Raw genomic sequence first — 57671 nt, forward strand, 5'->3', positions numbered from 1 at the left:
AACAATTATGTTAATGGTAAAAAAGGTAAAAACGAAAACGGAATTACATTAGTAAAATTATACAAAGCTACTTTAGAAGGAGAAAACTGGACTAATATTCAGGCGCTTTCTTTCACCAGTGACAGTTTCAGCACGGCACACCCTACGCTGAGTCCTGATGAAAAAACCTTATACTTCGCTTCTGACATGCCCGGAACATTAGGAATGTCGGATATCTTTAAAGTACAGATTAATGAGGATGGTTCCTTTGGAACTCCTGTAAATTTAGGCCCTTCTTTAAATACCGAAGGCAGAGAAACCTTTCCTTTTGTAAGTCAGGATAACGAACTCTACTTTGCCTCTGACGGACATCCCGGTGTGGGAGGTTTAGACATTTTTATGACTAAAATTAATGAAGATGGTTCTTTGAATAAAGTACAAAATATAGGAATGGATGCTAATTCGCCTAAAGATGATTTTGCTTATATCATTGACAGTAAATCCAGAAGAGGCTTTCTATCTTCTAATAGAGATGGCGGATTGGGATATGATGATATTTACAAATTTCTGGAAACTAAAAGACTGATTTGTGAACAGGAATTATATGGTGAAATTACCGATGTGGATTCTAAAATAGCCCTACCAAATGCGAAAGTGACGTTGTTTGATAACAAAATGAATGTATTAAAAACAACTAATGCGGATCAAAACGGAGCGTACACTTTTTTAGTAGAATGCAGCAAAATGTACACCGTTAGAGCCGAAAAAGAAAATTACAATACCAATGAAAAACAAGTTACTATTGCTAAAGAAAACGGAAAAACATACCTGCCTATAGCGCTGGAAAAAGACCAGTGTAAAGTAACTATCGGAGATGATTTAGGAAAATGTTTTGGTATTCAAAACATCTATTTTGACTTAGACAAATCTAATATCAGAACGGAAGCAGCTTTGGATTTAGAAAAAATATTAGATGTTTTAAACCAATATCCAGCTATGAAATTAGATATCCGTTCACATACCGATAGTCGTGCTTCTTTCAAATACAACGAAGCTTTGTCTGACAGAAGAGCTAAATCGACCATTAGCTGGCTAGTTAAAAACGGCATAAATCCCGATAGATTAACCGGAAAAGGGTATGGCGAGAGTCAGCTGGTAAACAGATGTGCCGACAATGTAACATGTACGGAAGAAGAACATCAAATGAATCGCAGAAGCGAATTTATTATTACCGCGCTTTAATATTTAACTACTCTTAAAAAAGTAAAAAAAACACCAAGAAGATACAAGGTTAAAGTTCCTCCCTTTTTTAGGCTTTACAGCTGACTAAGGAACTTTATATCTATGTATATAAATTAACTAATATTTCTTAATATTGAAATCGAAAAAGATTATTTAAGTAAAGCTTTAGTCCTAATGATAGGAAAATGGATATTTGTTTAATTACTTTTATCATTAGTATTTTGAATATAGACATATTACTTAGTAATCCAAAATTCGGAAGAAAACATATATTTTCTTCCGAATTTTGAACACTAAGGATGTTACTTTTTAGAATTCATTTATACGAAATAGCGTTATTATTTTTTTTTTTTTTGAAAGTAAAAGGTTTTATTCTTATTTCAATTAAAAAAACAATAACGCTATTTGCATATTTTTTTATTCCTTTTAGCAATCTACCAATCAGGATTTTGTGTCAAGTTAGGATTTATAACTGTTTCCGTAAAAGGAATTGGATATAAATACATCTTTTGATCAAAAGGTCTTGTAGTTAAAAGTTCTTTAGTGAATGAGAATCCTGTTTGAGTTTGTTGAACATTCATTTTGTAAATATCTTTAGTCTCTTCGCCAATTTTCCAACGACGAACATCCCAAAATCTATGTTCTTCAAACGCTAATTCTACACGTCTTTCATTTCTAAGTTTAGTACGGAAATCATCTCTTGTCATTCCTAGTGGGAAAGATGGCATAGTAGCTCTAGAACGAACTATATTTATAGCTTGTCTTGCAGTTAATGTAAAAGAACCCCATTATCTGGACCATAAATTTCATTCATAGCTTCCGCATAATTCAATAATACTTCTGCATAACGGAACAATACCCAAGTATGCTCTTTACTTGTAACATTAGGAGCCTGTAGATTAATTGATTCATCCATATACTTTTTAAGGTAATAACTTGTCTTTGTAGCATACTGTAATGGAGCTCCATTACGACCACCTTGAAAAACTTCAACAGTTTGACCTTTCCAAGTAGATCCGTTGTATAATCCCCAATAACCTGGATAAATATGTACAGCATAACCAATATTTTCTCCTTCAATAGGATTCACAGCATAGCCCTTATATTGCGATTGCCACCCTGAACCTGGAATCCAAAGAATATTATTGGCTCCATTAGCTCTAATCATATTAACAATGGGCTGAAAAAATAATTTTAATTGGTCAAAATGTGCCTGAGTATTTGCTCCTACCGAATTATCAGGAAGTTTAACTCTTATAGGTTCATTTGCTAATTCAAACATCACATGATCTGAATTTTTTAAAGAAGAATGTTTCGATATATAATCCCAAACTAATTTTAAATAATCGTGATAAGCATCGCCAACAGCAATCTCTTCAGGGCATACCCCCGGAGGTCTTAAAATAATGTACATTCCCTTGGATTTTGCATAAGTAATAAGCGGTAGAATAACATTATCAATAGCCGACTTAAATCTTTCAAAATTAAACTGGGATATATCATTTTCCTGAATGCCTGAAACACCTGGATTATTTGTCCAATAAGGATCTATATGCAAACGCACATAATTGAGATACCAACCTTGCTTTGCATCCGATAATTTATTCATTACCGCTTTGTTGTAAGTCAAACATCCTGCTACGTCATAATTATTCCAACGCCACTCCTCTACAGCTCCTCCATTAAACCAAGGGCTTGGTGTCATAGCTACACCATGTAACTTAACAATATTGCCACAAGGATCTTTCAGATATTTGCCAACTACTTTTAATTTAGGTGTACTTAATGGCCAGCTGATTGTTTCTTCAGCCGGAGGTGTATCATCTTTAGGACTTGATGTTTTAGGAGTATCGTCTTTTGAACAAGAAAAAAAGAGTAAAAAAGCAAATTGGATACTCAAAATTTTATATAATTTCATTTGGATTAATTTTAAAATTAAAAACCCTTTGGACGTAGTTAAAAATAAATACGACCAAAGGGAAGACTCAAACTTGATATTTAAGATTGATTTTAAATAATTGAAAGTATTATCAACTATATTACTATAACGATTTGAGACCTTCTGCAAATGAAGCATATGAAGGCTTACGGGTAAATACCTGATTAAATATTCCCTGATTTTGTCCTGGCAACCAAGACGAACTTGCGGGGCTGTCCGTTATTCCCCAAACTGTAATTCCATATCTTTGATTTACCGGAATATATTGCATATACTTGTCCACAATAAACTTGTACATATCGGCTTGCAATTGAAGATCAAAAGCAGTTGGACTAAGACCTGCTGCCACATCAAGTTCAGAAACTTTAATAAGTTTTCCGGTAGCTGCAAGTAACTGAAACATAGTCTCTATTTTATCTTTATCGGAATGAATATTAATATGCATCTGCGTTCCTATACCATCAACCACCTGACCTTTACTTTCTATATAATTAACATACTGAATAAGACCCTTACATTTATCAATATTATACTCTAAATTGTAATCATTTACAAATAATTTATCAGTTGAATTGCCATACTTTCTTGCAAGTCTAAAAGCTTCTACTGCATAATCTTTACCTAAATAATCCTGCCAGTAAAATTCATCCCCAGCCATATTGGTTTTGCCTACTCCCGTTTTCAATTCATAAGGATTTGCATCATCCATTGGTTCATTAACAACGTCCCAGGCTTTTACATAAGGAGCACAAACAGTAAGCATTCCAGAAATCCAACTATCTAATGCCTCACCTATTATTACCTTCTTTTGTTCTGGTGTTTTCTCTAATGTTTGAACACTACCTGTAGCGTTATATCTTTCTATTTTTAGATTATCATAGTAAAAACTACTAGCCGTTTTTCCAAGATTAAATGCAATAGTATTACAGTCAACCATTTGTTCTGTAACCGTAATTTCTTTGACATAAGGAGCCCACGTAGTGGTGTAAGGAACAGCTCCAAAGAAATCCCAATGTCTGTATCCTCCAGGATTTAATTGTGCCTGTGTCGGAGAAGAAGCCGTTACATCAGCACGTACATCAAGAGTAAGCTTGTACTTCTCGCCTACTTTTACTCCTGGAGAAAACTTTACGTATAGCTGCGCATCCCATTCATTAGTACGAACACTTTCATTTGTTAATTTGAGTGCTTTTCCTGAACCATTTGATCCTTGACCAACTGCAGTGTAACTAACCGTTAAACCTGAATTAACCTGAAAATTTGCACTATTTGTTGTCTCAAAATCATTCTCTGTTACCAAATCCCAACCAGGACCTGTTGATGAGAGTACATCTGGAGCAATTAACTTTTTTAAATAAGCAGCATTTTGATTGGCATGCCAACAAAGGGTATGTCCAAAAACGGAAACATTTGCAGCAGCTGCTGTTTCAAGAAGATCTTGAATATTATCAAGTTTTAGAGTTCCATCAGCCTGTACAACAGCACCATGTTTCATTTCATACCCCATAGTAACCTCGTCAAAATTACTGTTAACTAATCTATACATTACTGATTTGCTTGTATAGTCTGTTAAAGTAATACCCGCTCCTAATTTAAAACTAGGATTTAGCTGCCTGTCTACATAAGACTTTAAATCGGAATAAGCATTTATTATTTCCTGATCTGCAATACTCAATGGCTTTTCAACTTCGAAAGGCAGCGTATGTGATTCAGTACAGGATGCTAATAAAAATAGTAAAGCTGAAATTGATAAAAATTTAAATATATTTTTCATTTTTAATAGTTTTAATTGTTGATGTAATTATCAAAACAAATTAATTAAGCTCTGGAGTAAATACTTCAGCTTTAACCCCTCTATTTCTTAAAACCAGAGTATCCGTAGTAGTAATATTAAAATTACCATAGTTTACGTTGTACTTTAAGTAAAGTGCATCTCGATCCTTAGCACCCCAACTATTTTTCTCTCCGCGTTTAACAAATTTTCCTGTTCCTGTAGCTGAATACGAAGTAGGATTAGAAGAAGAAACACTAATATCTCCTGTAGTTTTGTCAATAGTCAATACCAAATTCAAATTCATGTTATTTCCGGATGCATCCTTGTAAGTAACTGGGAAATCAATCGTAGATAATGAAAGTGTGTTTATTTTGAATACTTGGTCTTGCTCAACATATTGCTGATGTCTTTTATCTGTTCTGTTTTGAGAAGTGTTAGTACTGTTTGTATAAACGTCAACTCCTCTTCTTAAATAAAAACCATCCCAGGGATTAATATATTTTATAGCATAAAAAATAAAATCCTTTGGAGCAACAGACCATTGACCAGTAATGGCTCTGTTAGGATTTGAAACTAGCTGAGTCCCTGACAAAATTGTATCTGCATTTACTACATTAGTCATTAACAAAGGGATTACATAAGTTTGCTTAACTGATAATGGGTCTGCAAAAAATGCATCCGTAAGCTGTACATCAACACCTCCGGTCACCTGACCTTTAGAAATTACAATTTTATTTGAAAGTAAAGAATAATAATTACTCGGCATAGCAACTATTGGATCCCCTCCTGCTCTAAACAATAAACCTGAAGTTAGTGGATTAGCCACTTCAACATCAATAGTAACATTTTTATCGTTATCATAGACTCCACCTAGTGTAGCCATAATTCTACATTTATAATCATTGTCTAAAGTAGTATCAAAAATATCTTCACCCAAAGTTATGGTTCTGACAGGAAATTGATAGGCAAAATAGACTGACTTATAGTCAAAATTATTAAAATCAGTATCTTGATTAGTACATGAAGATAAGGAAACCAATAAAATGACTAAAACTGAAAATATTTTATTTTTCATTTTTTATATATTATATTAAATAAATTACAAAGTAATGGATCTCTATCTCCAGCCTTTGTTTTGAATCAAAGCAGTAAATTTTAATGTTTCAAAATATGGAATTGGACCATAAATCATATCTGGAGTGAATACTCTTTTCTCTACTTCAGGAAGTAATGTATAAGTTGGTGATCCGGTTGTAACCTGAATATTAACACCTTTTGCAGGTTCAGTCAAGTTTGCTTTCCATCTTCTTAAGTCCCAAAAACGGAAACCTTCAAAACACAATTCTAAACGACGTTCATTTCTAATTAAATTACGCATAGCATCTTTGTCATTCTTAATTGACTCTAAATAATTGTCTGTTGTAATTCCAGCTCTTTTTCTCAAAGCAGCAATCACATCATATGCAGAGAATCCAAAATTAGAAGTTCCCTGAGGTCCCCAAGCTTCATTAGCTGCCTCTGCATAAATTAAATACAATTCCGTGTAACGCATACGAGGTCTGTAATGTCTCTGTTGAGTCCTTGTTTGCGGATTTAAGTTGATATCCTGTCTAAGTAGTTTTTTCATATAATACCCCGTACGAGTACTAGTCTCTACTTTGTTTAAGCCATCAACAGTTGTACTATTACTTGCTGTTGAAATTACACTTCCTGATACACCAGCGGTCTGACCATTAACTAAAATAAAATGATTTAAACGTGAATCACGGTTTGTATATGGATTTGAAGCGTTGTAATTACTCAAAGGATGAGAAATTGGGTAACCATTAGATGCAGGAAAAGCATCTACTAAATTTTGAGTTGGATTTAGACGACCACTACCAAAAAGTGATGGTGGATAATGATCTAATTCTAAGTTATTACTGTTAGCAATATCTCCTCTCCAAACTACCTCTTTAGAGTTAACTCCTGAACCTAAAGTTTCAATTTCTGCATTTCGATACCAGGTCAAACCATTAGGATCTATTCCTGCAACACCACCGTTTAGGGTAAGTAATTCACCAGCATAATTAGCAGCATCTACCCAAGCCGTTTGATTACCATTATTAAAAGCCGGACTTGCAGCAAGTAATGCTACTTGCGCTTTCAAGAACATCACTATTCTTTTACTGACACGCTGCCTTGCCTGATTATCAAATACACGATTATAATCACTTAAATTTGTAAAACCTGGAGGTAAAGTAGTAGCAGTCTCATAATCCAATGGAAGCATAGCACTCGCCTTTTCAATATCACTGTATATTTGAGCTAAACATTGCTGAAATGTGTTACGTGGAATATTAAAATTGGATGAAGCTGATTCTGGTTCTAATAAAATTGGAACACCTAATAGTTCATTATTATCAGTCACTCCCGCATGAGCCTGTAAAAGATAATACATATATAAAGCACGTAGACCGTAAGCTTCTCCTTTTAATCGTTGTGCAAATAACAATCGAGCACCTTCATCTCTAGTCCAGATTACCTTGTCAGCCTCAGCAATAAAAATATTCAAATATTGAATTGCTGCTTTTGAATTTGTCCATTGGTCAAAAGGATTAAAATTAGAGTCCCATTGACCAGTTGCTGATCTTCTGTAATTGTTCTGCAAATCATTAGAGACAGCATCATCTGTTGCTACGTCATTAAAAGTCCATCCATTTGTAGGCAAACGAGTGTACCCATTCAAGAGAATTCCCTGAGCAAATAATGCATCTTCATACATATCTTCAAGATTTCTATTGTTAGCAATATTTGGTTCAATCAAATCATCACAACTAGTAAAAGTTAGAGTAAAAGCGATTAGTATTAAAAATAATTTATTCATATCATTTAATTTTATAATGATTTCTAATTAAAAGGAAGCTTTCAAGCCTAAATTAAAAAACCTAGTTTGTGGAGCTCCACCTATGTTTAATTCCATCAATTCACGTTCTTGAGATATCGTCAATAGGTTGGCTCCATTAATATAAGCGCTTAACTCATTCACAAAAGAACTCTGTAAAATACGTTTTGGGAAATCGTAAGTAAATTGAACTCTGGAAAGATCAAATCTGTTAGTACTATACAACCAGAAATCAGAATTGCGATAGTTATTATCAGAAGTAAGTGTTGTCAATCTTGGGAAAGTTGCTGTAGCCTGATTTTCAACTGTCCAACTGTTTCTCACATTCACAGAATACTTGTCAATACCATCAATGTTATAATATGCACTCTGATTTTTCAAGGCATAAGCACCAACTTGGCCCGTAGCCATAGCAAATAATGTAAAGTTTTTCCATTTAACAGTGAAATTAATACCTCCAAAGAAAGGTGAGCCATTAAAACCAGCTTTTCCTAAATAAACTTCATCCTGCTGATTGATTACTCCATCACCATTTTGATCCTGATATTTAATATCACCAGGTTTTACAGTACCAAAAGCAGAAGTTGGGCTATTAGTGATATCAGCTTGATCGGTGTAAAAACCTAGATTTTTTAAACCGAAAATGGCATCCAGAGGCTTCCCTTCTCTATACTGATAATCATCTTCCAATATTTCAGCCCTTTGTGATGCCGTAGAATTATAGTAATTTCCAGTAACTCCTAACGATAAATCAACTGTACCTACTTTTTTATTAAAATTAATATTAAAATCTAAACCTATACGATCGTCATTATTGAAATTAATATAAGGAAGCAATGAACTATTAGGAAAACCAGTGACAAAATAATTTGGATACAAAGCATTTGCTTGTGTAATATTTCCCTTCATTCTATTGGCATAAAAACTTCCATTGAAGGTAATCATTCTATTAAAGAATGATGCTTCTAAACCTGCATTAATCTCACGTCTTTGTGCAAATGTAAGATCTAAATTTTCCCCTCTTCTAATGTCTGTACTTCTCTCTAAAGCACCATCTCTCCAGCTAAACCATTGTCCATCTGTTTGAGAATAAACAGTTTCATAAAGATAATAGTTTGAAGCACTAATGTCAGTATGTAAAATACCCGCAGAAACAGTAATTTTTAGATTATCTAAAGACTTCCAGTTTTTAAGAAAGTTTTCTTCACTTAGCCTCCATCCTAAAGACAAAGTTGGTGAGGACATCATTCTTTTAGATTTAGCAAATCTTGCTGAATGTACCAAGGCTTCGTTGAAATCAACATAGTATCTGCTATCATAATTGTAGGAAAGATTTAAACCTAAATTGGCATTACTTTCCTTGTGATAAACTGCAGAAGTTGAACGTTGATAACCGTTGACAAGAAACATCGCACCAAAATTATTTTTGTCTACTTGCTTTTTGTAATCAAGATTAGTGGAGAAAGTAAGTGTTTGTCTGTAAAAACTATTACCTACATTCTGTCTGCCATTACTAGCATCATCATTAATTTTTGACAATGAAGTGATTTGATCAAACCCTGCAAAAGTGTTCCATGTAGGTTGATAAACAGCATAGGTATCATTATAAGAAGTCGTGTATTGCGTATCATAGTCAATACCGAAATTAGTATGTGATGTCAAACCTTTCAATAAACTGTTCAAATTAGCATCGATACCTGTATTGAATTGAAATTGACGACTTACAAAATTACTACTACCTCCTGCATAAATTGATCCAATTGGATTAGTTGTCTCTAATTGATTGCCACCTAATAAATACATTCCATCAATTACATTCTTACTATTTTTAATTTGCAATTGAGTTGCAGCATCAGAAGCTTCAATAAGATCGATAGGTATTAAAGGAGTATAACGAAATGGTCTCAAAGTAGCAGCACCACCCCAATAATCTGCATTTACGCCCCGAGAATTAGAATAAATAGCATTAACACCCAGTTTTGCGGTGATGAAATCGTTAATCGCCACATCAACATTCCCTCTGACATTAAAGCGAGTTGTCTGATTGTTTTTGGCTTCACCAAAGTTTAAAAGATCATTATTGTTAGAAAAATTAACAACCGTATAATACTGAGCAACTGGGCTTCCACCTTTTATTTCAATGTTAGCATCATAACGATTTGAAAAGTTTTTTAAGTACTTAGAGGAATAGTAATCAACATTAGGATAACGAAATTCATTACCAAACGCGTGATTATATATTGTTTCATCATTGTACAAAGGTGCAAGACCATCATTAACCAATGCCTGATTGTAATAAGTCATATACTCAGCTGATCCCAGATACTTAGCAAATCGTTTTGGTACATCAATCCCAGCATTAGCACGAACACTAATTTGCTGTTTTTGCACAGAACCTCTTTTAGAAGTAATATATACCACACCCTGAGCAGCTCTACTACCATACAAAGCAACTGCATTGGCTCCTTTTAAAAAAGTAATTTGATCAATTTCAACAGGCAAAATAGAACCTGGCTCACGAAGAAAACCATCAACTAGGACTAAATATCCACCTTGTCCCCAAATGTTGTAATTAAAACCTCCTACTAAAGACTGCATTCCATCCAAACTATATGTGGAATAACCTTTATTTAAAATATCCTGTACATTAACAAAAGAAATTCCACTAGAAAGGTCTCTTTCCTGTACTTTCTTGAAAGCAACTTGTACAGCATTGTCTTTTAGTAAAGAAATACTATAATCACTTGAATTACTGTTAACCGAAAATGATTTAGTACCAAACCCTTTGGCAACAACTGATAATTTTGCCCCCATAGGAACATTCATCGAAAACTTACCACTCGGGTCGGTAGTCGATAATATATTGTCTTTCTCGTCTACAAGAGAAGCACCATCAATAGGCTTTCCTTCTGCAGTCTTCACGATACCATTAACTTCAACATTACTAACTTGAGCCAATGATATCTTAGGAAAAAAAGCAATAATTAAAAAACATAACACTATTCTTAGCTGTATATATCTCATTATTTTCTAATTTGTATTTATAAATTTTAAAATGATTGTAAGTATTACCAACCTGGATTTTGAGGAAACTCAAGATACATACTCACATCAGCATTTTTTAATGGCAACCAATAGTGCTTTTCTGAAAAGTTTCTTTCCAAAATAGTTACTTGTCTTAGGTTATTCACCTTATTCGTCTTTGGCGTAGCTGGATTAAATGAAGCGTCACGATCAAACTCAAGTGATTTTTTCAATGTATAAGGACTTTTAATCAATAACATCCAACGACGTAAATCATTAAAACGATGTCCTTCAAAAGCCAGTTCTACAGCACGTTCTCTGCGTAACTCTGGCATAAAAGCATCAACTGAACCGATAAATTTATTTGCAACATGACCTACTCCTGCTCTGTCTCTTACAAAGTTAATAGCATCAACAGCTGTTTTATTATAAGATGGATCTTTAGCAGTAGGTGAATTGTAAGCAACAGCAGTAGCCTCAGCATACATCAAATAAATATCAGACAAACGCATCCATGGAAGGTGAATATTTAGATTATTACCATAATTATATCCACCATCATACAAATTAGCTGTAATAGGAATAAATTTGTACAATAGATAACCTGTACGGCTACCAGTACTAATATTTCTGTAGCTTCCACCTGAAAACAAATTAGCATAACGATCTGATACACTTCCGGCAGGCATTGTACCACTTACCATTTTTACCCCATCATAAATTATATCATTATAAAAACGCGGGTCACGGTTTTTCCATGGATAAGAAGGATCATATCCTGATACTGGATCAGCTTGTGTTGGATTTTCAATTGGCAAACCATTAGCCATACCATAGTTGTCAACATAATTTGCAGTTGGTAAGAATTTCACATCCCCATCAGTTAAAATTGGTGCAGGCTGGTATTGTTTTGCAGTACCATAAGTGGAACTGTGTGCTCCTAAATAAGGACCTCTAAAAATAGCTTCAGTTCCACCTGGTATAGCCCAGTTTTGACCAGTTGTATAAAAATTGTCACTGTATTTTGCAAATGGCAACAAAGCATGTTTAGAACCTCCTGATTCCGTAATATTCAATAACTCAGCAAATGCCTCACTGGCCTTCTTACAAAATTCAGCATTATACGATTCACTACCTGTAGAAACTTTATTCATCAATGGACTACCCGCCCATAAATAGTTTTTACCAAGGTAACCTAAAGCCATTATTTTATTAATACGTAATGCATTTTTTGTTTCGGTTCTTTTACCTGTAACTGTATTATCCCAATCAGCAGGTAACAAATCTGCTGCTGCCCTAAAATCTGCTGCTGCTTTCTCCGCACATTCTGCATAAGATAATCTTGGCAATTGTATTGGTGCATCTCCGGGAATCACTTTATCGATATAAGGTAAACCTCCAAAATATTGCATAAACTGGAAATGAAACCAGCCTCTAAAGAAAAGCAACTGTCCTTTTATCAAATTTTTTTCTTCCTGAGTAGCTTCTTCTAAAAGATCGATATTAGCTAATCCCAAATTGGCTTTACGAATACCATACCAACCCAAAGTCCAAAGATCTTTTTGGAACCGATCTCCGCTAGTTCTCATGTTATTCCTATTTCTATTCATCCAGCCAGCTTGCCAACCATCGTTTTCAGATTGCCAACCTAAAAAATTTCCATTATCAATTTTTACTACAAAGTGAAAATCACGAGCCGTGGATTGAATCTCATCCTCACCCCAATTCCATGAATTAGTCCAATAGGCATTAGTGAAATCTGGAATGCACATATACAACTCTTCAGTAAAACCCTGAAATCTGGTAAAATTTTCAAAAGCTGCAGTTTCTGAAACAACAGCTTCTTGTGTTATATCCAAATAGTCTTCACAAGAACTAGCAGAAAAAACTATACTAAATAAAAAACTATACTTTACTATTGATTTAAAATATTTTTTCATAATTCTAAAATTTAAAAAATAATATTAGCACCTACATTATATCGTTTCACGGTAGGATAAGCGCCCTGTGATGCCCATCCGGTTCCAGCAAAATTACTCTCTCTGTCATCTGGCATTTTAGACCAAATATATAAGTTGTCACCGTTGACAAATACTCTTACACTTTGTATTCCTAAAGATTTTACAAAGGAGCTCGAATTATCAAAAGTGTATGCTATTTCAGCATTTTTAAATCTTATATACGAACCATCGTACATGTAACGTTGGGCATTATTATATGGACTAGGAGTTGACAACCATCGTGGCATAGGAACATCAGCATTTATATTGTCTTTATTCCAAAGTGTCCCTTGATCATAAACTACTGTATTTTGTGAAACTAAACTGCCTAAAACCACTTGTCTGGTCACATTATTTACCCCATAAAACTGAACAAAAACACTAAAGTTTTTCCAATTTAGCCCCACATTTGCATTATAAGTATTTTGAGGTACTCCGGAATATCCAAATGGTATGTTATCAAAAGTGTTGATAATTCCATCACCATTGTAATCAATAAGATTATAATTACCTGGTAACTTTTGGGCGTCGTTCTGATCGTGTATTGTACTAGCATACAAATCATCCCAGGTATTATAATAACCTTGAGCTACATGAGAATAAGCTTGACCTAATGGTCTTCCCACTCGCTTCTGGTAATCTGGTAAAAGTTTCGGGTCATCTAATTCTATAACATCACTCTTAGCATGAGTCATATTTAAATCTGACCATAGATTCAAGCCATTAGCAAAAGTATGATTTAGTTTTATCTCAATTTCATAACCTCTATTTCTCACTATACCAAGGTTAGCCGCAGGAGGTGAAGAAGCACCATAGTAAGAAGGAATCGCTCTATTAACACCATTTACCAAAATATCTGAACGTTCATCCTGGAATACATCAACAGAACCTTTTAAGAAGCCTTTGAAAAAACCAAAATCAAGACCAAAATTAGATTTAACCACTTTTTCCCATTTCACATTAGGATTCCCTACTGAATTTTCCGTGTACCATACATAAGGACTTAATTCGCCACCTTCGCCAAGTGTACCTAATTGAGACTGACCTCCTAACCCCCACAGGGATTGATATGCAAACCTTGCTCCGGCAGAGTCATCACCAACTTCACCGTAATTAGCTCTTAACTTTAATAAATCAATAAAGGAACTTGTTTTTTTCATAAAATTCTCCTTACTGATAATCCAGCTCAATCCACCTGAAGAAAAGAAACCAAAACGATTCCCTACACCAAATTTTTCTGAACCATTGTAAGCTCCATTGTATTCAATAAAATACTTGCCTCTGTAATCATAAGCAGTACGGAAAACCCAATCCTCACGATAACTCGGAATTTGTGACCCCTGTGTAAATTCGTTACGATTTACCAAAGCTGTAATTGCTATGTTGTGATCATCATTTATTGTTGTATTATAATTTAACTGTCCTTGATAAAACAATCTTCTAAAAGTTTGATTGTTATCAACATTCCCAGCATTAGGTGTCCATCTGACACCATCTTGAAAATCAAATCTATTATTTGCATCAAATGGTCTTTTGAAAATTGCAAGACCAGTTGCTGGATCAATCCATTTTTCCTGAGTATTGTTATTAATATCATTAACACCTCTGGAAACTTCACGAAAACTATTATCAAAAGCAATTGTACCTGTTATAGAAAGTCCTTTTATTAGTTTATCTAAATTTTGTGTCAAACTGAAATCCGTATTAATCCTTGTAGTAGTTTGATATTCAACCCCACTAAGTGCTAAACTGCGAACGGAGTTAGAGGCTTTACCTTCATTAGGTGCAAAATATCCCCAAGAACCATCACTCTCATAATAAGGCAGGAATACATCTGGTGCAGTAGAATAGGCAGCATCCCACATGGTATACTCATTTAAACGTGCTGCCGGCATTTTTCTAACACCATGAGAACCTGATAAACTTACCTTAAAAGTAGTTGTAGGACTCAATGTAAAATCTAAATTTGTTCTTACGTTGATACGGTCAAAACCATAACCTCCTTCATAACCTCTATTATTATCAACCTTTCTAAAAAGATCACCTTCATGTAAATAATCGATACTTGAGAAATATTTCACGAAATCAGTACCACCACTTACGTTTAAACTGGCATTGTGTGACATCACAAAATCCTTAAATAAAGTTTTTGCCCAATCCACATTTGGATAACGTTCTCTCTCGGTTTGATTAGCCGGAAATCTGTACTTATCAATGATATCCTGAGGTAAATAATTATTCCATGCTCCAGGAGAAAGAGACAACTCGTTTTCGATAGCTTGATTTTTCACCATTAAAGCGTCATAAGCATCAAACTTATTTGGCAATTGAGAAGGACTCTTCATTGTAGAGTTAATTCTTGCACGAATTTGAGCTTTTCCTAAACTACCTCTCTTAGTAGTAATAAGAATAACCCCATTAGCCCCTCTACTTCCATAAACTGCAGTAGCTGAAGCATCTTTTAATACAGAAACCGTTTCAACGGATCCGATATCAACACTATTCATTGGACGCTCAATACCATCAACTAAAATAAGGGGATCTGATCCATTAGGCGAACTTGAACCACGTATTACAATACGAGGATCTTCTTCTCCTGGCATACCTGTACTGGCATTAGTCACTAAACCTGGTGCATTACCCGTCAAGGCTGCACCAAGACTGGAAACCCCACCCGCTCTTTCTAACGTTTTTCCTGATACTTGGGAAATAGCAGCAACTAAGCTTTCCTTTTTTTGCGTTCCGTAACCAACAATAACGACCTCTTCTAATACTGTTTGATCTGAAGTCATTACTACATTAATCACAGACTGCCCACTTAATTTTTTCTCAATAGTAGTAAAACCAATACTAGAAAAAATTAAAATTGCATCTGATGATGGTACACTAATTTTATATTTACCATCAAAATCGGCTACAACACCAATTTTAGGGTTTCCCTTTACAGATACAGTTACACCCGGAATTGGCATCTTATCTTCTGCCGATGTTATAGTTCCTGTAATAATTATTTGTTGTGTTTTTTGAGATTTATTAGTTTCTACAGAAGGTAAAGAAGTATTTCCTTCATTAGCCAATAATACATTCGAATACATAAACTGAAATAAAACTCCCATTACCACGAACTTTCCTTTTCGTGGAATCTTAATTAATTGTATTTTCATATTAATATTTTGACATTTTTTAATTTATTAAAAATTAACACTTAAATTAAACATCACATACTTTACAAACTATTCTACTTTAAGCTTAATCGAATTGATAATACTTTGAGACTTAAATCTAAAATAAAACACAGTACATGATTTAATTGAAATAAAACACCCTCCTCTTACTTCACATCTTCTAAAGAAATATGAATATTAGTTACATAAAAAGGTGTTTTCTTTTTGAAAACTTATCCCATAGGCTTTTTGGTTATTATTTGGTTAGTTAATAGTAGTTTATTGTTGGTTATTTAAAAATTTTTAAAATCCAAATCCTGTTTAAACAATCGGTTGTGTAATTATTTTAAAAAAATAAGTGTTAGCACAACACTAAATAATTTTAACACAGTCTTTTGAGTAAGTGTTAAACAAATGTAAAATAAAAAAAGATAAAAACAACCGATTGTGTTGTTTTTTTTAATATAAAATATAAAAAAAAGTAAAATAAAATATTTTAACTGTATTTATATAACAATTAAATTAAACATATAGCAACATTAAACCTAAGCACGCTTTATGTTTTTTTCAGGTAATAATTATTTAAACAATATTTATAGAAGTTAAATCATTTTAGAATATAGGTTTTATCTGTTAAACTTGATTCAAGCTTAACAGATAAAACATATTCCTTTATTTATGGGTGTGCATCATTGTTTGAAGTAGCATACAATCCTAACAAGCAACCTGTAAATCCACCTGCCACATCAGTTGATAAAATATCTCCTGAAACAGGTCCGCCAACATTAACAAAATTAACTCTATCAAGAGAATAACTGAAGTTGTATTCGTCACCTTTGGCTTTTATTTGTAATTGTATTGGTTTCTTGATATCTATTTTAGCACTGCCAACTATTGTAGAGTTTACTTCAGCATCTCTTCTTGTTTTTTGATTTTTTTGTAAAACCACATAATAGTCTTTGTCTTTCATCGTAATCCCAAAAACATAATTAGAAGCTTCATTTTGCAAAGCCACAACACCTGCCAAATCTTTATCTGATTTTGGCTTATAGTCAATCGTAGTCGTCAATGAAAAACTATTATGCTGCTGACGATAAAACAAAGTAGAAGTTGGTTTTACTTCCTTAATATTAGTATCAAATGGATTAATTGTTAATCCTTTTTTCGAAGTTGTGATAAATTTTTCACGGGGTCCTCTTAGACCAATCCAACGATAATCTAACTTAGTTGCGGTAAAATTATCATTGAATGTAAAATTTCCATTAGGGAAGAATCCTTCTTTTCCTGTTTTATTTTCGCTAACTCCTTTTGGCATTTTTAATTTTGGCTCTAATGGAATTAAACCATTTTCAAAAACCGGAAATTCTCCAGACCAATCTACAGGTAGAATAAAAGTTTCACGACCTGTGTTGACTCTGTTTTTTTCATTTGGTCTCACTGCCAAGAAAACTCCGTAGTATTTATCTCCAGGTCCTTTTACTAAATCCGCATGACCAGCCCAATCAACTTTATTGGCTCTGTCTCTTGGAAAGAAACGCTGAGTCAAAATTGGATTGCTTGGAGCAGGAATGAAAGGCCCTTTTGGACTATCACTTTTAAAAATAACTTCGGTATGATTACCTCCTGTACCACCTTCAGCACACATTAAAAAATATTTTCCATCTTTTTTATACAGATGTGGTGCTTCGATCCAAATTGGATTTTTAGCCGGATCTACTCCTCCATCCACAATAATTTTGTCTGTTCCCGGAATTACCTTATCATTTTCAACATCATATTCCCATACTTTAATCACACGGTGGCCATTGTAACGCTCTTTCCCATTATCCGGTGCATCATTATGAACAATATATCCTTTTCCATCATCATCGAAAAAGATACAAGGATCTATTCCTCCAAATCCTAATTTTATAGGATTACCCCAACCTTTCTTAGGATCTTTAGTTTTTACAATAATATTGTTCAAACCTCCAGAAAAAGCGGTTACAATCATATAAAAAGTATCATTGTGAGGATTATAAGTAATCCCAGGAGCATAAACACCTGCGCTAATACCTGTATCGTGAGGATTAAATTGAGTAACATCATTTAATACTCCACCCAAATCTGTCCAGTTTACTAAATCTTTAGAGTGAAAAACGGGTACTCCCGGAAACATCGCAAAGGAAGAGCACACCATATAATAATCATCTCCTTTTCTGGTAATGGCAGGATCTGGGTAGCAACCCTGCAAAATTGGAGTATAAAACTCATCCGATTTTAAGGGGTTATCTTTATATACCTGATCATCTCCTTGGTAGGTAAAATTCGAAAATAATGGTGCATTATTCTTTGATTTACTTTGACTGTTGGCTCCCATAAAAGAAAACAGCACTAACATTAATAACAATTGCTGCAATTGTGTTTTTTTCATTATATTCATTTTAATTGGTTTATTTATAATTCATTTATTAAAAAATAATTTTTAATAGCATTAAATTTCGGTTGTTTAAAAAATCTAATTTATACTTTTTTCAACATAAAAACAACCGATTGCTTAAATATTTAAAAAGAGGATTATTTCGAAAACATCCAATAATCGAAGTACATGATTTGGCTCGTTGCTTTTCCTTTGAAAATAAAATATAAATCGTGAATTCCAGTTACTTTTTTAATATCAATTGTTTGTAGCGACCAACGGTCATTTCCACCAGTCATGGGTACTTTTAGCGTTCCTAATAGTTCACCATCTTTACTGTTTAATCTTATTTCCATTGATACATTTCCGTTATGAGTGGTACCAATTCGTGCTGTAAATTTTGAAGCGCCTTCTTTGCGAAAATCTACGGCTTTGACTTTAGTATAAGCATCATTGTACTTTGCGGTAATAAAATTTCCAACAACATCATTTTTCATTGATTTTACACCTTCCGACCAGGCAATAGTCTCTGCTTCATTTTTAGCATAAGGATTTAACGTACTTAAACTCTGTTTTATGCCTTCGGTCATATTCAACGGTATAATAGAACCATCTTTATTAAATTGAAGTTCTTCAACACATACCGAACGATTAAAACCACTTCCTCCAGGCAATCCCGCATTGTGATAGAAAAAATAACTTTTCCCTTTAAAATCGATAACACCGGGATGATTGGTAAAAGATCCGCCTTGTGTAGGCATTACAACACCCTGATATTTCCAAGGTCCGGTTATACTTTTACTGGTTGAATATCCGATATGTTCCGATATTGGACCGGCAGCAAAAAATAAATAATAGAGATTATTGCGTTTGTACATCCAAGGTCCTTCTTCATAAGTAGTAGGCCTTTGTTCATTTACTTTTCCTTCACGCTTGCCAAAAGCTTCAATTGTATTAGGAATTTGCTTGATTTCGCCTTCATAAGAAATCATATCTTCATTCAACTTTACATAGTAACAAACAGGATTTCCCAAAAATAAATACCCCTGTCCATCATCATCAATAAAAACGGTTGGATCAATATCGGCATTACTGTTTGAGACTAAAGGTTTTCCTAATGAGTCAATAAATGGTCCATAAGGGCTGTTAGCAACAGTAACTCCAATACCGTTCTTTCCCTGACGATCAGTAATGGGTACATACATATAAAATTTTCCATCGCGCTCGATACATTGCGGAGCCCAGGCATTCATTTTTGCCCAAGCAAACTCTTTATATGACAAAACAGCCCCGTGATCCGTCCAATTGACCATATCTTCTGTGGTATATAATCGCCAATCATTCATGGTAAACCAAGTAGATTCATCTTCGTCATGACTAGTGTATAAATATACTTTCCCATTATAGACCATCGGTGCGGGATCGGCCGTATAATTGGTTTGTACAATAGGATTTTGAGCTTCTCCTATTGTAACTTTTAAAAGAATTATAAGTAATACTACTATTTTATAAAGATGCTTCATTTTGTTTTAATTTGTTAATACAAATCCTCCATTAGGTTGTATTGTAATTGTAAGATCTCCTTTTTTAGAAACTTTAACCGATGTTGTATACGTTTCTTTATCAACCTTATCATTATAGATATTGATTGTTTGACCAGCAAGCATTGGTAATTTAAGTTTTAACACTTTAGCTGTTTTTTCGGCATTCACACCAGCAACATACCATTTTTGATTATTTCTTCGGGCAATTACAGTATATTTCCCTGGATAACCATCAATAAAAACAGTCTCATCCCAAGTGGTTGGAACAGTTTTCAGAAAATCCAATTCGAATGCTGGCACATCTTGAAGGTTATTGGGAGTCAAACCAAACATTTGAACAGGATTTTGAAAAAGAACAGCAGTTGCTAACTGAAAAGCATCAGTGGTTAAACGTTCTTGTCCCTTTTGATTTCCTTTATTTAGAAATTTATTTAACAATACTCCACCAAATTCCATACTTCCAACCGCATTTCGAATAAAAGGGTGTAAAGAAGCAAAATAAGCTTCTTTTTCGCGAACATCCTGCGAAAAAATTAGCATTTCGGAGGCAAGAACAGCTTCGCTACCAACAAAATTGGGATACATTTTTTCCCAACCACGAGGAAGAGTTGTACCATGAAAAATTATCATTAGACCATAATCATTCGCATCTGAAAGAATATCTTCGTACAATTTCATTGTTTCTTGCTTGTCACCACCAAAGAAATCTACTTTCAGCCCTTTTACACCAGCTTCTTTGAGCCATTTCATCTCATTTTTTCGGGCAATCGTAGTATTCATTTTATGAAGAGGAGTCTGAAATGCATCATTTGCAGTACCATTCGAATTGTACCACAAGAATACCTCAACATTTTTAGATTTGGCATACTGGATTAATTCTTTCATTTTTTCATAACCAATTCTTTCATCCCACCAGGCATCAATTAGAATATATTCGAACTTCATAGCAGCGGCCAAATCAATATATTTAACCTGATCATCGTAGTTCATACTATTGTCTTGCCAAACAATCCAACTCCAGGAACCACGCCCCGTTTTATATTCTTGCGATGGTTTATAAAGTGGTTTTACTACATCAAAAGGGATTGTTGTTTCAACAATTGGTTTGAGTGTTTCACCAACAGTAATCGTTCTCCAAGGTGTTACTCCAGGAAGGCTTATTTGTGCTCCCGAGCTTCCAAAACCATTATTTTGTTTGGGATTAGGATATTCTACAGTAAACAATCCATCTTTAAACTTACTCAAATGTGAGCCTGTATATAAACTACTAACTCCTGTTTCGGATAACAAAACCCATGCTTTATCTCCTAAATGGAAAAGTCCCGGAAATACATAACCTTCAGAAGATGTAGCCTTATCCAATGGCAAATCGGCTTCGTAACCACTTTCATAACTAGGTGCTGTACGTGCAAATCCAGTCATTGGTCGCATCATCGGAGAAAGAAATGTAGTTGTTGAAGATGAAAAGCTAAACCCTGTCTTTTCTTCAGTAACGACACAAACTTTAGTATCTCCCCAAGAAGGGATTTCATATCGAAAAGCAATATTATTATTACTCACTTGAAACAAAACAGCTATTTTTTGTTCTTTAGCATTCGAAAACACACAGTTTAAAGCATTTGCTTTATAGCTTACTTGCGATTGTTTAATTTTTGTTTGATTGTAATTTTCCTCCACTTTAGCTGTAGCTGAACTTACAAAATTCATATTAGCCGTAAAATCACCTGCATTAGTAATTAGTCCTAATGGAGAATCTTCTAGTACAATTCCACCTTTATACGTTACTGAATAAACGGGTTGACCACTTTTGACCAATACATTCAATATCAATTCTCCATCAGGACTAGAAACTGACATTGTGTTTTGCGAATAAACTACCGAAGCCATTATCAAGCAGTATAAAACAATTATTTTTCTCATTTTTATCTATTTACTGAATTTCCATGCATCAAAATTAAACAACTCTCCTTGTCCTCCTTTAAAAATAAAAAACAAATCATGCACGCCATCTACTTTCTTAACTTTAGTTTGAACTGCTTTCCAGTTTTGCCATCCACCAGTATTTTCAATTTTTAGTGTTCCAATAATTTCACCAACTTCATTATCCAAACGAACCTCAACCGTTCCCTCATTTAAAGAAGCAGCTATAATTTCTATTTTTTTAGCTCCTTTTGCAAAGTCAACTCCTCGCACCTGAATAAAATCGCCATCGTGAATTTGGGTTACATATACTCCCGTATCCTCACTTTTATCTGTTTTAACGCCTTTACTCCAAGCCATAGTTTCGGCTTCAATACGTCTAAATGGATTGACTGTTTCTATTTGTTCGGGACCTTCATTTGTAAAATAAGAATGATTTTGAATGGTTCCATCCTCGTTATAAATAATCCTATCGGCATCAACAGAACGTCTTTCATAAAAGGTAGAAGTTTCACTTTTAATCAAATCATAACTGTGCCCAAAGACATAAGATTTCCCCTTATAATCAATAATTCCGGGATGATTTCCTCTTGTTTTTTCGCTTGCATCAATAATCATTCCTTTGTATTCCCAAGGTCCCGTAGCGGAATCACTCATTGCATACCCAATGCCTTCCGGACAACAAGTAGAAGCATATGACAAATAATAATGATTATTTCTTTTCCAAATCCACGGTCCTTCTTGATAATTTTTAGGTTTTGAATCCACTTTTACGACTTCGCCTGAAGTAGAAATCATATCCTCATTAAGTTTGACATAATACAAATGCGGATTCCCCCAGTACAAGTAAGCCTGACCATCATCATCAATAAACGGACTTGGATCGATGTCGTCCCAAATATTATGATCAGAATACACTAGTCTCTTACTCAGAGGATCTTTAAATGGTCCATAAGGACTATCAGAAACTAATACGCCAATACCTCCACCATGCATGGGACAGTATAAATAAAATTTACCATTTCGCTCAATACACTGAACTGCCCAAGCACCATTATCTTGTCTGGCCCAAGAAAAGTCTTTTAGAGAAGCAACAATTCCATGCTCCGTCCAATTAACCATATCGGTTGATGTATACAATAACCAATTGAGCATTTTAAATCCTTTGGCATCATCTTCATCATGTGAAGTATAAAGAAATATGGTGTCATTATGAACCATAGGAGCAGGATCGGCCGTATATTTAGTTTGAATTATTGGTTTTTGAGCCATTACTGCTGCAAAATTCAAAAGAAATAGGATTCCTAAAACCCGTATTTTTATGGTGTTACATTCTAATAATTTAATCATAATTGATGTTTTTACTCTACTTTAGAGGTATTGTCTAAAATTGTGTATTTGTTTAATGATGAAACATCAACAGGCTTGAACAAAAACTGAGATAACATATATAGACCATTTTTCCAAACTTTAAAATCATGCCCGCCTGGCTCTAAATAATACACATGAGGTACATTGTTTTGAAGTAAATAGTCGTGAGTGCGTTTACTGAAATTAAGTAATCCATCAGCATCACCACAAGAAATCCATAACAGTTTTAATTGTTTCTTTGCTTCTTCTGGATTTGGAACTAAAACTTCAGGTAATTTAGTGTTAGGAGCAGAAGAAAAACCTCCCACCCAGGCAAATTTATCTAAGTTCCCCAAACCAAAATTCAGAGATTGTCCACCTCCCATAGAAAGTCCAGCAATGGCACGATTCTCTCTATCGGTCAAGGTTGGATATGTTTTTTCAATAAACGGAATTAAATCATCCAAAAGATCTCTTTCAAAAGTGGTAAATCCCTGAACTTTATCCGGAGCCATTATATTTCCTGTAGCTCTATCGTCTTTAATGGCGCGACCATTTGGCATCACCACAATCATCGGTTTAATTTTTCCTTCAGCATATAAATTATCTAATATTACTTGAGGAGAACCTCCTTTTAACCATTCTTTTTCATCACCACCAATACCATGTAGCAAATAAAGTACGGGATATTTATTACTTTTTGAAAAACCAGGAGTAGTATAAACCAGAGCTTTTCTGGTTGTGCCTACTGTTTTAGAATCATAAGAAATGGTGTCTATTTTACCGTGTGCAATAGCTGTTCTTTCCTGGTCAAATCCTTTCGGACCTTCTTTCTCAATTTTTTGGGCAACAACAATTAGGTTACACATAAAAAGCATGCTTGCTGTAGCGATAATTTTTTTCATTATTTTATTTTTAGATGGATTGATAGTTTATTTATATTTCAATTATTCTTTTAATCTTTAAAAAGCAAAGGTGCTAATTCTCTTATGCTGCGACGCCAAGTTTGAAACTCATGAGCTGTTTGATCAGACACGTAGGAAACGGCATTGAATCCAGCCTCTTTAAGCCCTTTTACCGCAGTTTGAACTCGATCTGGATTTTCGCGACTTCCACAGCTTATGAAAATAAGTTTCACTTTAGATTTATCTTTAATCTCTTCCGGAGTATAAATGCCTCCACTTAGCAGTGCAAATTGTGAAAAAACATCTGGTTTATTCAATGTGATTGTATGGGTTTCCATACCTCCCATAGAAAGACCAGCCATTGCACGATTGGGTTGGTTGGCTAACGTACGGAAATTAGCGTCTACATAAGGAATTAATTCATCGACCAAAACCGTCTGAAATGGTTCAATCTTGAAACTTGCTATACCCCCCCATTTGATTTCATTAGTCATTCCATAAGTCATCACAATAATGAAAGGTTTTATTTTCCCTTCGGCAATTAAATTATCCATGATCAAATTGACGCGTCCTTGATTGCTCCAAGCTGTTTCATCTTCTCCCCAACCGTGTTGCAAATACAAAACTGGAAAACGTTTTGATTGCTCTTTTGAATAACTTGGCGGTGTATAGACATAAGCTCTACGTGAAGTATTGGTGCTTTTTGAAGGAAAAAGAATTTGCTGTACATGACCATGAGGAACATTTTTCAAAGCATAAAAATCTTGATCATGAGCCGGAATTTCAATACCACTTTCCCAACGAGTAGAGCCATAAAAATTTAGTGCTCCAGGATCATTAAAAACACCTCCATCAACTGTAACGTGATAATAATGAAATCCTTCATCCATAGGACCAGCTGTTGTTCCTGTCCAAAATCCATTTTCTCCTTTAGAAAGTTCAGTTCCGCCTTTTGCTCCACCCAATCCTAGACTTACAACAACCGATTTAGCATCGGGTGCCTTAATTTGGAATCGGGCATAACCTTGAGAATTCACTTGTGGATATTCTTGTCCGGGTTGATTAACTGTTGAAGCTTTGAAATCTTCAATAATAGTTGCCTGTGCTGTTTGTGCTGAACACAAAGAACCAGAGAACATTAGAAATACGAATAAGATAATTGAATACTTTTTCATGTTTTTTAATTATTTAAATTTTTACTTTTTTATAATCATAATATTAAATCAACTATTTAATTCTAAACCAATCAAAATCAACATATCCTCCTGGATTTTTAGTTGCATAATTAAATAAGCCAAAACGATACCCCATGAAATGCGGAAGTGTATAAGGTAGGTTTATCGTGTTTCCAATAGGAGTCCATTTTTTTCCGTCAAGACTGTAATAAAACCGTCCTTTATCTGCTCTGTTTTTAAAATCACATGCTGCTTTAAAATATACTTTGTCCTGATTTAAAGGAACACTTTCGATTTCTTTTGGAATGTCTTGTGCGGCATCAATCATTACAATTTTTTTAGAACCATTTTCAATTTTGACAGCAATCAAACCATATTGTTTTTGTAACAAAGAAAGTCCGGCAAGATCTCCTTCTTTCATTTTAGAAACATCAACAAGTGTCGTTGCGGAACTTTCTGGTCCAAAAGTTCTTTGAGTTAAGGTATTTTTGGCTTGAATAAAACTGCTATCAATTCTTGCGGTTTTTAATCTTAGATAGCCTTTTCGCTCTGTAACCGACCAAAGTGAATTATCCGGATTATGGTTCCATTGCCAAACCAAAGGCAAAGCTGCATCTCCTTTTTTACGGTTAAATTCATCAGAATTTACAATTCCAGGAATTAATCCTTTGCTAGGTGGTAAATCTAAATATTCAGGAACTTTACCATTAGTTCCCAAAATAGGCCAACCATTTTCCCATTGTACAGGAACTAAATAAGGAATACGACCAACGCCTCCATTATCTTTAAATAAATACGAAAACCATCTGCCATCTGGAGTATCAATAAGTCCGCCTTGTGCCACACCCTGATCTTGTAATCCCACTTTACCTTCCCAAGGACCATTGATGTTATCGGCACGATGGATAACTACAGTTCGCATTCCGCCACGCGGCCAACAAATATTAAATAAATAGTACTTTCCGTTTATTTTAAAAAGTTGAGAACCTTCAGAATTTAGCATAATGTTATTTCCAGCAGCTGCACTGGCATTTTCAATCAAGACTCTTTTTGTTTCTTCTTTTACACTTGAAAGGTCTTTGTTTAGCTCTATAATTTCAAGTTTTCCTGCTCCCCAAACCAGATACACTTTCCCATCATCATCAAAAAGAATAGAATGATCGTGATAAGAACTATTTAAAACTATTTCTTTCCAAGGTCCTTTTTCAATATCTTTTGTTGAAAAAATATAGGTTCTGCCTGTTGTTCCTGAAAAAGTACTGACATAATACATTCCGTTTTGGTAACGCAAACAACTAGCCCAAGAACCTCTGCCATAATCATTTTTACCATTATCTAAATTGAGTCTATCGTTATTATCTTCTAATGTTTCATAAGCATAATTAACCAATTTCCAATTGACTAAATCAGTCGATTTCATAATGGGTACTCCAGGATTCACGTGCATTGTGGTACTGCTCATATAATAAGTATCTCCTACTCTTATCATAGACATATCCGGAACATCAGCATAAATCAATGGATTTTGTGCTTTTTTTTCTTGTGCAAAAGCGACCATTTGAATAATTATAAGCAAACATGAGAAGATAAACCTGTTCTTATGTATCATTGGATAAAAGATTTAAATTGAATTAATTATTACTCGATTTTTTTAACGCCGTCAGTAGTTTGTATTACTTTTTGAATCGTTCCGTCCTCATTATAATACATATAATCTACACAAACAGAGCGTCTGTAACTACCTCCAGTTGGTAAAGTTCCGTTGTGGTAAAAGAAATACGATTTTCCTTTATAGTAAATGATACCTGGATGAGTAGTAAAACTATTAGGTACATTTTCCTGAATAATTCCTTGATACGTCCAAGGTCCTGCAATACTTGTTGCGGTACAATATTCTATCATTTCTGGTTTTGTACCAGCACTAGCATATACTAAATAATACAGCCCTTTTCTTTTGTAAACCCAAGGTCCTTCTATATAATTTTTTGGTTTGAAAGTAGTAATGGAACCGTCTATTTCAGTCATATTCTCTTTCAATTTCACCCACTTACAACTTCCGTTACCCCAAAACATGTAGGCCTGCCCGTCATCATCCACAAATACGGTAGGATCAATATCATCCCATGCGTGAGGTAAATCTTTAGTCATTTCGTTAATAACAAGTGCTTTTCCGATGGCATCTTTGAAAGGCCCTGTAGGCGTATCTGAGACCGCAACTCCTATGGCAGCTCCACCGCCACTAACATCATCTTTTTCGTGAAAGGTAGAGACAAACCAGTAAAATTTACCATTTCGCTCGATACATTGAGCGGCATAAGCATCTCCTGTAGCCCAAGAAAAAGTACTTGGAGAAAGCGGTGCTCCGTGATCTTTCCACGTGGCCATATCAGTTGTTGAAAATACGTGCCAATCGGCCATTTTATAATTGGTATCTGCTTCTGTTGCCACATCATGACCAGTATATAGAAACAAAGTATCGTTATGTACAATCGGAGAAGGGTCTGCAGTAAAAATGTGTTTTATAATTGGATTTTGAGCTGTCATTTCAATCATTGGCAAACAACAAAATGCCAATACAATCTTAGTTTTCAATTTCATATTTATAGTTATTTTAGGTTGGTTATAATAGTTATTACCTAATGGTTTATATTTTATCGCTAATCTTAATTTCGAATTGGATTTAAAGACACTACAAAACCTCCTCTTCTGAGTAGTTTTACTTCAATTGCACTTGTTTTATCTACTACCATTACTTGTGAATTAAAATCCTTATCGTGCTTACCATCAGTAATGATAACGGCGCGATAACTCATCCCTTCTTTCAAAAAATTCAACTTGATTTTCTTTGTTTTTTCCTGACGCTCAGAAGCACTAATTCCACCAATGTACCAAGTATCCCCTTTTTGTCGTGCCATAGTAACTTCTTGCCCCGGATAACCATCAATAAGTTTGGTGTTATCCCAAACTGTAGGCACTTCCTTCAAAAAAGTTTTGGCTTCATCCGGAAGTTCATAATAGCCTTCTGGTCTGTCTGCCAAATGTTGCAAAGGAGACTCAAAAATTACGGAAAGCGCCAATTCATGTCCATAAGAAGTATGATGCGGAAATTGGGAATTTGTAAATGTAACAGGCGTATAATCCATTGCTCCGACAACATTCCTTGTAAACGGCAAAATAGTATTATGCTCTGGCGCTGTAACACTGAATTCAGAGCCGTTATTATACCATTCGGCTCCACGTACAGCTTCGTAAGTCATCAAATTAGGGTAGGTTCGAGACCAACCACGAGGTACGATACATCCGTGAAAATAGACCATCATTTCAAATTGGGCAGCATCTTCCAAAATATCAAGATAGTATTGTATCATATTTTGTTTTTCACTTTCAAAAAAATCTATTTTGACACCAGCAACACCTAATTTTTTCAATTTTGTAAATTCTTCCACTCGATTTTCATGGGTAAGCATACGATTTTTTGGAGTAGAAGAAACCCAAGTGTGATCTCCTCCGGAATTATACCACATCAAGGGTTTTATACCTTTAGAATGGATGTATTTCAAGGCATCTTCAAGATTCCCGCCATTTGTCATTCCATCCCATTCCCAATCTAAAAGCGTATAAGGCCAATCCATTTTTACGGCTAAATCAGTAAAATCGCAAACAATTTTATAATCTTTGGTGCCGTGGTTACTCGACCAATAATTCCAGGATACTTTTCCTGGTTTTACCCAATCCGAATTTTTAAAATTTGTGGGAGTTGATACATCTTCAACTAAAGTGCTTTCTACAATATCGGCTAAACTACCAATAGTAATTACCCTCCAAGGCGATTGCCATGGAAGCGAAATATTCGGTTTTGATTCACCAGTTCCTCTACCATCTCTGGGATCAGGAAAAGTAAGTTTATATGTATTTACATCCTGCATATTACTTAATTTTGTTCCACAATAATTGCGGTCTAAATCAGCTTCGTGGAGCAAATACCAACACGATTTGTCAACGGAATTGAATAAGGCAGGATAGCACCACTCTTGTTGCAGCAATTTATCTTCACTAGAAGCAGCATACAAACCTTCATTGGCAGGATTCCATTTTTCTAACCATCGCATACTTTTATTTGGAATTTCATACGCGGTAAATTCATCTTTTAAACTATAAGTTCCTTTTTTTTCAGGAAATTCATATCTAAAAGTAATTCCGTCATTATAAGCTCTAATGATAAGGTTTAACTTAGCTTTGCTAGGATTTTCAAATGAGACCACCACTTCGTTGGCTTCATTATCACGCACTGCCTTTTTGCCGAAAGGAAGTTCATAGTGCTCCTTTATCATTTTTGATTTACTTGCCTTTAAAAAAAGAAGTTCTTTCGAAAAATCCTGATCATTTCGAGATAATCCAAGATGTACTTTTGGAAGAATTTCAGATGTATTTTTATCTGTATTGTAGGATACTTTTAAATACCATTCGCCTCTATTACCAGCATTCATAGAGAACAATTCCACCCTGTTTTTTTTATTTGGGGATTGTAATTTTAATTGCTGGGAAAAAGTTGGAAGTATTCCAAACAAAAATCCAATAAATACATATATTCTGAATTTCATATTCTTATTTAATTTTCATTAATTCAAGCATTTTTGCTGCATATCGTTTCCCTAATATTCTATACCCTTCGGCTGTAAAATGAAGATTATCTTTAGCATCAGGAATACCACTTGACGAAATCACATACGAATTTGAAATTACCTCTGGCAAAGTCGCAATGATATTATTCATACTCGCGCAAATCCCTTCTTGATTCGCATGAACCACTTCTCCGGCTAGTAAAGGAGTAGATTCCGCTTTAAGATTTAGGTCTTTCAATAAATTATCATACACTAATTTTACCTTTTTTGGCCAAAGCACATCACCCGTATTTGATTCTCCCTGATGCAATAATATTCCTTTTATTACACCTGTTTTTTGAGCAATTTTAGCCATTTCTACTAATCTGGCATAAGGATTTCCATCATACTGTGACACCGTGTTTTTTAACCAATCTGGCGATGTACTTACATAGGATTCATAATTATCTTTGTCAAAAAGTTCAATTTTACAGCCACCAACAGCTACATTGATAACACCTACTGTTACATCATCAGGCAAATTAGCGATCATTTCTCTTCCAAAATAATCAGATGGAGTCAATCCTGTAGTACAACGACTTAAAGGCGGAACTGCAGTGTACCACTCCCCCTTTTTTCTTTTCAAATTATCACAATTGACTGCTTCTAAAACTTTAAATCTTTTATCAACTACAGTATCTTGTGGTTCAAACTTAGCATTACCTTCCATATTAGATTGCCCAAAACACAGATAAACATAAAATTTAGGATTTTGTCCAAATGTATTTGATACACAAAATAATACTGCTACTAGAAACAAGCCGTTTAATTTATTTTTCATATTATTCTATTTTTAGATTTTGTATATAATAATTTATTTAGTTTCGAATGTGTACGTTTTTCCTTTCACGGTATTTATATCGACCAAAATTGTTGGTCTTAATTCCAATGCTTTAATGTTAGATTCTTTAGATATAATGGGCTCTGCCGTTTCATTTACAAAATAAAAAGGATTTGGATTTTCCCCTTTTGCAATTACCAAATCAGCTCCTGACTTTTCTTTCATAGTATTTGGTAAACGTAATCTTAAATTTCCTCCTAAAGCTGATTTCACTGCTATATTAATAAGTTTACCGGCTTTCCATTCCATACTGACAATCTCAAAACCACCTCTGACGCGTATTCCACTAATGCTTCCATTTTTCCATACATCGGGTAATGCAGGAAGCAAGTGAATGGCACCATCGGAACTTTGAACCAGCATTTCAGTAATTCCAGACGTACACCCAAAGTTTCCATCAATTTGAAAAGGTGGATGTGCGTCAAATAAATTATTGTAAGTTCCGCCGCCTCCTTTGTTTACCCCTAAAGGAGTGAGTTGATTTTTAATCAATGAATAAGCGTGGTTACCATCTTGTAATTTTGCCCACCAATTTATTTTCCATCCCATACTCCAACCTGTAGATACATCGCCACGTTGCAATAATGTATTTTTAGAAGCCGCAAATAATTCCGGCGTTTTGTATGCTGATATTTGATTGGATGGAAATAATCCATATAAATGAGACACATGGCGGTGATTGTCTTTTGGATCATCAATATCATCCAGCCATTCTTGAAGTTGGTTATATTTTCCAATGTGCATTGGTGCCAATTGGCTACGCATTTGCTTTAAAGTATCAATCAAAGTAACGTCTTCATTTAAAATTTGTGCAGCACGAATGGTTGTATTAAAAACATCACTTACAATCTGAGTATCCATTGTGGTTCCGGCATCAAGAGAAGAACCATTATGAGCTTGCGGAGCATTCTCCGGGGAATTCCCAGGATTGACTACCAACCAATTGTATTTAGGATGTTTTACCAAAAAATCGACATAAAACAAAGCAGCGCCTTTAAGTGCAGGATATATGGATGCCAAAAATTCTTTGTCTCCTGTGTAAAGATAATGTTCCCATAAATGCTGACTGGTCCATCCGCCACCCGCAGTCCATAATCCCCAAAAAGCACCATCAACAGCACCCGTTGCACGCCAAATATCGGTATTGTGGTGTGCCATCCAACCTCTCGCACCATACATTCTTTTAGCTGTCTCTTTTCCAGTTTCAGATAAATCTTTAACCATTTGTAAAAAAGGAGCATGCAATTCGGAAAGATTTGTTTTCTCGGCTGGCCAATAATTCATTTCGGCATTGATATTAATCGTGTATTTACTGTCCCAAGCCGGATTAAGACTGTTATTCCAAATTCCCTGTAAGTTCGCTGGTTGTCCTCCTGGTTGAGAAGACGAAATCAATAAATAGCGACCATACTGATAATATAGTGCTACAAATTGTGGATCATTGGTATTTCTAAAATTTTTCAAACGCTCATCTGTTGGCAAATTGGCTTCTTGAGTTGTACCTAAATCCAATTTTACCCGATTGAAATATTTTTGATATCCAACAATATGTGCTTTTTTAAGAGATTCATACGATTTCCCAGAAGCCTTATTCAAATAGTCCAAAGCGCGTTGGTTTTCATTGCCACTGACGTCCTGATAATTATTAAAATTAGTCGCTATTGATATGAATAATATTGCTGAGTTTGCCCCTTTTACTGTAAGCGAATTTTCGGTTTGCTCTAGTTTTCCTTTATTTAATTGAATACGAGTGATGCCTTTAAACTTAATTAAACTTGCCACGCCTTCATGGTCACTAGTAGAACCTGAAATTTCTAAATCTTTAGAATTGCTTACTTTAAAATTTTTGATTTTATGAGGCGAAGTATAATCGGCAGTAAATGAAATACTCCCTTTTTTACTTGCCGTAAGATGAATAACAATAACTCTATCTGCAAAAGATACAAAAGCCTCTCTGGTATAGGTTATACCATAAACAACATAAGTAGTTTTTGTTATTGCTTTTTCTATATCTAATTCCCTTCTATAATTAGAACAGTTTTCCTGTCCTTCAAAAGTCAAATTCAAATTCCCCACGGTTTGAAACGTTTGACCATGGGACTTTTTAGAAATAAAAGCTTCGTTAGCTAATTTTTCCGCTTCTTTGTGTTTGCCTTCAAAAATTAATTTCTGAATTTTTGGTAATGCAGCAAAAGCAGCTGGATTATCATTTCTGTTAGGTCCTCCACTCCAAACGGTATTTTCATTCAACTGAATAATTTCATGAGCAACATTCCCATAAACCATAGCTCCCAAAAATCCATTACCAATCGGCAAAGCATTTTCCCAAGTACTAGCTGATGGTTGGTTGTACCAAAGCTTAAGACTATTGTTCTCTTGTGCATAATCTAAACATTGTACTAAAAGCAAAGCTATAATGAATATTTTTCTCATAAAATACTAATGTATTTAGTTAAATATTATATGTGTATGTATTACATTTAAAAAAAAGCCTAAAAAAATTCATAGATATTTTTTCTATGAATTTTTTAAATTATAATCTAACAAAAATTAAAAGCCGAGAGTAACCAGCTCTCGACTTAAAAACCAAAAAATACTAATTAAAACACACATTGTTTTTAAAATATTAATACCAATTGAAATAACAGATTCTTTTCATATTGGTACTAATAAATTGTCTAATATTAGTTGTAACCTGGATTCTGATATGCTGCTTTTTCAGTATCACTCATCTCCATTAAATCTATCTGACCCTGAGGAATTGGACGCAAATAGTGATAGGGTTCAATAGTTCTGGTAACAATCTGTGGCGTATGCTGACCATAATTTGAACCACCTATTGAGTAGGTACCAGCAAGCTCATTCCATTTTTGAGTTCTTACTAAATCATACCAGCGGTATCCTTCACCGTAATATTCACGGGAACGTTCAGCCAGAATATAATTTATAGTAATTACAGCAGGAGTTGCACTTGTCAATACGGCACTATTATCTGCATTTTTAACCATATTACCATTATTGTCCCAACGCCATTTTCCTGCACGAGCACGAATTACATTTATAAGATTTCTAGCAGTCATAGAACCTGTCGCCCCTTTTACTGCTGCTTCAGCTGCAACAAAATAAAGTTCTGAGAATTTAGCTATTGGGAAAGGTCTCGTACTTCCGGCATTAGGCTGACCTAAGCCTCCATCATTATCTGTACGGTATGGTCCTAATTTCCACAATCCCGGATATACAATTCTGCTTATTCCTTGTGGAGAAATTACATAGTCAGCTCTTCCTGGCAAAGTTCCGGCACCTACACCATTATCACCTGCTCCTGAAGGATAAGTAATTGATGTAGCAGGCTCATTATTAAGAAAACTTACAATTGCATCACCCGGATTTACCGGTAATGAATTTGCATTGTAAAGTGTAGTCACATCGGTCAGCCCTGTACCTTTTAGATTCCAGTTTCCACGGTAAACAGTTGTAAACGTCCCATCATATCTGGAATCATTTGTTTTGTCAGCAAAAGTATTAGTAAAAACTTCGATAGGTGGTGCCATTCTTGTCCATGGACGTCCTAAAAACTGATCAGCTGCACGCTGTACTGTAGAAACAGATGCCCCTGCACCATTTTTACTTCTTATCGCTGTATAATTCCATGTCCCCATCCATCCGGCAAAATTATCAGGTGAACCACCACTTCCATAAGTAAGGCTGGCACCATTATAATACTCACTCTCTTCAGTATGATCTGCATACAACATCATTTCCTTATTGCGATCATTAACACCTAAATTAACATCATAATAGTAATCTAATAATCCGTAAGACCCAGGATTGTTAATTCCTTCTAAAGCAATATCATAAGCTTTTTGAAAATACCATTGTGCATTGTGTCCATCCGGATCTGTTCTTGGCGTTTCAGGATAAGTTGGAATATTATTTGGATTTTCTAACCACCAGGCATACGTTAAATATGCTTTTGCTAAATACAAACGAGCTAATGTTTTAGTTGCCGTTCCTGTTAATCTTGGAACATCAGGCAATTCATTCACAGCCGTTACCAAATCCGGAAAAATGGCTTTAGTATAGACTTCTGTTACTGTATTTCGTTTAGAAGATCTTGATGGTTTATTGTTAAATTTAAGTTCACCTGCTCCCAAATCTAAAGGTACACCACCAAAATTCTGTACCAGTAGAAAATAATCAAAAGCTCTGAAAAACCTGGATTCGGCAATTAAGCTGCTTGCCACTCCCACTTCCGCTCCATTTTCAATAATACCGCTGGCAGTATTAATATCATTGTAAGAATTGTTCCAGACTACGTCAGCCCTGCTCGAATTAGGATTAATAACTCCTACTCCTGACAAATCATGATCCTTAAAATTTCCGTCAGCACTCTGTGCATAAGTATGTTCATCTGTACCGGTTTGAACAGAATTGTAATAATAAGCCTGACCGTATATCCAGCGTAAATGAGCATAGTGCGAAGTTAACCCTTGTATTACACCCTGTTCTGTTTTAAAATAGCCCGGTTCATAAAAGTCATGTGGTTTTTCTTCTAAAATATCAGAGCAGCCTGCAAAGGAGAACAAAACTACTGATCCTATAATTAATTTTTTAAAAATATATCGTTTCATGGTTGTTCCTTATTAAAATGTTAAATTAAGTCCGATTAAATAATTTCTGGTTGAAGGAGTGTTCGTTCCAATAACCAAAAACCTTCGCTGGTATGAGTTTACTGCCTGATTTTCATCTCCAAATGAATTAGTTTCTGGATCCATTCCGGATTGTTTATGATAAGGAGAGAACAGTACAAAAGGATTTTGCGCTGTAAAATAAAGTCTTAATTTTTCAATACCTAAATCTTTCATGAATTGCTGATCTAATGTATATCCTAATGTTAATGCTCTGATTTTTACATAAGACGCATCAAAATATCCCATTGCTGACATATATTTAGGATTATCACCACTTCTGATTCCTCTTGGATTAGGAAATTCGGCATCTCTGTTATCCGGTGTCCAGTAATCTACGTCAACATTGCTTCTTCTTCCATTAAGTAAATTAAGGTAACTTGCTCCACCATAAAGGGTACTGATTAATACTCCGCCGCTTTTAAATGCCCCAACAGCAGAAAAATCGAAACCTTTGTAGCTTAAATTGGTATTAAATCCTCCCTGAAAATCCGGGTCAGTATCTATAATTTGTCTGTCACTTGCATTAATAGCACGTGTAGGAGAACCATCCGCATTATAATCTCCCGTATATTTAACTTTGATAGATCCTACAACTGTTCCCTGATCATTTATTCCTGTTGGACCAGGTTCTAATATTGACATATAAGGATCACCTTCCTGCCAGATACCCACTTTTTCATAATCATATATAGAATTAATATTATGACCTACAAACCAGGAATTCCCTTCATCTCTGGTAGCTCCTGATGCCAGTTTGACTAGCTTATTATTATTAGCATATAAATTCAAACCAACAGACCAGCTCAAACCTTCCGGATTATCGATAATGACTCCGTTTAATGCTATTTCGAAACCATTATTTTCAGTCTCTCCAACATTTGCAACATAACTTCCCACTCCCGATGTTGCTGGGAGATTTACTCTTTGCAGAATATCTTTTGTATTGGTCCTGTAATATTCAATCGTACCGGATAAACGATTATTAAAGAATCCGAAGTCCAGTCCATAATTCCATGTTGTAGAAAATTCCCATCCTAAATTTGGATTTGGCAATTCAGTAACATATACACCCGTTGAATTGGTGTTGCCAAAATTATAAGGCCTTGTACTCAAAGCACCTAAAGTAGCATATGGATTAACAGCCTGATTAGAAGTCTCACCGTATCCTGCACGGAATTTTAATAAATTAACCCATGAAAGATTTTTCATAAAAGATTCATTAGAAACGGTCCATCCTGCAGAAACAGCCGGATAAGTTACCCATTTATTTCCTTTAGCCAATCGCGATGAGCCATCTGAACGAACAGTTGCTGAAATGAAGTATTTATTATCATAGGAATACATCGCTCTTGCCATATATGAACTCAATCCCCATTGCGTATAATCCTGATCTGCTGGATTTATAACTGCTTCTTCTTCACTTTGTCCTAAGTTATAAAATTGAAATGCATCAGAAGTAATTCCGTTTCTTGTTATACGGGAAGTATTGCCTGTAAACTGTTCATTCGAATATAATCCTACAAAATTTACAGTGTGCTTGTCAGCAAAAGTTTTATCATAAGTTAACAGGTTTTCAATTAGCCATTGAGTTGACATAGTATTGCTGATTGAAGCATTTGAAATCGTTGCTGGATTAACATCAAACACACCCTGACCTTCGTAATAACCGCTGTTAGAGGTACGAAAGTTTAATCCGGCATTCATACGATATTTTAACCCTTCAACTCCTGGAATCTTAACCTCACCAAATATATTGTTATAAGAACTAAAAGCCCGTGTTTGATTCACATAGGAATCTCCTAAACCTTCAATTGTATTTCTTGTATATACCCAATTTTCGTCAGCTCCCATTCTAACTGTTCTTTTTAGTGATCCGTCTGTATTATATGGATTAGCTAAAGGTGAAGTACCTAAGATAGTTCCAGTACCAATATTATCTCCATTTGTAATAGCATAATTACTATTAGTATTAAATCCAATATGTATAGATTTCCCAAGTTGCTGATCTAAACCTGCTCTTAATGTAAAACGTTCGTATTTTTGACCCGGTAATACAGACTGTTCTTTATAATATCCTAAACCTGCATTGTATGTGCCATTTTCACTGCCTCCTGAAACGCTAACATCATGACTACTCATCTCACCCGATCCATATAATAAATCCTGCCAGTCAATATTGGTATCCCTTGTTTCGTCTACACCATCAGTATATAAAGTCGAATAATCACGGAGTGCTGCAAACTTAGCACCGTCCATCATATCATATTTTCCAAAAACCTGCTTGATACCAGTGAAACCATTATAAGTAAAGGTAGCTTTCTGATTTTTACGTCCTTTATTAGTTGTAACTAATATTACCCCATTCGCTCCTCTTGACCCATAAATGGCAGTAGCTGAAGCATCTTTCAATATATCAACAGATTTAACATCAACCGGATTAATATCTCCAATCTGCCCTGCAAAAGGAACTCCGTCAAGGACTACTAAGGGATCATTACTGCCCGTAAGTGATCTGGTTCCACGAATACGGATTTGCATAGCCGCCCCTGGTTTAGAGGAAGTCTGTGTGAGCTCTACCCCCGGTAATCTACCTTGTAATGCTTGTGTTATGTTGGCAGATTGTACTTCATTAAGTTCTTTTCCTCCTATAGAAGCAACAGATCCTGTTACCGCTTCTTTCCTTTGCGTTCCGTATCCAATAACCACTACTTCTTTCAAAGCATTCGAATTTTCCTCTAAAACAACATTGATTTTAGTTTGTCCTTTTACAGTTACCTCTTTAGTATCTAAACCCACAAAACTAAAGACAAGAATGCCATTAGAAGGTACATCTTTAATCGAATAGGCACCATCAAAATTTGTCATTACTCCTGTACTCGTCCCTTTGATTAAAACATTTGCCCCCGGAATGGGACCATTTGCATCAGAGACAACTCCAGAAACTGTTGATTGAGCATTCGCTCCAACAGAAAACAAAAACATCAAAACAAGAAACCCCAAATGTTTCATATGCTTTGATTCACTTTTAATAATAAAAAAGTTCGTCATAAAAATAATTTAGTTGGTTAATTAATAAAGTATTAAACACTGTTTTATCTATTTCATATTTTTCTTAATAAAAGAATAAAAATCTTACATAATAAAACTCTACAGCATTTTAACATTACAAACATACAAAATTTACACAATCGGTTGCATTTTTTTTGATAAAAAAAAGCATTATTTTTTATCATTAATAAAATAATGCTTGTTTTATTCAAGAATAATCGAACTAAAAACAAACAAAACAGTTAATCTGATAAGTATGACTTCTTGAATTTATTTGTTTTCCACAAACAACCTAAACACTTTCAATTACATCCTCTAATGGTCGTCTTAACTTAGGTGTAACTTCAAGTCGGTTGTGATCATCTGCTGCTGCATAGCCCACCGCCATAGCAAAAAGTGGTTTATAAACAGTCATCTCAAGAATAGCAGCATATTTATCCGTTTCTATTCCTTCCATTGGGGTGGCATCCAGTCCAAAAGCAGCAGATGCATTCAATCCTACTCCCAAAGCAATATAAACCTGCTTTGCCATCCATGTTTTTAAATCTGCTTCGGGAGTGTTTTTTCTAAGACTGTTATACCAGTCCTTATGTCTGTCAGAGAGTACACCGCAGTCTACCACTTCCTGAAAGGCATCCAGATCATCTGCCACGCTAAAAACTACCAGTAAATCTGCCTGGTTTACTTTTTCTACATTGTGCATTGAAACAGCTGCCAGTTTTTCTTTTATTGCGGGATTTTGTACAAACGTAAATTTCCAGGGCTGGATGTTTATAGAAGAGGGTGCCAGACGCAAAATTTCTTTAAGATCGTCAATAATTTCCTGAGGTATCTTTTTACTGCTGTCATACTTTTTCGCAGAATATCGTATTTGGGCTAATTCTAAAGGATTCATATTTATATATTTTTAAGCTTTTTGTTTAAACAAAAATTGGATTATTTATGATTTTATTTTTAACTAAATGTGTTCTTAAAGAAGACCTCTGCCAGTAACCTGTTGGATTTTAAACGCTCCTGATGATTTCCGGTAATGGTTTGTATCATAATCTCATGAGCTCCAAAAGCTGTTGCTATCTGATTAATCCAGTCATATAATTTATCAGGAGTTGCTGCTAAAAATCGTGGAGGCTGTCTGGGATCAATCAGGTTAATTTCAGGTGAACGGAACTTGTTTCCCAGTAGTATTAAAGCTGTTTCTTCGTCTTCCAACAGACTTTGCGTATCTCCTTCTGTTTTTAAGCGATGTTCAAATAACTGATAAGGCGCTGTCATTCTATGGGCTTTTTCTTCTGTTTCGGCAGCAAAAACATTCAGTGCCAATATTAATTCAGGTTTTTGTTTCGCCGAATAATCAGACGGTGTAAATTCCTTATGGTAATTTTGTACAATGTTAAAAGACATAGCCGGATTTATAAATCCTGCAAACACATATCGTAAACCCAGACTGGCAGCTGTTTTTGAACTCCATGAACCCGAACCCAGTAACCAAAAATCAGGTGAAGTACCATTATTGTAAGATATAATTTCAGAAAAAGGGTTTTCATCATCAAAATCCTGATGCATCCAGTTCAGAAGCTCCACTACTTGTTGTTCAGAATCATCATTTTTTTTGGAACCAACAAACCGATGACGTTGTAAAGCTAAATCACTAATCATTCCTGTTGACGCTCTTCCTATTCCCATGTCTATCCGGCCGGGAAATAATTCTTCCATAGTGTTGAAAATCTCAGCAACTTTAAACGGACTGTAATGATTCAATAATAAAGCACCTGATCCTACTTTAATTTTATGAGTATGAGCTGCTATAAAAGGTATCATCACTTCAGGACTGCGACCAGCGCCGGCTTTGGCTGCATAATGTTGTGCCAGCCAAAAACGGGTATAACCTAACTCATCAGCCTGTTTTGCTGTTTCAAGGGTATTCATCAAAGCCTGATGGCGGTCACCATTCTGTGGAACAATTGATAAATCCAGTATAGAAAGTCTCATAGTTTTATTATTAGGATTACAAAGTTAATATTGCTGATGATTTTATCAGTCCGATACGATTATTAATTATACTTAATACTATAAAAAGATAAAAATTCCCTCTTATTTGAACAGATTGAATTTTAATAAAATGATACATTTGTAGTACTCAACCATTTTTAAAACAAAATTACATGCTTAATGATTCCTTTATTTTTTGTCTCGAAGGAGTTCCTGACGTAGACACTTATATTACTACAGAGGTTCTTAAAAACCTGGAACATTTAGCATTCGAACATAAAATTGCCAGTATATATAAAAGCTGCGATACCATTGAAGGACTTGAAGAAAGTTTAGGCGCTTTGTTATATGATGATCATAATTTTAAAGATTACAGAATAATCTATCTCGTTATGCCCGGGCAGGAAAACAACATTTGTCTCCACGATTATTATTATAGCTTAGAAGAAATAGCGGAATTGTTCGAAGGAAAACTCAAAGGCAAAATTGTTCATTTTGCTAACAAAAAAATTTTAGACTTATCTGCAGATGAAGCGCAATATTTTCTTGACATTACTGGTGCCAGAGCAATTTCCGGTTATGGTGCTAAATGGAACAAAGTAAGCAGCATACATCTTGACAAATTCTTTTTTAACTTATGTGATGAGCTGGATGATTTAGTGGAAATTGTAGAAGAATTACATCAAAAAAACTACGCACTCTGTAAATACCTTGATTTCAGATTGTATTATTAAGAAACGATGCAAAATAAATATTCACTTGTAATAAGTCCGCCGGAAACAATTATCTCCATAGTTAAATCTATGAAAGATCAATTAGCGGAAGAAATCGGCTGGTTCAACAGTAAAAATTCTCTGGCGCATATTACTATCAATGAATTTATGGCGTCAGAAAAACAGATTGAGTTTATAAAAAAAGAACTGATTCTTATTTGTGACAGCATAAAACCTGTTGCCGTTTCACTCAAAACTTTTGGTACCTATCCAAATGGTGCTTTTTTTCTGGCACCTGATGAAATTACAAAACCGGAATTAAAATCGATACTTCAATATGTAAATCAAGCCTTTAATACAAACACACGCTTTAAAAACAGCGAACCTCATCTGTCAATTGCACGCAAATTAAGTCCTGAAAAAATTGAAAAAGCCTATCGGTTATTTCCATCAGCTGTTGCGCTAAATTTTATTTGCGACAGTATTACGCTGCGCTGTTATAATCCTGATGTCAAACAATTTGAAATAGTAAGTTCCTTTCCTTTTAACAATAATCCGGATTCGTTTTACGGCCAGGGAACTTTATTTTAGTGCAGTTCATATACCCTGCTAATTGATTAAATATAAAATTGTAACTTTAAGATTGCCAATATCCCCTCAGGGAAAACAACAATCTATGAAAAAGCACTACAACATTATTATTGCAGGAGCCGGAGGAATTGCTGAAGCAACCGGCTTAATTCTGGCTGAATGGAGTCAGGTTACACCAACAATATTTGTAGGAAACCGGACACTTGCTAAAGCACAATCTGTAGCAGAATGGATTAAAAAAGGAACCACTAAAAACTGTACCGTTGAAGCTTTTTACTTTGCCGAAAATAAAATTACAGCTCAAATGCAGGCTGTTTTGACAAAAGGTGATATTATTTTAGACTGCCTTCCGGGAAGTGAAGCGCCTAGAATTGCCCGATTAGCCAGAGAATATCATTTGCATTACGCTAATCTAACCGAATATGTTGCCGAAACTGAGGAGATTAAATCTTTAGCCAAGGAAGCTAAAACAGGTTTTATTTTACAAACAGGAATCGCTCCAGGTTACATTAATGTACTTGCTAATTCCCTTTTTCAAAAATTCTGCAGTGAGCATCAAACAGATACTGTCGAGAAACTGGAGTTTAAAGTTGGAGCATTGACAAAAAATGCTGTTGCTCCACATTATTATGGTTTTACCTGGAGTCCTGTGGGAGTCGCAACTGAATATCTTAAAAAAGCTACCGTTTTAAGAAATTATAAAAAAACCGAAATCCCTGCCTTATCTGAAAGAACTTCTGTTATCCTTAACGGAATTATGTATGAAGCTGATTTAACTTCAGGCGGTGCAGCAGATTTACCGGATGCCTTATGTGGTAAAGTCCGTAATCTAAATTACAAAACACTCCGTTTCCCAGGGCATTACGACTGGATACATAAACAATTAATTACAATAGGAAATCACGAAAATACCATTCAGGAATTACAAAATATTATGCAAAAGAAAATTCCGCTCATTGAAGAAGACCAGATTATTTTGTATGCTGCTGTTGAAGGCAGAGATAAAAAAGGTATTTTAAGAAGAAAAGAAGTTCACAAATGCATCTTACCTCAAAGGATAGGGAACTACACTCTAAGAGCAATACAAACCACTACTTCAGCCCCTTTGGTACAATCAGCTCAACTATTACTTGATAATAATCTTAAAGGTATTATTCTTCAGAGTCAGTTGGAAACCGAATCTTTTTTAAATGGAAATTTCATCGTTCCTGTTTATGGAAAAACAGAATAGTATTAAAAACACCGAGTCAAAAAAAATTGAAAATAGAAATCTTTTTTCTTACATTTTACAATCCCTTTAATTACTCCAATTAGTGTCCTAAAAGTGCCTATTGTTATCTATTCTACATTCTTATCAGAAGACTGCCTGATAATTAATTCAGGTTCTAATATAATACGGCTTACTGTTTTTTTCTTTGTTTTTTTCATTCGCTCTAAAAAAGCTTCGGCAGCTAATTTCCCTATTTGGTCACTATGCTGATTCACTGTTGAAATGGAAGGCTGTGTTAATGAGGTAAAAGGTTCGTCACTAAAACCGATCAAAGCAATTTCTTCAGGAACTTTAATATTATTTTCTAAAAGGACCTGCAATGCTCCCAGTGCCGCAATATCACCTGCTACATAAACTGCATCGGGTTTTTCAGGAGCGTCTAGCAATTGCTGCATAATACGTCGCCCATCATCAATGCGCAGATTACTTTCAATAATCCAATCTTCCTGAACAGACAAATTCCATTTTTCCAGCGCATCTTTGTATCCCCGAATTCTTTCCTTATAAATCCGGATATGATGAAATCCTGCAATATGTGCAATGCGTTTGCAGTTTTGAGAAACCAGATGATCAACAACCAGATGACTGCTTTTATAATCATCAATTCCTACATAATCCACATTCAGTTCCTCCTCACCCCTGTCAAACAAAACCAGTTCCGTTCCTTTGGATTTAATTTTTTCGTAATATTCTAAATCAATCGTTTCATTGGCCATAGAAGCAATAATCCCGTCAACCTGGATTTTCAATAAAGTGTCTATTTCCTGACATTCTTTAGCATACAATTCATTCGACTGAGTCATAATAATATTATAACCGTTTAAATTCAGAACTTTTTCAATATTCTCGACCACCGAAGAAAAAAAATGACTGTTGACCCGGGGAATAATTACGCCAACTAAATTGCTTTTCCCTTTGCGTAAAGCACTCGATAAAAAGTTAGGCTGATAATCCAATTCCTGCGCCACCTGCCTTACTGCAATTTTAGTCTTATCGCTAATTCGGGGATGATCACTCAGAGCTTTTGAAACTGCAGAAGGTGTTAAACCTAAAACTGCTGCGATATCTTTTATTGTGGATTTTTTTTTATTCTCCAATTAGTTTTTATATTTGTTCAATCGATTGAACAAAAATAGAAATTTTAACGAGAAACACAATTCCTGTCAGTTGTGTTTTTTTTATTTAAAAAATGATTTAAAGATTCAGGAGAAAACAGCATCGCAGATAGTTTGCCGGTAAACAACTCTAAAACAAAAGCGACAATATCAATGACCAACAACAAATAACTTTTACATATATGAAATACATTGTTTGCGAAAAGCCAGGTGAATTTATTTTAAAAGAAAAAGAAGCTCCTGTCAGAAAAGAAAATGAAGCCTTATTACAAATCAACAAGGTTGGGATTTGTGGTACTGATTTACACGCTTATGGCGGAAATCAGGCCTTTTTTACCTATCCCAGAATCTTAGGTCATGAATTAGCCTCTACGGTACTAGAAATTGGAGATAATCCCAGAGGAATTAAAGCAGGAGACAATGTTGTAGTAATGCCTTATGTGAGCTGCGGTACTTGTATTGCCTGTAGAAATGGAAAAACAAACTGCTGTACAAACATTAAGGTTTTAGGTGTTCATGCCGATGGCGGGATGCAGGAACAAATTACAGTTCCGGCTTCTATTCTTTTGCCTGCAAACAATTTAACTGATGACCAAATGGCTATTGTAGAACCGTTAGCAATTGGAGCTCACGCTATACGCAGAGCAGCCATTGTTCCCGGCGAAACAGTTGCGGTAGTAGGTTGCGGACCTATTGGAATCGGAATTATGAAGTTAGCTCAAATTGCCGGTGCAAAAGTAATTGCTATTGATATGAATAAGCAACGTCTGGCTTACGCCAAAGATAAAATCGGAGTAGATTTCACTGTAAAAGCAGGCGAAAATACGGTTGAAGAAATTACTAAAATCACGAATGGCGATTTATGTACCGCTGTTTTTGATGCTTCGGGACATAAAGGTGCTTTAGAAAGCTGCCCTGATTATATGTCACATGGTGGACGTTTTGTTCTTGTAGGTTTATCTAAAGGAGAATTGACTTATAGCCACCCTGCTATTCACGCTAAAGAAATGACTTTAATGTGCAGCCGAAATGCTACTACAGAAGATTTTGAACACGTAATCAGTGTTTTAGACCAATTCCCTACAGAATCTTATATTAGCCATACAGTTCCTTACACAGAAATGATTGCAAATTTTGACAGTTGGTTAAACCCTGCAACAGGCGTTATTAAAGCTACGGTCGATTTTAAATTAAAATAATATGGTAGTAGATTCGCATCAGCATTTTTGGATTTACGAAGCAGAAAAACATGCCTGGATTGACGATAACATGAAAGTCATTCGTAAAAATTTTCTGCCTGAAGATTTAAAATTGGTTTATCAGCAAAATGACGTTGATGGTTGTGTAGCGGTACAGGCAGACCAAACCTTAGCCGAAACGGATTTTCTTTTGGATTTAGCTAAAAAAAATGATTTTATCAAAGGAATTGTAGGCTGGGTTGACTTAAGAGCCTCTGATATTGACACGGTTTTTAAACACTATAGTCAATTTCCAAAACTAAAAGGATTCAGACATGTGGTACAAGGTGAAGCCGATCATAATTTTATGCTTCGCCCCAATTTCCTAAACGGAATTGCAGCTTTAGAAAAATACAATTTCACTTATGATATTTTAATTTTTCCACATCAGTTAGGCGCTGCATTAGAATTAGTTCGCCGTTTTCCAAATCAGAAATTCGTTATTGATCACATTGCAAAACCATACATAAAAGATGGGTTTTATGATGGTTGGGCAGCTTTAATAAAAACAATAGGTCAATATCCAAATGTGTATTGCAAATTATCCGGAATGACCACAGAAGCCGATTACAACACTTGGACACCAGAACAAATTGAGCCTTATATGCAATTGGTTTTAGATGCTTTTGGCACTGACAGAATCTTATTTGGTTCTGATTGGCCAGTGTGCTTAGTCGCCGGAAACTATACAAAAACAAAAGAATTAGTAACCCAATTTATTGCAAAATTAAGCTCAGAGGAGCAAGCCGCTATCATGGGTGGGAATGCAATTAATTTTTATAACTTATAAATAATGGATTTAGGATTAAAAGGAAAAGTAGTCGTTATTACCGGGGCTGCAGGAATTAAAGGAAGTATAGGAGAAACTATTTTACAGCATCTAGCTGCCGAAGGTGCCATTCCGGCTGTGATTGACAGAAATGATCGTGGATTTGCCTATGTAGAAGAATTACAACAAAAAGGAATTGACGCCTTATTTTGCAAAACAGACGTTACTAATCCTGAGCAAATTGAAAAAGCAATTGCCGAAATTACTGCAAAATACGGTCGAATTGATGCTTTAATCAACAATGTAGGTGTCAATGACGGTGCAGGATTAGATGCTTCTTATGAAGAATTTATGGATTCTTTAAAGCTCAATATGGTGAGTTATTTTCTAACGGTGAAACACGCACTTCCTTACCTGAAAGAATCGAAAGGACCTATTTTAAATATTGGTTCTAAAGTAGGCTTAACAGGTCAGGGTGGTACTTCGGGTTATGCTGCTGCAAAAGGTGGCGTGTTAGGTTTAACCCGCGAATGGGCCGTAGATTTAATCAAGCATTCGATAAGAGTGAATGCCGTGATCATTGCCGAAAGCTGGACTCCCGCTTATGACACCTGGATTAAAACACTGGAAAACGGTGAAGAAAAACTGAAATCTATTGTCAAAAAAATTCCTTTGGAAAACAGAATGACTACACCTGATGAAATTGCAGATACCTGCTTGTTTACCATTTCAGAAAGATCATCACATACTACAGGGCAATTCATCTTTTGTGACGGTGGTTACGTTCATTTAGACCGCTCGTTACTAACCGAATAATACTATTTCAACTGTGAAAGAACAAATCTTATTCTGATAGGATTTGTTCTTTTTCTTGACAAACCAGACCAAAAACCATTATTAAACGTATACCAAATGACAAAAACTTCAAAAATCCCTGTAGTAAAAAAGGAACTACTTTTCCCGTTTATTATCATCACTTCTTTATTTGCCTTGTGGGGAGTTGCTAACGATTTGACCAACCCAATGGTTTCTGCATTTAAGAAAGTAATGCCTGAGTTATCTAACATGCAAGCCTCACTTGTACAATTTGCATTCTATTTTGGCTATTTTTTTATGGCTTTGCCGGCAGCTTTATTCATTCGAAAATACAGCTACAAGTCAGGAATTATTTTAGGGCTTTGTCTGTATGCTTCGGGTGCATTTTTATTTTACCCTGCTGCCGCTTATCAGGACTATAACTTTTTCTTAATATCCTTATGGGTAATCACCTGTGGACTAGCGTTTTTAGAAACAACATCTAATCCTTTAATTTTAGCTTTAGGAGATACAGAAACAGCTACTCGCCGATTAAATTTGGCACAATCTTTCAATCCGGTTGGTTCCTTAATGGGAATGATTGTGGCACAGCAATTTGTTATTTCAGCCTTGCGTTCTGACGATAAAGATGCTTCGGGAACCTTAATTTATGATACTTTATCTGAAACTGCAAAAGCTGCAGTTCGTGAAAACGATTTGGGAATAATTAGTGTTCCTTACCTTCTTTTAGGAGGAGTTGTTTTAGTAATTATGACGATTATTATTTTTACTAAAATCCCAAAAACAGCGGATCATGATAAAATGTCTATTTCTGAATCTTTCCAAAAGTTATTTGCTAATAAGACTTATATTCAGGGAGTAATTGCTCAGGCATTTTATGTAGGAGCTCAAATCATGTGCTGGACATTTATTTTCCAATATGTCGACAATATCAACGAAAACCTACCGGAAAGTCAACAATTAACAGCTTCCTGGTTTAATATTTCGGCAATGATAATTTTCCTTACAGGCAGATGGATTGGAACAGCATTAATGAAAACTATTAATCCTTCTAAAATATTAATGCTGTTTGGTATTGGAGGGGTTCTTTTGTGTACAGGAACTATTTTACTTTCCGGAACTGCCGGTTTGTACTGCTTAGTAGGCATTTCATTATTCATGTCAATTATGTTTCCTACAATTTACGGGATTGCGTTGAAAGACATGGGAGACGAAGCCAAAATTGGTTCCGCAGGATTAGTAATGGCGATTGTAGGAGGTGCTTTAATGCCGGTTTTACAAGGAAGCATTTTAGACTGGGGTGGCCCCGGATTTTCAGATGTAAAAGTTTTAGGTTTTATTCCGGAAGTAAACTTTTCGTTTATTTTACCCTTAATTTGCTTGGCTGTTGTGGCTAATTATGGCCGAACAACTCTAAAAAAATAAGATTTAAAAATACCTTTTATAAAGCTCCATACCAATTGTCTTTTAGTAATTGCGTGGAGCTTTTTAAAATTAATCGCATTTTAACCAACCCGTAATACTCATTCTGGTAGTATTTGTTAGTAAAACTTCATGAAGTAATTCGTCACTTTTAAAGAAAACCGTTTTTCCTTGTACTGGACTTATTTTTTGATTGTTATTATCCTGATGAATCATTAATTCTCCTCCATCTTCGGGTTGCCAATTGCTGTTTAAATAACTAATCATCGAGAACTTCCGACTGGAATTGTTTTGAAACTGATCGAAATGCCTGAGATAAAAATCGCCTTTTTCGTATAAGGAATAATGAAATTCATAGCCCGTAATTCCGGTGTAGCAACTTTGATTGAGGTAACGAATAAAATCTTCGATCTGTTTGAAAAACTCATTTTCAAACTCATTATTATGCTTTTTATCCAACCAGTAAATAGAATCGCTTCGAACAGCACTATCATAGGCAACAGCTTCTGAATTACCTGTTCCTGCTTCTTTCAAAAAACTTTGTTTGTTTAAGGAAAATAAATTTTGTTTTAAATTATTGGCCAACTCATCGCTCAAAAAGTGTTCAGAAATCCCCACTTTATTCTCAATATACGAAGCAATTAAAGCCTCAAAATTCTTTTCCATTTTGTCAATAGCTCCAAGTAGAGCCAGCAAGCGAATGTAAACTAAATATAACTCACATAGACTATCTAAAAAATATATTTAGTACTTATTACCATAAATAAAAATCACTCAAGAAAGAAGGGTTTTCTTTATCTGCTTCATAATAATATACTCCAACTAATAATTTATTATTATCAATATCATCTTTCAATTTAGGATTAGAAACACGCCATTTTGTTTTACTTAAAATCTGAATCATTTCATCATCAATATCGCCTCCAAATCCACTTATTTCTTTAACCTGTGTACTTTTCAAATCATGATCTAAAGTTATTTCATAAATTCCATATTTTTTATCAAACTGAATTCCTTTAAACTGATTTAAATTAGCACGGAAATTAGTAATATCAAGATACCTTGTTTTATTTGTATAATCAATATTTTTAGACTTCAATACTTCTAATATTTCCAATTCTATATCTTGTCGCTTACTATCTCTTCCATTTAAATAAAGTAAACCTGAACACATTCCAACACTATAATTCCCATCACTATCTTTTCTGGCATAGGCTACTAATTTTGTGTTTACCGGAATAAAAATATCACAAGATGTCCCCATACTTTTATCACTTCTCCCATAAACATATATAGATTTTAGCTTTTCACCTTTAAACAAATCGTTTATTTTGATATCAGCTCTGTAACTATTAGCATTTTTTTCATTTGGATATATTTTAGTTATAGTTACCATAGCCACAAAATCAGACTCAATATATTTTTCAGTCATATTTAAGAGACCGCAACTACAAGCCCATCCTGAAAACGAAATCAAAGAAAAAATTACAAATAGAATATTTTTCATAACTATTAGAACTTATTATTTAACTAAAATTACAACTTACTAATATAACTTCCATAAATATCCTTAAACTGATACCCTTCGGTAATCCTGTCTTTGCTTAATTTTCGATATTCGACTAATCCCCAAAGAATAAATTCTTTCATGAAAAATTTATCTTCTTTTGCTAAATCACTTTGATATTCTTTTACCAGAATTTCCAGAGGAACGATAGCTCCTAAAATTTGTTGATATTCTTCATCTGTACAATCATCCGGCAATTCAAAACCGCTTTCGGCAAAAAACCATTCAATTAAATCGGAATAAGGGGTTTTATCATTTGGTTTTTCCAGCTTTTCTATCTTAGGAAAATAAGCAGGAAACATCGTTTTTACAGCAGCAGCAATCAAATGTTCAGCAACAGCAGCAGCTCCCTCCTGCTCTCCTTCGTAAACCAATTCAACTTTTCCGGTAATAGCAGGAATAATCCCCATAAAATCTGACAATCTTAAAGTCGTTTTATCAACTCCTGCTTTCAATGCACGACGTTCAGCAGTACTCAATAAATTTTCATAAGCCGTAATACTCATTCGGGCACTTACACCACTTTTATGATCAATATATTCACTTTCTCGAGCTTCAAAACTAATTTGTTCCAATAAATCTTTGGCTAATGAAGGAACATAAACAGTATCATTTTGAGTAGCATCTAATTTGGCTTCCTGTTCCGTAATAGTTCTGGCTATTTTTAAAGTCTCCGGATAATGGGTTAATATCTGAGAACCAATTCTATCTTTCAAAGGTGTCACAATACTTCCACGATTTGTATAATCTTCAGGGTTTGCTGTAAATACAAACTGCATATCAAGAGGTAACCGCAATTTAAATCCACGTATCTGGATATCGCCTTCCTGCAGAATATTAAACAAAGCCACCTGAATTCTGGCCTGTAAATCAGGTAATTCATTTATCACAAAAATACAGCGGTTGGCACGCGGAATCATCCCAAAATGAATCACACGATCATCAGCATACGAAAGCTTTAAATTTGCTGCTTTTATAGGATCTACATCTCCTATCAAATCAGCAACAGTCACATCGGGAGTGGCTAATTTTTCATAAAATCTTTCACTTCGGTGCAACCAGGAAATTGGGGTTTCATCGCCTTTGGCTAAAATTAAATCCTTTGCAAACCGGGAAATAGGACGTAAAGGATCATCATTAATTTCAGAACCGCTCACATACGGAATGTATTCGTCTAACAATTCAACCATTTTGCGGGCCAGTCTGGTTTTGGCCTGACCGCGTAGTCCTAATAGATTGATATTATGACGGGACAAAATAGCGCGTTCTAACTCCGGAATTACCGTGTTTTCAAAACCATGAACGCCTTCAAAAGCAACTTGGCCTGTTTTTATTTTTTCGCGTAAATTGTTACGCAATTCATCTTTGATACTTTTACTTTGGTAACCCGAAGCTTTTAATTCTCCTAAAGTATTTATATTTTGTATTTTCATTTTTGAAATTTAAAGATTTAAAGATTGAATAATTTTAAAATTGTATTCTTATCTTATCATTGTATTCTATATTTTTCTTTTTTCTATATTCTATTTTCTATATTCTATTTTCTATATTCTATTTTCTACCTACTTTAACCTCTTCTTCCTATTCGTTTCATAATCTTCAAAAATCATTTCGCCCAAACCTTTTAAACCGGTATAAAAAGCTTTTCCCTGATTGGCTTCGGTAAATTTATTGACAAATTTTTGCAAATAGGGATCACTTGCAATCATAAAGGTGGTAATAGGAATATGGAGTTTTCTGGCCTGTTGTGCCTGAGTATAACATTTATCCACGATATACTCGTCTAAACCATTACTATTCATATAATAAGAACCGTCACGTTCTATTACACAACTGGGTTTTCCATCAGTAATCATAAAAATTTGCTTGTTGGTATTGCGTTTTCTTCTCAGTATATCCATGGCTAATTGCAAACCTGCTACAGTATTAGTATGATAAGGACCTACTTTTAAATAAGGTAAATCTTTAATAGCAATAGGCCAGGCATCATTTCCAAAAACTAAAATATCTAAGGTATCTTTTGGGTAACGTGTGGTAATTAATTCGGCCAACGCCATCGCTACTTTTTTAGCCGGTGTAATACGGTCTTCACCATACAAAATCATACTGTGACTGATATCGATCATCAGCACCGTACTCATCTGCGCTTTGTGTTGTGCATCTTCAACAACCAAATCATTTTCAGTCAGCATAAAATGCTCAACTCCATTATTAATTTGGGCATTTCGTAAACTTTCGGTCAATGAAATACGTTCCAGACTGTCCCCAAAATGAAACTCTCTGAATTCGCCTGTATGTTCATCGCCGTTTCCGGAATGTTTGGTTTTATGATTTCCGCTTCCGGAACGTTTTAATTTTCCAAAAATCTGATCTAAAGCCTGCTGACGAATGGCTCTTTCTGTTTTTGCTGTGATTCCTAAACCCGGAGTTCCATCTTCTTTGACTTCATCTTTAATATAACCTTTTTTCTTAAGGTCTTCTATAAAATCATCGATAGTATAATTTTCATCAGTTAGTTTGTATTCAACGTCTAATTCTCGCAACCAACTAATAGCTTCATCAAAATCTCCGGAAGTATGCGTGATTAATTCTTTGAAAATTTCAAATAATTTATCAAATGGAGATTGATTGGGAGCCTGATACTGTTTAAAGAAAAACCCTTTTTTATTGCTCTTTTCCATAGCTTTAAAATTACATTTTTTTAAAGAGTACTTCAAGCAAACAGTTATTAATTTTAAGTTAAAAAGAATTTTCTTTTCCCTTTCTCTAAGGGACAGAAAATTTCTTAAAAATTCATCAAAATTATATCCTTTAGGAATTTGGGATAATTAAGATGAATTTAAACAACCTCTAAAATCAATAATATTCTCCATCTACATAATACCAGCTTCCTTCTTCCTGAACAAAGGTGGAAAATTCATGATGGATATGTGTTTTTTTATTGGTATCCAAATAATAAGCTTTGAATTCAACGGTAGTTGCAGTTGTCTTTAATACTTCTAATTTTTGCCATTGATTGCAGGTTGACCAAAGCAGAATATCCTCTTTAGAATGTAAATCTCTTTGCGAAACATGAGTGGTTGCCATCAGATAATCGGCATGATGGGTAGCATAAGCGCTATAGCGGGAACGCATTAAAGCTTCGGCTGTTGGAGCCTGTTTTGATCCTTTAAGATAAGGTTCACAGCAATCTTTAAATATTTTTTGCGAATTACAATAACATCCATTCATACTATGAAAACTTATGCGTGACCATTAAGAGCCACTATTCTTTGATACAATTGATTTAATAAAACCTGATATTTACTAATTTCTATTAAATCTTCGTCTTCATCCGAAGTATCTAATAATTCATCAAGCTGTTCACTTACTTCGGCCAATTTATTATTGGCCTCTTTAGCATTTTTAGCCGCAATCAAATCAATTATTTCCTGAACCTCTGCTTTTAGCAAACTGTATTTATCGTTTTCCATAATGTATTTTATTAATTTCCTGCGGAAGGATTATTTTCATTAAATTTTTTCACTATTTCTTTTAGTTTTTCTTTTCTGGATAACTCCGCTTGTTTTGTTTTAGCTTGTGCTTTGTGAAGCTTATCATTGTGCTTTTTAATATTTCTTTCATTGTTTCTTCCCATAATCAGCTCCTTTAAAATTTCAGATTATAATTCTATCCTTATTTATTAAATAAAAATAAAGCTTATCTGTTTTATAATGCACAAAGTTCATCATTTTTATATAGAAATTTCAATAAAATCTTTTTATTATCTATTAATTGGAGACCAGCCTGTTACTAAAATTTTATTTCTGCTTTTAAAAAAAATCTGAATTTATACTTTTTATAAATTAGCAAACCAGGAATCAATTTTCCTTTTTTTTTATTTTTTTTTCATAGATTTGGATAAATTCATTACATTATCATTTAATTTTTAGTAATTAGCTTGACAAAAAATAAAAACTCTTAGCTTCTTTGTAAAATGAATTTTATTAAATCAAACACAAATTCAGGCAATTGGTTCAAATTAAAACCAAAATTGATTGGGACGCTGGTCTTTTTATTTTTTTGTACTATTTTTTCTTTAATTATTTATCAGCAGTATCATATTGAAAAAAAGGTCAAGCACGATGAGATGCATACTATTCTTGAAGCAATACACAAAAGCATAGATCAATCTTTAAAAAAAAATTATGTCGATGCTCTGACGTTAGCATTAACTATTAATGATAAAGGAATACCGGAAAATTTTGAGGCAGTAGGTAAAAAAATTCTGGAGGCAGACAGCAACATAGACGCTGTACAACTGGTGCCCGACGGAATTATACGCTATACTTATCCGTTAAAAGAAAATCAGGCTGCCCTGGGAATTGATATTCTCAACAATAAAAAGTATCGTGCAGAAGCTCTCAAAGCCATTCAGACAAAAAGAATGTATTTTGCAGGTCCGTTTGAATTAAAACAGGGTGGATTAGGCATCTTAGGCCGTATAGCCATTTATAAGGAAAACCGTTTTTGGGGTTTTTCAGCAGTTATTATCCGCTTTAATACTTTACTCAATAAACCGGAAATAAAAAAAATTGATCCGTCGAAATATTTTTTCCAAATTTCGAAAGTCAATCCTCTTACTCATAAAGAAACCTTTTTTTTAGAAACATCAGAAAAATTAAATCCTGAAAATGCAGTTGTTTCAATAGTTCCTGATGGTGACTGGACACTTTACCTTGTCAATAAAAAACCTAATGAGTTATTATTTACTTTTACAGTTCGTAGCCTTCTGGCTTTGATTTTAGCTTTACTGATTGGATTTCTGACTACTTCTTTTTTTAGAAAACCGGCAGAATTAGAAAAATTACTTAAAGAACAGGCGGCGAAACTTTTAAAAAATGAAATTAAATTTAAAAGTGTTTTTGATCAGGCTGCAGTAGGAATTACCTATGTTGATACTGTTACGGGTCAGCTTTTAGAAGCTAATAAAAAATATTGTGATTTGCTGGGCTACACAGAACAGGAAATAAAACAAAAAAACATTCAGGCTATAGTTCATCCTGATGATTTAGAAGAATCTCTTGCAAATTTTGAAAAACTCCGTCAAGGAATAATCAGAGAATATGCTACTGAAAGAAGACATATTACAAAATCAGGTGCTACTATCTGGATTAAGCTTACTGTTTCTCCTCTTTGGGAAGTCAATTCATTTCCTACAAACCATATTGCTATTGCAGAAGATGTAACCCAGCGTAAACTTGCAGAAGAAGCTATTTATAATTCGCAGAAAAGAATAGAATCCCTCATTAATACCATTGATGGAATTGTGTGGGAATGTGATGCCAAAACATTAGAATTTAATTTTATCAGTAAAAAAGTGGAAGATATTTTAGGCTTTACTTCTCAGGAATGGATCAATACACCAAATTTTTGGATTGATCATATTTATCCTGCTGATAAAGAATCTGCCTTGTCATTTTGTTACGAACAAACCAGCAAAAAATTAAATCATGATTTTGAATACCGGATGATTGCTAAAGACGGCTCCATTGTTTGGGTAAGAGATATTGTTAATGTAATTGTTGAAAATGGCGAAGCCCAAAGATTAAGAGGCATTATGATTGATGTTACTAAAACCAAAGAAATTGAAAAAGATTTAAACAATTCATTCCATCTGGTTACCGAACAAAATAAACGTCTTTTGAATTTTTCATATATTGTTTCTCATAATTTAAGATCTCATACCAGCAACATTTCCTCTATTGTTGATTTAATTGAACACTCAGAATCCGAAGAAGAAAAAGAAGAAATGATACAATTATTAAAATCCGTTTCCGATTCATTAAATGAAACAATGTTAAACCTGAATGAAGTTGTTAATATCCAGACTAATGTAGGTATTGTAACCGAAGATCTGAATCTGAAACAATATATCGATAATACAATCAATATTCTTGCTGACCAAATTGAATTAAAAGGAGTAAACATAATTTCTTCCATTGACGAAGCCATTCAAATAAACTATAATCCAGCTTATCTTCAAAGTATTTTATATAACCTTATTTCAAATGCCATCCGTTACAGTCATCCGGAAAGACATCCTGAAATTTATATTGACTGTTACACTGAAAACGAAAAAACCGTACTGAAGGTATCTGATAACGGAATAGGTATTGATCTTGATAAAAACGGGCATAAAATTTTTGGAATGTATAAAACATTCAGTAACCACAAAGAGGCTAAAGGCATTGGTCTGTTTATTACCAAAAATCAAATTGACGCTATGGGAGGCAGTATAACTGTAGAAAGTAAGCCTGATTTAGGAACCACTTTTAAAGTTTATATATCATGAACCAAAAAAGCATCTGGGTTGTAGATGATGATCCTATTTATCAAATTATCATGAAAAAAATCATCGGTAAATCGGGACTTTTTTCTAATGTACATTCTTTTTCAAATGGATACGAAGCAATCAATTCCCTGAAACAGATTATTGCCGAAAAAGGAAATTTCCCGGATGTCATTCTTTTAGATATTGAAATGCCGGTTCTTGACGGCTGGGGCTTTATGGATGAAATACTTGTTTTGAAACCGCAAATTCAGGCTGAAATTAAAATTTATATTTCCAGTTCTTCTATAGCAATTGAAGATAAAGAAAGGGCAAAAAACAATCCGGTAATTCTGGGATACATGTCAAAACCCATAAGTTTAAACGACTTAATAAAAATTACAACAAACTAAATTTTAAGAGCCACCTTTTTTTTGATCTCTTCCAGTGTATTATCGGTATAAATCAAATCTTCGATAATTAACGTTCTCAAAAGAGCAATATCATCACAGTCAAAATGTTTTGCCCAGGAAGTCAATTGAAGTAAATTTCTAATTTGTTTGATTCTTTTGGTCGTTTCCGCACTAGTACGCAATATTGCTTTTTGATCATAAAGCGGATTCATCCGGTGTTGATAATTAACGGTGTTTTTACCATAATCCATTTCTAAATAATACAATTTATCTGTTGCATTATCCGGATAAAAACAATCCCATTTTGCAAAACCTGTTTTATATTTGGATTCTGTTTCCGGATCCATAGCCACTAATCGCCATTTACTGTTAGCCAAACGTCCCCAATGATTAGAAACGCGATACATTCCTTCCTCAGTGTAATAATAACTGCTCCCTGCTTTGCTTTCAAACTGTACTTTTAAGCCGTCTAAAACATCCGGAAGGACTTCGTGAAAGACACAAAAGGTGTTTTTAAAAGAATTAGGATGGGGTTTAAAGTTTTTTTGCATGAGCGCAAAGATACTCAGAAAACATAAAACTGCCTGCAGCGATTAATAAATGATTAACTTTGCACTTAAATTTAAAAATAAAGATTATGAGCAAAGCTTCAGAAGGAAAGATGTTACAAAAAGGAGTATATACAGGAATTATTGAAAAAGATGAAAACAACAACTTTTTTTGTGGAGAATACTTATTAGATTATAAAATGGTTATGGCTAAACATGCTGTTGGTGATTGGATTACCATAAAATCAGTCATCGAAAACCCAAGTGACATCAGTCATAATAAATATCCTAAAAAATCTAAAAACTTTGACAAAGCAAACAATAAGCCGGAACAATAACAACTGACAATCTGAATGTTAGCAGAATAAAAT

General features: G+C 34.5%; 43 protein-coding genes. 11 read left to right on the plus strand and 32 right to left on the minus strand.

Going from position 1 to position 57671, the window contains the following annotated elements; all coding sequences use genetic code 11:
- On the plus strand, positions 1-1221 hold a 1221-nt coding region (locus ABS764_RS11020), incomplete at its 5' end, for an OmpA family protein (RefSeq protein ID WP_408081854.1).
- A 434-nt stretch (positions 1222-1655) separates the two neighbouring features.
- On the opposite strand, the gene ABS764_RS11025 is transcribed toward ABS764_RS11020, so the two are convergent.
- From ABS764_RS11025 to ABS764_RS11135, 23 genes are all read right to left on the minus strand, one after another.
- Complete coding sequence (locus ABS764_RS11025) at positions 1656-1976, minus strand: RagB/SusD family nutrient uptake outer membrane protein (protein ID WP_408082129.1); 321 nt, start codon at positions 1974-1976, stop codon at positions 1656-1658.
- Between the two features lie 14 nt (positions 1977-1990).
- Positions 1991-3139: a cellulase family glycosylhydrolase gene (locus tag ABS764_RS11030; protein WP_408081855.1), complete on the minus strand. Its 1149-nt coding sequence runs from the start codon at positions 3137-3139 to the stop codon at positions 1991-1993.
- Positions 3140-3263: 124 nt separating this feature from the next.
- Complete coding sequence (locus ABS764_RS11035; RefSeq protein WP_408081856.1) at positions 3264-4934, minus strand: endo-1,4-beta-xylanase; 1671 nt, start codon at positions 4932-4934, stop codon at positions 3264-3266.
- A 40-nt stretch (positions 4935-4974) separates the two neighbouring features.
- A complete protein-coding gene (locus tag ABS764_RS11040; RefSeq protein WP_408081857.1) occupies positions 4975-6009 on the minus strand; it encodes a DUF5627 domain-containing protein in 1035 nt (344 codons plus the stop codon).
- 42 nt (positions 6010-6051) lie between these two features.
- Positions 6052-7800 carry a RagB/SusD family nutrient uptake outer membrane protein gene (locus ABS764_RS11045; RefSeq protein ID WP_408081858.1) on the minus strand — a complete coding sequence of 583 codons (1749 nt, stop codon included), beginning with the start codon at positions 7798-7800 and terminating at the stop codon, positions 6052-6054.
- A 27-nt stretch (positions 7801-7827) separates the two neighbouring features.
- On the minus strand, positions 7828-10842 hold the full coding sequence (locus tag ABS764_RS11050) for a SusC/RagA family TonB-linked outer membrane protein (RefSeq protein WP_408081859.1): 3015 nt from the start codon (positions 10840-10842) through the stop codon (positions 7828-7830).
- Between the two features lie 44 nt (positions 10843-10886).
- On the minus strand, positions 10887-12782 hold the full coding sequence (locus ABS764_RS11055) for a RagB/SusD family nutrient uptake outer membrane protein (protein ID WP_408081860.1): 1896 nt from the start codon (positions 12780-12782) through the stop codon (positions 10887-10889).
- Positions 12783-12793: 11 nt separating this feature from the next.
- Positions 12794-16006, minus strand: coding sequence for a SusC/RagA family TonB-linked outer membrane protein (locus tag ABS764_RS11060; RefSeq protein ID WP_408081861.1), 3213 nt, complete (start codon positions 16004-16006; stop codon positions 12794-12796).
- Between the two features lie 676 nt (positions 16007-16682).
- Positions 16683-18419 (minus strand): glycoside hydrolase family 43 protein, encoded by a 1737-nt coding sequence (locus ABS764_RS11065; protein ID WP_408081862.1) that lies wholly within the window; start codon positions 18417-18419, stop codon positions 16683-16685.
- Between the two features lie 143 nt (positions 18420-18562).
- Complete coding sequence (locus ABS764_RS11070) at positions 18563-19927, minus strand: glycoside hydrolase family 43 protein (RefSeq protein ID WP_408081863.1); 1365 nt, start codon at positions 19925-19927, stop codon at positions 18563-18565.
- Positions 19928-19933: 6 nt separating this feature from the next.
- The gene (locus tag ABS764_RS11075) at positions 19934-21868 is read right to left on the minus strand and encodes a glycoside hydrolase family 97 protein (RefSeq protein ID WP_408081864.1); all 1935 of its coding nucleotides are present in this window, start codon (positions 21866-21868) and stop codon (positions 19934-19936) included.
- A gap of 6 nt (positions 21869-21874) precedes the next feature.
- Positions 21875-23218, minus strand: a complete 1344-nt coding sequence (locus ABS764_RS11080; RefSeq protein WP_408081865.1) for a glycoside hydrolase family 43 protein — start codon at positions 23216-23218, stop codon at positions 21875-21877.
- Between the two features lie 11 nt (positions 23219-23229).
- Entirely contained in the window at positions 23230-24123 is an 894-nt protein-coding gene (locus ABS764_RS11085) for an alpha/beta hydrolase (RefSeq protein WP_408081866.1), read from the minus strand.
- A 50-nt stretch (positions 24124-24173) separates the two neighbouring features.
- Positions 24174-25262, minus strand: a complete 1089-nt coding sequence (locus ABS764_RS11090) for an alpha/beta hydrolase-fold protein (protein ID WP_408081867.1) — start codon at positions 25260-25262, stop codon at positions 24174-24176.
- Positions 25263-25350: 88 nt separating this feature from the next.
- Positions 25351-26907, minus strand: coding sequence for a glycoside hydrolase family 43 protein (locus ABS764_RS11095; RefSeq protein ID WP_408081868.1), 1557 nt, complete (start codon positions 26905-26907; stop codon positions 25351-25353).
- Between the two features lie 29 nt (positions 26908-26936).
- Positions 26937-27896: a glycoside hydrolase family 43 protein gene (locus tag ABS764_RS11100; RefSeq protein WP_408081869.1), complete on the minus strand. Its 960-nt coding sequence runs from the start codon at positions 27894-27896 to the stop codon at positions 26937-26939.
- 65 nt (positions 27897-27961) lie between these two features.
- Entirely contained in the window at positions 27962-29899 is a 1938-nt protein-coding gene (locus ABS764_RS11105; RefSeq protein WP_408081870.1) for a glycoside hydrolase family 97 protein, read from the minus strand.
- A gap of 4 nt (positions 29900-29903) precedes the next feature.
- Positions 29904-30740, minus strand: a complete 837-nt coding sequence (locus tag ABS764_RS11110; RefSeq protein WP_408081871.1) for a sialate O-acetylesterase — start codon at positions 30738-30740, stop codon at positions 29904-29906.
- Between the two features lie 33 nt (positions 30741-30773).
- Positions 30774-33233, minus strand: coding sequence for a glycoside hydrolase family 95 protein (locus ABS764_RS11115; RefSeq protein ID WP_408081872.1), 2460 nt, complete (start codon positions 33231-33233; stop codon positions 30774-30776).
- Between the two features lie 251 nt (positions 33234-33484).
- On the minus strand, positions 33485-35431 hold the full coding sequence (locus ABS764_RS11120) for a RagB/SusD family nutrient uptake outer membrane protein (protein ID WP_408081873.1): 1947 nt from the start codon (positions 35429-35431) through the stop codon (positions 33485-33487).
- Between the two features lie 12 nt (positions 35432-35443).
- Complete coding sequence (locus tag ABS764_RS11125) at positions 35444-38539, minus strand: SusC/RagA family TonB-linked outer membrane protein (RefSeq protein WP_408081874.1); 3096 nt, start codon at positions 38537-38539, stop codon at positions 35444-35446.
- A gap of 292 nt (positions 38540-38831) precedes the next feature.
- On the minus strand, positions 38832-39434 hold the full coding sequence (locus tag ABS764_RS11130; RefSeq protein WP_408081875.1) for a nitroreductase family protein: 603 nt from the start codon (positions 39432-39434) through the stop codon (positions 38832-38834).
- 59 nt (positions 39435-39493) lie between these two features.
- The gene (locus tag ABS764_RS11135; protein ID WP_408081876.1) at positions 39494-40528 is read right to left on the minus strand and encodes an MsnO8 family LLM class oxidoreductase; all 1035 of its coding nucleotides are present in this window, start codon (positions 40526-40528) and stop codon (positions 39494-39496) included.
- Between the two features lie 173 nt (positions 40529-40701).
- Here ABS764_RS11135 and ABS764_RS11140 point away from each other — a divergent pair, with 173 nt between their 5' ends.
- The 3 genes from ABS764_RS11140 to ABS764_RS11150 all read left to right on the plus strand — a co-directional run bounded on the left by ABS764_RS11140 (position 40702) and on the right by ABS764_RS11150 (position 43063).
- Positions 40702-41262 (plus strand): DUF6642 family protein, encoded by a 561-nt coding sequence (locus ABS764_RS11140; protein ID WP_408081877.1) that lies wholly within the window; start codon positions 40702-40704, stop codon positions 41260-41262.
- A gap of 69 nt (positions 41263-41331) precedes the next feature.
- Entirely contained in the window at positions 41332-41832 is a 501-nt protein-coding gene (locus tag ABS764_RS11145) for a 2'-5' RNA ligase family protein (protein WP_408081878.1), read from the plus strand.
- An 85-nt stretch (positions 41833-41917) separates the two neighbouring features.
- On the plus strand, positions 41918-43063 hold the full coding sequence (locus ABS764_RS11150; protein ID WP_408081879.1) for a saccharopine dehydrogenase family protein: 1146 nt from the start codon (positions 41918-41920) through the stop codon (positions 43061-43063).
- 107 nt (positions 43064-43170) lie between these two features.
- Here the strand turns inward: ABS764_RS11150 and ABS764_RS11155 are convergent, their stop codons facing one another.
- Positions 43171-44199 carry a LacI family DNA-binding transcriptional regulator gene (locus ABS764_RS11155; protein WP_408081880.1) on the minus strand — a complete coding sequence of 343 codons (1029 nt, stop codon included), beginning with the start codon at positions 44197-44199 and terminating at the stop codon, positions 43171-43173.
- A 200-nt stretch (positions 44200-44399) separates the two neighbouring features.
- On the opposite strand from ABS764_RS11155, the gene ABS764_RS11160 reads away from it, so the two are divergent.
- From ABS764_RS11160 to fucP, 4 genes are all read left to right on the plus strand, one after another.
- The gene (locus ABS764_RS11160; RefSeq protein ID WP_408081881.1) at positions 44400-45416 is read left to right on the plus strand and encodes a zinc-binding alcohol dehydrogenase family protein; all 1017 of its coding nucleotides are present in this window, start codon (positions 44400-44402) and stop codon (positions 45414-45416) included.
- 1 nt (position 45417) lies between these two features.
- On the plus strand, positions 45418-46245 hold the full coding sequence (locus ABS764_RS11165; RefSeq protein ID WP_408081882.1) for an amidohydrolase family protein: 828 nt from the start codon (positions 45418-45420) through the stop codon (positions 46243-46245).
- A gap of 3 nt (positions 46246-46248) precedes the next feature.
- On the plus strand, positions 46249-47040 hold the full coding sequence (locus ABS764_RS11170; protein WP_408081883.1) for an SDR family oxidoreductase: 792 nt from the start codon (positions 46249-46251) through the stop codon (positions 47038-47040).
- Positions 47041-47136: 96 nt separating this feature from the next.
- Positions 47137-48465, plus strand: a complete 1329-nt coding sequence (gene fucP / locus ABS764_RS11175; RefSeq protein ID WP_408081884.1) for an L-fucose:H+ symporter permease — start codon at positions 47137-47139, stop codon at positions 48463-48465.
- A 69-nt stretch (positions 48466-48534) separates the two neighbouring features.
- Here fucP and ABS764_RS11180 read toward each other — a convergent pair whose 3' ends face one another.
- From ABS764_RS11180 to ABS764_RS11210, 7 genes are all read right to left on the minus strand, one after another.
- A complete protein-coding gene (locus tag ABS764_RS11180) occupies positions 48535-49128 on the minus strand; it encodes a 2OG-Fe(II) oxygenase (RefSeq protein ID WP_408081885.1) in 594 nt (197 codons plus the stop codon).
- Positions 49129-49216: 88 nt separating this feature from the next.
- Positions 49217-49894 (minus strand): hypothetical protein, encoded by a 678-nt coding sequence (locus ABS764_RS11185; protein WP_408081886.1) that lies wholly within the window; start codon positions 49892-49894, stop codon positions 49217-49219.
- A gap of 104 nt (positions 49895-49998) precedes the next feature.
- A complete protein-coding gene (locus ABS764_RS11190; protein WP_408081887.1) occupies positions 49999-51462 on the minus strand; it encodes a magnesium chelatase in 1464 nt (487 codons plus the stop codon).
- Positions 51463-51591: 129 nt separating this feature from the next.
- Entirely contained in the window at positions 51592-52710 is a 1119-nt protein-coding gene (locus ABS764_RS11195; protein WP_408081888.1) for a vWA domain-containing protein, read from the minus strand.
- Between the two features lie 175 nt (positions 52711-52885).
- Positions 52886-53260, minus strand: coding sequence for a YchJ family protein (locus ABS764_RS11200; protein WP_408081889.1), 375 nt, complete (start codon positions 53258-53260; stop codon positions 52886-52888).
- 11 nt (positions 53261-53271) lie between these two features.
- The gene (locus tag ABS764_RS11205; RefSeq protein ID WP_408081890.1) at positions 53272-53502 is read right to left on the minus strand and encodes a hypothetical protein; all 231 of its coding nucleotides are present in this window, start codon (positions 53500-53502) and stop codon (positions 53272-53274) included.
- Positions 53503-53513: 11 nt separating this feature from the next.
- Positions 53514-53666 carry a hypothetical protein gene (locus ABS764_RS11210; protein WP_408081891.1) on the minus strand — a complete coding sequence of 51 codons (153 nt, stop codon included), beginning with the start codon at positions 53664-53666 and terminating at the stop codon, positions 53514-53516.
- A 339-nt stretch (positions 53667-54005) separates the two neighbouring features.
- Between ABS764_RS11210 and ABS764_RS11215 the strand changes: the two genes are divergently transcribed.
- Both ABS764_RS11215 and ABS764_RS11220 read left to right on the plus strand, forming a co-directional pair.
- Positions 54006-56363 carry a sensor histidine kinase gene (locus tag ABS764_RS11215; RefSeq protein WP_408081892.1) on the plus strand — a complete coding sequence of 786 codons (2358 nt, stop codon included), beginning with the start codon at positions 54006-54008 and terminating at the stop codon, positions 56361-56363.
- On the plus strand, positions 56360-56752 hold the full coding sequence (locus ABS764_RS11220; protein ID WP_408081893.1) for a response regulator: 393 nt from the start codon (positions 56360-56362) through the stop codon (positions 56750-56752). Before ABS764_RS11215 ends, ABS764_RS11220 begins: the two co-directional genes overlap by 4 nt.
- Here the strand turns inward: ABS764_RS11220 and ABS764_RS11225 are convergent.
- On the minus strand, positions 56749-57303 hold the full coding sequence (locus tag ABS764_RS11225; protein WP_408081894.1) for a hypothetical protein: 555 nt from the start codon (positions 57301-57303) through the stop codon (positions 56749-56751). The genes ABS764_RS11220 and ABS764_RS11225 overlap by 4 nt on opposite strands.
- 86 nt (positions 57304-57389) lie before the next feature.
- On the opposite strand from ABS764_RS11225, the gene ABS764_RS11230 reads away from it, so the two are divergent.
- Complete coding sequence (locus tag ABS764_RS11230) at positions 57390-57638, plus strand: hypothetical protein (protein WP_408081895.1); 249 nt, start codon at positions 57390-57392, stop codon at positions 57636-57638.
- Positions 57639-57671 lie beyond the last annotated feature (33 nt).

The sequence above is a fragment of the Flavobacterium plantiphilum genome (genome assembly GCF_046000495.1).
In the GTDB taxonomy this organism is placed as follows: domain Bacteria; phylum Bacteroidota; class Bacteroidia; order Flavobacteriales; family Flavobacteriaceae; genus Flavobacterium; species Flavobacterium plantiphilum.

Bases quoted from the DNA above. Each gene is read 5' to 3' on its own strand.
- ABS764_RS11050 (WP_408081859.1), bottom strand. From the start codon at position 10,842: ATGAGATATATACAGCTAAGAATAGTGTTATGTTTTTTAATTATTGCT.
- fucP (WP_408081884.1), top strand. From the start codon at position 47,137: ATGACAAAAACTTCAAAAATCCCTGTAGTAAAAAAGGAACTACTTTTC.
- ABS764_RS11080 (WP_408081865.1), bottom strand. From the start codon at position 23,218: ATGATTAAATTATTAGAATGTAACACCATAAAAATACGGGTTTTAGGA.
- ABS764_RS11055 (WP_408081860.1), bottom strand. From the start codon at position 12,782: ATGAAAAAATATTTTAAATCAATAGTAAAGTATAGTTTTTTATTTAGT.
- ABS764_RS11230 (WP_408081895.1), top strand. From the start codon at position 57,390: ATGAGCAAAGCTTCAGAAGGAAAGATGTTACAAAAAGGAGTATATACA.
- ABS764_RS11045 (WP_408081858.1), bottom strand. From the start codon at position 7,800: ATGAATAAATTATTTTTAATACTAATCGCTTTTACTCTAACTTTTACT.
- ABS764_RS11215 (WP_408081892.1), top strand. From the start codon at position 54,006: ATGAATTTTATTAAATCAAACACAAATTCAGGCAATTGGTTCAAATTA.
- ABS764_RS11165 (WP_408081882.1), top strand. From the start codon at position 45,418: ATGGTAGTAGATTCGCATCAGCATTTTTGGATTTACGAAGCAGAAAAA.
- ABS764_RS11135 (WP_408081876.1), bottom strand. From the start codon at position 40,528: ATGAGACTTTCTATACTGGATTTATCAATTGTTCCACAGAATGGTGAC.
- ABS764_RS11120 (WP_408081873.1), bottom strand. From the start codon at position 35,431: ATGAAACGATATATTTTTAAAAAATTAATTATAGGATCAGTAGTTTTG.
- ABS764_RS11160 (WP_408081881.1), top strand. From the start codon at position 44,400: ATGAAATACATTGTTTGCGAAAAGCCAGGTGAATTTATTTTAAAAGAA.
- ABS764_RS11180 (WP_408081885.1), bottom strand. From the start codon at position 49,128: ATGGAAAAGAATTTTGAGGCTTTAATTGCTTCGTATATTGAGAATAAA.
- ABS764_RS11170 (WP_408081883.1), top strand. From the start codon at position 46,249: ATGGATTTAGGATTAAAAGGAAAAGTAGTCGTTATTACCGGGGCTGCA.
- ABS764_RS11085 (WP_408081866.1), bottom strand. From the start codon at position 24,123: ATGAAAAAAATTATCGCTACAGCAAGCATGCTTTTTATGTGTAACCTA.
- ABS764_RS11225 (WP_408081894.1), bottom strand. From the start codon at position 57,303: ATGCAAAAAAACTTTAAACCCCATCCTAATTCTTTTAAAAACACCTTT.
- ABS764_RS11210 (WP_408081891.1), bottom strand. From the start codon at position 53,666: ATGGGAAGAAACAATGAAAGAAATATTAAAAAGCACAATGATAAGCTT.
- ABS764_RS11090 (WP_408081867.1), bottom strand. From the start codon at position 25,262: ATGTTCTCTGGTTCTTTGTGTTCAGCACAAACAGCACAGGCAACTATT.
- ABS764_RS11030 (WP_408081855.1), bottom strand. From the start codon at position 3,139: ATGAAATTATATAAAATTTTGAGTATCCAATTTGCTTTTTTACTCTTT.
- ABS764_RS11070 (WP_408081863.1), bottom strand. From the start codon at position 19,927: ATGAAGCATCTTTATAAAATAGTAGTATTACTTATAATTCTTTTAAAA.
- ABS764_RS11065 (WP_408081862.1), bottom strand. From the start codon at position 18,419: ATGAAAAAAACACAATTGCAGCAATTGTTATTAATGTTAGTGCTGTTT.
- ABS764_RS11100 (WP_408081869.1), bottom strand. From the start codon at position 27,896: ATGAAATTGAAAACTAAGATTGTATTGGCATTTTGTTGTTTGCCAATG.
- ABS764_RS11185 (WP_408081886.1), bottom strand. From the start codon at position 49,894: ATGACTGAAAAATATATTGAGTCTGATTTTGTGGCTATGGTAACTATA.
- ABS764_RS11075 (WP_408081864.1), bottom strand. From the start codon at position 21,868: ATGAGAAAAATAATTGTTTTATACTGCTTGATAATGGCTTCGGTAGTT.
- ABS764_RS11115 (WP_408081872.1), bottom strand. From the start codon at position 33,233: ATGAGAAAAATATTCATTATAGCTTTGCTTTTAGTACAATGTTTAGAT.
- ABS764_RS11110 (WP_408081871.1), bottom strand. From the start codon at position 30,740: ATGAAAAATAAATTAAACGGCTTGTTTCTAGTAGCAGTATTATTTTGT.
- ABS764_RS11145 (WP_408081878.1), top strand. From the start codon at position 41,332: ATGAAAGATCAATTAGCGGAAGAAATCGGCTGGTTCAACAGTAAAAAT.
- ABS764_RS11125 (WP_408081874.1), bottom strand. From the start codon at position 38,539: ATGACGAACTTTTTTATTATTAAAAGTGAATCAAAGCATATGAAACAT.
- ABS764_RS11195 (WP_408081888.1), bottom strand. From the start codon at position 52,710: ATGGAAAAGAGCAATAAAAAAGGGTTTTTCTTTAAACAGTATCAGGCT.
- ABS764_RS11200 (WP_408081889.1), bottom strand. From the start codon at position 53,260: ATGAATGGATGTTATTGTAATTCGCAAAAAATATTTAAAGATTGCTGT.
- ABS764_RS11150 (WP_408081879.1), top strand. From the start codon at position 41,918: ATGAAAAAGCACTACAACATTATTATTGCAGGAGCCGGAGGAATTGCT.
- ABS764_RS11105 (WP_408081870.1), bottom strand. From the start codon at position 29,899: ATGAAATTCAGAATATATGTATTTATTGGATTTTTGTTTGGAATACTT.
- ABS764_RS11095 (WP_408081868.1), bottom strand. From the start codon at position 26,907: ATGATACATAAGAACAGGTTTATCTTCTCATGTTTGCTTATAATTATT.
- ABS764_RS11205 (WP_408081890.1), bottom strand. From the start codon at position 53,502: ATGGAAAACGATAAATACAGTTTGCTAAAAGCAGAGGTTCAGGAAATA.
- ABS764_RS11190 (WP_408081887.1), bottom strand. From the start codon at position 51,462: ATGAAAATACAAAATATAAATACTTTAGGAGAATTAAAAGCTTCGGGT.
- ABS764_RS11140 (WP_408081877.1), top strand. From the start codon at position 40,702: ATGCTTAATGATTCCTTTATTTTTTGTCTCGAAGGAGTTCCTGACGTA.
- ABS764_RS11060 (WP_408081861.1), bottom strand. From the start codon at position 16,006: ATGAAAATACAATTAATTAAGATTCCACGAAAAGGAAAGTTCGTGGTA.
- ABS764_RS11040 (WP_408081857.1), bottom strand. From the start codon at position 6,009: ATGAAAAATAAAATATTTTCAGTTTTAGTCATTTTATTGGTTTCCTTA.
- ABS764_RS11035 (WP_408081856.1), bottom strand. From the start codon at position 4,934: ATGAAAAATATATTTAAATTTTTATCAATTTCAGCTTTACTATTTTTA.
- ABS764_RS11220 (WP_408081893.1), top strand. From the start codon at position 56,360: ATGAACCAAAAAAGCATCTGGGTTGTAGATGATGATCCTATTTATCAA.
- ABS764_RS11130 (WP_408081875.1), bottom strand. From the start codon at position 39,434: ATGAATCCTTTAGAATTAGCCCAAATACGATATTCTGCGAAAAAGTAT.